This is a genomic window from Plantibacter sp. MDV22-iso1, from assembly GCF_058408345.1.
This window is the reverse complement of record NZ_JBZVDY010000002.1, coordinates 651377-707773: the sequence shown is the minus strand read 5'-3', so window position 1 is coordinate 707773 and position 56397 is coordinate 651377. Positions and strand designations below refer to the sequence as shown.

52 protein-coding genes and 2 tRNA genes (2 of these 54 only partly in view) are annotated in these 56397 nt (G+C 70.4%); 26 read left to right on the top strand and 28 right to left on the bottom strand.

Annotation, left to right across the window (positions count from 1 at the left end; translation table 11 throughout):
* Together AC4PMY_RS14020 and AC4PMY_RS14015 are read left to right on the top strand one after the other, a co-directional pair.
* Positions 1-370 carry the end of a transglutaminase family protein gene (locus AC4PMY_RS14020; protein WP_064295754.1) on the top strand. Its footprint begins 476 nt before the window's first position, so only the last 370 of its 846 coding nucleotides appear in the window; its start codon lies beyond the left edge, outside the window; it ends in the stop codon at positions 368-370.
* 225 nt (positions 371-595) lie between these two features.
* Positions 596-1408: a CPBP family intramembrane glutamic endopeptidase gene (locus tag AC4PMY_RS14015; RefSeq protein ID WP_064295771.1), complete on the top strand. Its 813-nt coding sequence runs from the start codon at positions 596-598 to the stop codon at positions 1406-1408.
* 200 nt (positions 1409-1608) lie between these two features.
* On the opposite strand, the gene AC4PMY_RS14010 is transcribed toward AC4PMY_RS14015, so the two are convergent.
* Positions 1609-1902: a DUF4287 domain-containing protein gene (locus AC4PMY_RS14010; protein WP_071260650.1), complete on the bottom strand. Its 294-nt coding sequence runs from the start codon at positions 1900-1902 to the stop codon at positions 1609-1611.
* Between the two features lie 127 nt (positions 1903-2029).
* On the opposite strand from AC4PMY_RS14010, the gene AC4PMY_RS14005 reads away from it, so the two are divergent.
* Together AC4PMY_RS14005 and AC4PMY_RS14000 are read left to right on the top strand one after the other, a co-directional pair.
* On the top strand, positions 2030-2410 hold the full coding sequence (locus AC4PMY_RS14005; RefSeq protein ID WP_064295756.1) for a DUF3054 domain-containing protein: 381 nt from the start codon (positions 2030-2032) through the stop codon (positions 2408-2410).
* 28 nt (positions 2411-2438) lie between these two features.
* On the top strand, positions 2439-3368 hold the full coding sequence (locus tag AC4PMY_RS14000; protein WP_491623009.1) for a methyltransferase family protein: 930 nt from the start codon (positions 2439-2441) through the stop codon (positions 3366-3368).
* Positions 3369-3483: 115 nt separating this feature from the next.
* Here the strand turns inward: AC4PMY_RS14000 and AC4PMY_RS13995 are convergent, their stop codons facing one another.
* The 3 genes from AC4PMY_RS13995 to AC4PMY_RS13985 all read right to left on the bottom strand — a co-directional run bounded on the left by AC4PMY_RS13995 (position 3484) and on the right by AC4PMY_RS13985 (position 6515).
* Positions 3484-4887, bottom strand: a complete 1404-nt coding sequence (locus tag AC4PMY_RS13995; RefSeq protein WP_491623008.1) for an MFS transporter — start codon at positions 4885-4887, stop codon at positions 3484-3486.
* 5 nt (positions 4888-4892) lie between these two features.
* Positions 4893-5345 carry a MarR family winged helix-turn-helix transcriptional regulator gene (locus AC4PMY_RS13990; RefSeq protein WP_229939713.1) on the bottom strand — a complete coding sequence of 151 codons (453 nt, stop codon included), beginning with the start codon at positions 5343-5345 and terminating at the stop codon, positions 4893-4895.
* 111 nt (positions 5346-5456) lie between these two features.
* A complete protein-coding gene (locus AC4PMY_RS13985) occupies positions 5457-6515 on the bottom strand; it encodes a magnesium and cobalt transport protein CorA (protein ID WP_064295772.1) in 1059 nt (352 codons plus the stop codon).
* Between the two features lie 309 nt (positions 6516-6824).
* On the opposite strand from AC4PMY_RS13985, the gene AC4PMY_RS13980 reads away from it, so the two are divergent.
* From AC4PMY_RS13980 to AC4PMY_RS13965, 4 genes are all read left to right on the top strand, one after another.
* A complete protein-coding gene (locus AC4PMY_RS13980) occupies positions 6825-7709 on the top strand; it encodes an alpha/beta hydrolase (protein WP_491623007.1) in 885 nt (294 codons plus the stop codon).
* Positions 7710-7799: 90 nt separating this feature from the next.
* A complete protein-coding gene (locus tag AC4PMY_RS13975) occupies positions 7800-9218 on the top strand; it encodes an NAD(P)/FAD-dependent oxidoreductase (protein ID WP_491623006.1) in 1419 nt (472 codons plus the stop codon).
* A gap of 57 nt (positions 9219-9275) precedes the next feature.
* Entirely contained in the window at positions 9276-10325 is a 1050-nt protein-coding gene (lplAB, locus tag AC4PMY_RS13970; RefSeq protein ID WP_071260639.1) for a lipoate-protein ligase LplAB, read from the top strand.
* Positions 10326-10418: 93 nt separating this feature from the next.
* A complete protein-coding gene (locus AC4PMY_RS13965; RefSeq protein ID WP_079706438.1) occupies positions 10419-10964 on the top strand; it encodes a HEAT repeat domain-containing protein in 546 nt (181 codons plus the stop codon).
* Positions 10965-11036: 72 nt separating this feature from the next.
* Here AC4PMY_RS13965 and AC4PMY_RS13960 read toward each other — a convergent pair whose 3' ends face one another.
* The 3 genes from AC4PMY_RS13960 to AC4PMY_RS13950 are packed head-to-tail and all read right to left on the bottom strand — an operon-like array spanning position 11037 to position 12852.
* Positions 11037-11537, bottom strand: a complete 501-nt coding sequence (locus AC4PMY_RS13960) for a hypothetical protein (protein WP_491623005.1) — start codon at positions 11535-11537, stop codon at positions 11037-11039.
* Between the two features lie 41 nt (positions 11538-11578).
* On the bottom strand, positions 11579-12499 hold the full coding sequence (ppk2, locus tag AC4PMY_RS13955) for a polyphosphate kinase 2 (RefSeq protein WP_121292258.1): 921 nt from the start codon (positions 12497-12499) through the stop codon (positions 11579-11581).
* A gap of 59 nt (positions 12500-12558) precedes the next feature.
* Positions 12559-12852 carry a GNAT family N-acetyltransferase gene (locus tag AC4PMY_RS13950; RefSeq protein WP_071260637.1) on the bottom strand — a complete coding sequence of 98 codons (294 nt, stop codon included), beginning with the start codon at positions 12850-12852 and terminating at the stop codon, positions 12559-12561.
* A gap of 70 nt (positions 12853-12922) precedes the next feature.
* On the opposite strand from AC4PMY_RS13950, the gene AC4PMY_RS13945 reads away from it, so the two are divergent.
* The gene (locus AC4PMY_RS13945) at positions 12923-13789 is read left to right on the top strand and encodes a DNA-methyltransferase (RefSeq protein ID WP_064295765.1); all 867 of its coding nucleotides are present in this window, start codon (positions 12923-12925) and stop codon (positions 13787-13789) included.
* Between the two features lie 78 nt (positions 13790-13867).
* On the opposite strand, the gene AC4PMY_RS13940 is transcribed toward AC4PMY_RS13945, so the two are convergent.
* The 4 genes from AC4PMY_RS13940 to AC4PMY_RS13925 all read right to left on the bottom strand — a co-directional run bounded on the left by AC4PMY_RS13940 (position 13868) and on the right by AC4PMY_RS13925 (position 19700).
* Positions 13868-14881, bottom strand: a complete 1014-nt coding sequence (locus tag AC4PMY_RS13940) for a LacI family DNA-binding transcriptional regulator (RefSeq protein WP_491623004.1) — start codon at positions 14879-14881, stop codon at positions 13868-13870.
* A gap of 137 nt (positions 14882-15018) precedes the next feature.
* Positions 15019-16467: a GH1 family beta-glucosidase gene (locus tag AC4PMY_RS13935; protein ID WP_491623003.1), complete on the bottom strand. Its 1449-nt coding sequence runs from the start codon at positions 16465-16467 to the stop codon at positions 15019-15021.
* A gap of 232 nt (positions 16468-16699) precedes the next feature.
* Positions 16700-18496: an MDR family MFS transporter gene (locus AC4PMY_RS13930; RefSeq protein WP_071260631.1), complete on the bottom strand. Its 1797-nt coding sequence runs from the start codon at positions 18494-18496 to the stop codon at positions 16700-16702.
* Positions 18497-18605: 109 nt separating this feature from the next.
* Complete coding sequence (locus tag AC4PMY_RS13925; RefSeq protein WP_491623002.1) at positions 18606-19700, bottom strand: alpha/beta hydrolase; 1095 nt, start codon at positions 19698-19700, stop codon at positions 18606-18608.
* An 81-nt stretch (positions 19701-19781) separates the two neighbouring features.
* Here AC4PMY_RS13925 and AC4PMY_RS13920 point away from each other — a divergent pair, with 81 nt between their 5' ends.
* Positions 19782-20639, top strand: a complete 858-nt coding sequence (locus tag AC4PMY_RS13920; RefSeq protein ID WP_491623001.1) for a M15 family metallopeptidase — start codon at positions 19782-19784, stop codon at positions 20637-20639.
* 137 nt (positions 20640-20776) lie between these two features.
* Here AC4PMY_RS13920 and pgm read toward each other — a convergent pair whose 3' ends face one another.
* From pgm to AC4PMY_RS13900, 4 genes are all read right to left on the bottom strand, one after another.
* Complete coding sequence (gene pgm, locus AC4PMY_RS13915) at positions 20777-22396, bottom strand: phosphoglucomutase (alpha-D-glucose-1,6-bisphosphate-dependent) (protein ID WP_064296891.1); 1620 nt, start codon at positions 22394-22396, stop codon at positions 20777-20779.
* A gap of 28 nt (positions 22397-22424) precedes the next feature.
* Positions 22425-22865, bottom strand: coding sequence for a type II toxin-antitoxin system VapC family toxin (locus AC4PMY_RS13910; protein ID WP_231884428.1), 441 nt, complete (start codon positions 22863-22865; stop codon positions 22425-22427).
* A gap of 2 nt (positions 22866-22867) precedes the next feature.
* Positions 22868-23110 carry a ribbon-helix-helix protein, CopG family gene (locus tag AC4PMY_RS13905; protein WP_491623000.1) on the bottom strand — a complete coding sequence of 81 codons (243 nt, stop codon included), beginning with the start codon at positions 23108-23110 and terminating at the stop codon, positions 22868-22870.
* Positions 23111-23235: 125 nt separating this feature from the next.
* Positions 23236-24804: an alpha/beta hydrolase gene (locus AC4PMY_RS13900; protein ID WP_071260624.1), complete on the bottom strand. Its 1569-nt coding sequence runs from the start codon at positions 24802-24804 to the stop codon at positions 23236-23238.
* Positions 24805-25093: 289 nt separating this feature from the next.
* Here AC4PMY_RS13900 and pheA point away from each other — a divergent pair, with 289 nt between their 5' ends.
* Positions 25094-26056 (top strand): prephenate dehydratase, encoded by a 963-nt coding sequence (gene pheA / locus AC4PMY_RS13895; protein WP_071260622.1) that lies wholly within the window; start codon positions 25094-25096, stop codon positions 26054-26056.
* A 131-nt stretch (positions 26057-26187) separates the two neighbouring features.
* Here the strand turns inward: pheA and AC4PMY_RS13890 are convergent, their stop codons facing one another.
* Positions 26188-26856: a GntR family transcriptional regulator gene (locus tag AC4PMY_RS13890; protein WP_064296886.1), complete on the bottom strand. Its 669-nt coding sequence runs from the start codon at positions 26854-26856 to the stop codon at positions 26188-26190.
* A gap of 93 nt (positions 26857-26949) precedes the next feature.
* Between AC4PMY_RS13890 and AC4PMY_RS13885 the strand changes: the two genes are divergently transcribed.
* The 5 genes from AC4PMY_RS13885 to AC4PMY_RS13865 all read left to right on the top strand — a co-directional run bounded on the left by AC4PMY_RS13885 (position 26950) and on the right by AC4PMY_RS13865 (position 34032).
* The gene (locus AC4PMY_RS13885; RefSeq protein ID WP_369808470.1) at positions 26950-28239 is read left to right on the top strand and encodes an MFS transporter; all 1290 of its coding nucleotides are present in this window, start codon (positions 26950-26952) and stop codon (positions 28237-28239) included.
* A 188-nt stretch (positions 28240-28427) separates the two neighbouring features.
* Entirely contained in the window at positions 28428-29783 is a 1356-nt protein-coding gene (gene gdhA / locus AC4PMY_RS13880) for an NADP-specific glutamate dehydrogenase (protein ID WP_064296885.1), read from the top strand.
* A 162-nt stretch (positions 29784-29945) separates the two neighbouring features.
* The gene (locus tag AC4PMY_RS13875) at positions 29946-31238 is read left to right on the top strand and encodes an NAD(P)/FAD-dependent oxidoreductase (protein ID WP_491622999.1); all 1293 of its coding nucleotides are present in this window, start codon (positions 29946-29948) and stop codon (positions 31236-31238) included.
* Positions 31235-32461 (top strand): FAD-dependent oxidoreductase, encoded by a 1227-nt coding sequence (locus tag AC4PMY_RS13870; protein ID WP_491622998.1) that lies wholly within the window; start codon positions 31235-31237, stop codon positions 32459-32461. Before AC4PMY_RS13875 ends, AC4PMY_RS13870 begins: the two co-directional genes overlap by 4 nt.
* The gene (locus AC4PMY_RS13865) at positions 32458-34032 is read left to right on the top strand and encodes an ABC transporter substrate-binding protein (protein WP_491622997.1); all 1575 of its coding nucleotides are present in this window, start codon (positions 32458-32460) and stop codon (positions 34030-34032) included. The genes AC4PMY_RS13870 and AC4PMY_RS13865 overlap by 4 nt, the downstream gene beginning before the upstream one ends.
* Before the next feature lie 295 nt (positions 34033-34327).
* On the opposite strand, the gene AC4PMY_RS13860 is transcribed toward AC4PMY_RS13865, so the two are convergent.
* From AC4PMY_RS13860 to AC4PMY_RS13815, 10 genes are all read right to left on the bottom strand, one after another.
* The gene (locus tag AC4PMY_RS13860; RefSeq protein WP_491622996.1) at positions 34328-34960 is read right to left on the bottom strand and encodes a HutD/Ves family protein; all 633 of its coding nucleotides are present in this window, start codon (positions 34958-34960) and stop codon (positions 34328-34330) included.
* On the bottom strand, positions 34957-36153 hold the full coding sequence (gene hutI / locus AC4PMY_RS13855) for an imidazolonepropionase (RefSeq protein ID WP_064296880.1): 1197 nt from the start codon (positions 36151-36153) through the stop codon (positions 34957-34959). Before hutI ends, AC4PMY_RS13860 begins: the two co-directional genes overlap by 4 nt.
* Positions 36150-37619: a formimidoylglutamate deiminase gene (locus AC4PMY_RS13850; protein ID WP_064296879.1), complete on the bottom strand. Its 1470-nt coding sequence runs from the start codon at positions 37617-37619 to the stop codon at positions 36150-36152. The genes hutI and AC4PMY_RS13850 overlap by 4 nt, the downstream gene beginning before the upstream one ends.
* Positions 37616-38833 carry an allantoate amidohydrolase gene (locus tag AC4PMY_RS13845; RefSeq protein ID WP_157583595.1) on the bottom strand — a complete coding sequence of 406 codons (1218 nt, stop codon included), beginning with the start codon at positions 38831-38833 and terminating at the stop codon, positions 37616-37618. The genes AC4PMY_RS13850 and AC4PMY_RS13845 overlap by 4 nt, the downstream gene beginning before the upstream one ends.
* Complete coding sequence (gene hutU, locus AC4PMY_RS13840; protein WP_159876082.1) at positions 38830-40491, bottom strand: urocanate hydratase; 1662 nt, start codon at positions 40489-40491, stop codon at positions 38830-38832. The genes AC4PMY_RS13845 and hutU overlap by 4 nt, the downstream gene beginning before the upstream one ends.
* 132 nt (positions 40492-40623) lie before the next feature.
* Entirely contained in the window at positions 40624-41550 is a 927-nt protein-coding gene (locus tag AC4PMY_RS13835; RefSeq protein WP_064296877.1) for an ABC transporter substrate-binding protein, read from the bottom strand.
* Positions 41551-41625: 75 nt separating this feature from the next.
* Positions 41626-42360 (bottom strand): ABC transporter permease, encoded by a 735-nt coding sequence (locus tag AC4PMY_RS13830; protein ID WP_064296876.1) that lies wholly within the window; start codon positions 42358-42360, stop codon positions 41626-41628.
* Entirely contained in the window at positions 42357-43007 is a 651-nt protein-coding gene (locus AC4PMY_RS13825) for an ABC transporter permease (protein WP_064296875.1), read from the bottom strand. Before AC4PMY_RS13825 ends, AC4PMY_RS13830 begins: the two co-directional genes overlap by 4 nt.
* Complete coding sequence (locus AC4PMY_RS13820) at positions 43004-44095, bottom strand: ABC transporter ATP-binding protein (RefSeq protein ID WP_491622995.1); 1092 nt, start codon at positions 44093-44095, stop codon at positions 43004-43006. Before AC4PMY_RS13820 ends, AC4PMY_RS13825 begins: the two co-directional genes overlap by 4 nt.
* On the bottom strand, positions 44092-44811 hold the full coding sequence (locus AC4PMY_RS13815; RefSeq protein ID WP_082916261.1) for an IclR family transcriptional regulator: 720 nt from the start codon (positions 44809-44811) through the stop codon (positions 44092-44094). Before AC4PMY_RS13815 ends, AC4PMY_RS13820 begins: the two co-directional genes overlap by 4 nt.
* 160 nt (positions 44812-44971) lie before the next feature.
* Here AC4PMY_RS13815 and AC4PMY_RS13810 point away from each other — a divergent pair, with 160 nt between their 5' ends.
* The gene (locus AC4PMY_RS13810; protein ID WP_064296872.1) at positions 44972-46420 is read left to right on the top strand and encodes an aromatic amino acid lyase; all 1449 of its coding nucleotides are present in this window, start codon (positions 44972-44974) and stop codon (positions 46418-46420) included.
* 22 nt (positions 46421-46442) lie between these two features.
* On the opposite strand, the gene AC4PMY_RS13805 is transcribed toward AC4PMY_RS13810, so the two are convergent.
* Positions 46443-47411 (bottom strand): diacylglycerol/lipid kinase family protein, encoded by a 969-nt coding sequence (locus tag AC4PMY_RS13805; RefSeq protein ID WP_064296871.1) that lies wholly within the window; start codon positions 47409-47411, stop codon positions 46443-46445.
* Positions 47412-47468: 57 nt separating this feature from the next.
* On the opposite strand from AC4PMY_RS13805, the gene serS reads away from it, so the two are divergent.
* From serS to AC4PMY_RS13770, 7 genes are all read left to right on the top strand, one after another.
* Complete coding sequence (serS, locus tag AC4PMY_RS13800; RefSeq protein ID WP_121292296.1) at positions 47469-48734, top strand: serine--tRNA ligase; 1266 nt, start codon at positions 47469-47471, stop codon at positions 48732-48734.
* Positions 48731-49555: an HAD family hydrolase gene (locus AC4PMY_RS13795; RefSeq protein ID WP_064296869.1), complete on the top strand. Its 825-nt coding sequence runs from the start codon at positions 48731-48733 to the stop codon at positions 49553-49555. The genes serS and AC4PMY_RS13795 overlap by 4 nt, the downstream gene beginning before the upstream one ends.
* Positions 49556-49702: 147 nt before the next feature.
* Positions 49703-50950, top strand: coding sequence for an LCP family protein (locus AC4PMY_RS13790; protein WP_064296868.1), 1248 nt, complete (start codon positions 49703-49705; stop codon positions 50948-50950).
* Positions 50951-51046: 96 nt separating this feature from the next.
* Positions 51047-51131: transfer RNA gene (locus tag AC4PMY_RS13785), tRNA-Ser, on the top strand.
* A 140-nt stretch (positions 51132-51271) separates the two neighbouring features.
* Positions 51272-52576, top strand: coding sequence for a hypothetical protein (locus AC4PMY_RS13780; protein WP_491622994.1), 1305 nt, complete (start codon positions 51272-51274; stop codon positions 52574-52576).
* A gap of 60 nt (positions 52577-52636) precedes the next feature.
* Positions 52637-53977: an LCP family protein gene (locus AC4PMY_RS13775; protein WP_083397245.1), complete on the top strand. Its 1341-nt coding sequence runs from the start codon at positions 52637-52639 to the stop codon at positions 53975-53977.
* A gap of 113 nt (positions 53978-54090) precedes the next feature.
* Positions 54091-54179, top strand: a tRNA-Ser gene (locus AC4PMY_RS13770).
* 203 nt (positions 54180-54382) lie between these two features.
* Here the strand turns inward: AC4PMY_RS13770 and AC4PMY_RS13765 are convergent.
* Entirely contained in the window at positions 54383-54631 is a 249-nt protein-coding gene (locus AC4PMY_RS13765) for a DUF2795 domain-containing protein (RefSeq protein ID WP_139205375.1), read from the bottom strand.
* A 102-nt stretch (positions 54632-54733) separates the two neighbouring features.
* On the opposite strand from AC4PMY_RS13765, the gene AC4PMY_RS13760 reads away from it, so the two are divergent.
* A complete protein-coding gene (locus AC4PMY_RS13760; protein ID WP_139205374.1) occupies positions 54734-55636 on the top strand; it encodes a hypothetical protein in 903 nt (300 codons plus the stop codon).
* Between the two features lie 106 nt (positions 55637-55742).
* Positions 55743-56397: the 5' portion of a putative RNA methyltransferase gene (locus AC4PMY_RS13755; RefSeq protein ID WP_139205373.1), read on the top strand. Its footprint extends 314 nt past the window's final position; only the first 655 of its 969 coding nucleotides appear in the window; the start codon lies at positions 55743-55745; its stop codon lies beyond the right edge, outside the window.

Sequence of the window (56397 nt, the reverse complement as noted above, 5' to 3'; positions counted from 1 at the left end):
CACGAGTGTGTACTCGACCGCTGCCGAGGCGTGGGCGAACCGCAAGGGCGTCTGTCAGGACATCACGCACATCGTCCTCGGGGCGCTGCGCTCGGTCGGGATCCCGGCCCGCTACGTGTCGGGGTACCTGCATCCGAAGCCGCACGCGGCGATCGGCGAGACGGTGACGGGGGAGTCGCACGCGTGGGTCGAGTGGTTCTGCGGTGACTGGCGTGGATTCGACCCGACGAACATGGTCGACGTGGGCGAGCGTCACGTCCTCATCGGGCGGGGTCGTGACTACGGCGACGTCTCCCCACTCCGTGGTGTCTACGCGGGCCCTTACCGCTCGAAGCTCTTCGTGAAGGTCGAGATCACCCGAGAGGCCTGACCCGCCGGCCGACGTGGGGCACACCCTCCTCGGTGGATGCGTCAGCGCGGTGCGCTGACGTGAGCGCGGGTCATGCGCGTGAGCGCGGGTCTCCGGAGCGTCGCGCTCACGCGCCAGCCCCGTGGTCGTGCCCGTTCGGGCGCTCTCGTGTCAGCGCATCGCGCCGACGCCCGCAACCCCGCGGTCACGTCAGCGCCCCGCGCCGGCACCCGTAGGATCGACGGCATGCAGACCGAGATGATCGTCCCGGCCCGCCGCCCGATGAAGCTGATCCCTGCGGTGCTGCTCGCCGCGTCCGCGTTCTGCCTCTTCGGCCTCATGCAGCCGCTCGCCGGCTACCCGCTCCTCGTCGCCGCGCTCGCGACCGCGATCCTCATCGACCGAGAACTCGCGAAAGACCTGTTCCTCATCGCGATCGGCATCGGGATCGTCTCGACCACATCCGTGGAGGCGGACGTCTCCTGGCCGAGCTTCTTCCGCATCGGCACCGTCCTCCTGCTGGCGGTCGGTGTCCCGTTCCTCATCGACCGATTCGTCTACCGGCGGAAGGCGATCACCTTCCCCTGGCGCAGCCGCGAGAAGAAGACGAAGGGCGAGATCGCCTACCTCGTCGCCGTCCCGCTGCTCGGCTGGGCGATCCTCCCGTTCTACTTCATCCGCTCGGGCGCCTACGAGAACTGGCCGGTGATCAGCGACGCCGGGGAACTCGGTCGCTTCTTCGTCGGCGTCAACGCGGTCGGCACGTGGGACGAACTGTTCTTCATCTGCACCTGCTTCGCCCTGCTGCGACGGCACTTCCCGGTCTGGCAGGCCAACCTCCTGCAGGCCGTCATCTTCGTCTCGTTCCTGTGGGAACTGGGTTACCGCTCGTGGGGTCCGCTCCTGACGTTCCCGTTCGCACTCCTCCAGGGGTATCTGTTCTCGAAGACGCGGTCGCTCGGCTACATCCTCGCCGTCCACCTGCTGTTCGACGCGATCGTCTTCCTCGCGATCGTGCACGCCCACCATCGCGACTGGATCCCGATCTTCTGGTACTGAGCGAAGACTTCGTCCGCCAGCGCACCGCTCTGACGCGAAGGTCGCTGTTCCGGGCCCAGCGCGGTGCGCTGACGCGAGCGGCGGTGTTCAGGTTCCAGCGCGGGTCTGGCGGGTGACCGCGGGTCTCCAGAGGGGCGCGCTCACGCCACAGCCCCGCGGTCGCGTCAGCGCACCGCGCTGGCAGCAACCCGGACGGGGAATCAGGGGGCGGCGGGCTTCGTCGCCGCTCCGTCGAGCCAGAGCTCGGTCGACTCGTCGCGGTGCACCCCGTCGGTGCCGACGTGCTTCTCGCTGATCGTCGGACCGTTCTTGATGACGTGCACGAGCGCCATCCCATGACCCCGGCCGAGCTCGTAGTCCGCCTTCAGCCACTCGAGGATCTCACCGGCCTTCGTCGACGCGTCGAAGCCGCGGGCGTGCGCCTCGTCGACGAGCGCGCGCGGGGTCTTGCCGGTCTTCGCCTCGGCGGCATCGAGATAGGCCTGGAACGACATGACGGCTCCTTCGTCGATCGGGTGTCAGCGCCATCGTAGCCAGCGCCGGCACCGAGCGACAGGCCTCGCAGCGCGCCATGCGGCCTCCCTCCAGGGTGGGCGGCGACGACGCCAATAGGGTGAGGGGATGGACCGCCCCAGCAGGACCCCCGCCGGATTCGCCGCGACCGTCGGCATCGACCTCCTCGCCGTCATCGTGTTCGTCCTCATCGGCCGCGCCAGCCACGGCGAAGGCATCCTCGGACTCCTCGTGACGCTGTGGCCGTTCGCCGTCGGACTCCTCGTCGGACACGTCCTCGCACTTGTCCTCGGTCAGCGCGAGACCCGCTCCGTCCGCTGGGCCGGCGTGGTCGTCTGGGTGTCGACCGTCGTCGTCGGGATGGTGCTGCGCGCGGTCTCCGGCCAAGGCGTCCAACTCAGCTTCGTCATCGTGACCGTCCTCGTCCTCGCCGCACTCCTCCTGGGGTGGCGCTTCGTCGCGTGGCTCATCGCGCGCCGACGCCGATGACGCCCCCGACACCGACACCGACGAGCACATGAGCGTCGAGCGCTGGGGGCGTTGGTACTTCGCGGTGCAGGCCCTCGCCGGCGCAGCCTGGTGGGTGTCGGTGTTCCTCGTCCCGCCCGTCCGTGCGGCGACGCTCGGCAGCCTCGACCCCGTCGTCACAGCCGTGCTCGACGTCCCGCTCTTCGTCGTCGCCTCGGCGCTCGCCGCGGTCGGGATCCGATGGGCGGCGATCCTCGCAACCGGATGGACGCTGCTGGTCACCGTGTCACTGGGGATCTTCGCGGCCGTGACCCAGGAGGCGGGGATCGGCGCCCTGCTGATGGTCGGTGCCGCGGTCGGCTCGCTCGTGGCTCTCGCGCTCGTCCTCACCGGCGGGATCCCGAGAGCGTGGATCGCCTTCGGGCCGTTCGCGTTCCGCCCGGCGGATGCGTCGGCGTCGACCGGTTCGCAACTCGTGAGGACCGCCGTCGAGATCGTCGCGTTCTGGGGTGTCTTCCTCGCGGTGATCCCCGCCGTCCTGCGCTTCTTCGAGCTGCGGTGGCGGGTCGCGGTCGCCCTGCCGCCGGGTGCCGAGCAGTTCGCCGTGGCCGTCGGCATCGTCGTCGTGGTGCTCGGGAGCGTCGTCGGGCTCTGGTCGGCGGCCGCGATGGCGACGACCGGTGGTGGGACGCCGCTACCCGCCGCGATGCCGAACCGACTCGTCATCGCCGGCCCGTATCGCTTCGTCCGCAATCCGATGGCCGTCGGCAGCATCGTCCAGGGCGTCGGCGTCGGACTCCTGCTGTCGTCCTGGATCGTGGTCGTCTACGCGGTCTTCGGCGCCGTCGTCTGGAACGTCCTGGTCCGGCCGGTCGAAGAGGCCGACCTCGAGGCGCGCTTCGGCGAGCCCTACCGCCGCTACCGCGATGAGCTGCGGTGCTGGGTCCCGAGTGTCCGTCCGGTGGCGGCTCGTTCGTGACTCCTGCTGCGCGTGACGACCGGCCGCGTCACCCGCCGCCCCGCCCGGCCGGGAGCCCCGGCGGTCGCAGGATGCAGGAGTTGTGGACGCCGAGCGGGTCGGAGCGGAGGACCGTCTAGCGGCGGGAGCCGGAGAGGGTCGTCGACTCGTCGACCGGCGACGACTCGGGACGCGGCTCGGGCGCCTTCGCGCGCGACTTCGGCTTCGGCAGCGGGATCGGCGAGGTGAGCGCGATCTGCTCCGAGAAGTCCTCCGGCGTGACCGGGGAGACGACGCCGTCGTGGGTGAACTGCAGGCGCCAGCGGGAGTCCGGTGCGACGCGCAGGCGGAGGTGATGACGGAACACCCCGTAGGCGAGGCCGGTGGCGCAGGCGGCGAACCCGGCGAGTGCGCCCAGGCCGAGCGCCCAGCGCGGCCCGAAGGTGTTCGCCACCCACCCGACGATGGGCGCGCCGATCGGGGTGCCACCCATGAGGATCGCCATGTACAGCGCCATCACCCGGCCACGGACGGCGGCCTCGGTGCTCGTCTGCACGAGTCCGTTCGCGGTGGTCAGGAGCGTCACCGTCGAGAAGCCGACGAGGATCAGCACGGCGGCGAACGACCAGTAGCTCGGCATGAACGCGGCCGTGAGCGCAGCGACTCCGAAGAGCCCGGCCGCGCCGACGATCATCCGCATCTGGGCCTGCGCCCGCCGCGCCGCGAGGAGCGCGCCGGTCAGGGAACCGATCGCGAGCACCGAGGAGAGGATGCCGTACTCGCCGGCGCCCTTGCCGAACTCGACGGCCATGGTCGAGGCGAAGATCGGGAAGTTCATGCCGAACGCGCCCATGATGAACACGATCACGAAGATCACCATGAGGTCCGGCCGTCCGCGGACGTAGCGGAAGCCCTCGACGAACTGTCCTCGAGCCCGCGGTGGGCGCGGCGCCCGACGGAGCTTGCCGGTCCGCAGGGCCAACAGGGCGCCGATGACGCCGAGGAAGGTGAAGGCGTTCACGACGAACACCCACCCGGAGCCGATCGCGACGATGAGGAGACCGGCGATGGCCGGGCCGACCATCCGCGCCGCGTTGAAGGACGCCGAGTTGAGCGCGACGGCGTTCGACATGTTGTGCTCGTCGACGAGCTCGGAGACGAAGGTCTGGCGGGCCGGGCCGTCGACGGCGTTGATGATGCCGAGGGCCAGCGCGAAGAGGTACATGTGCCACAGCTCTGCGTGACCGAAGATGAGCAGGGCGCCGAGGGCTGCGGCCAGGAGCATGAGGCACGACTGGGTGAGGATGAGGATCTTCCGCTTGTCGAAGCGGTCGGCGATGAGACCGGTGATCGGCACGAGGACGAGCTGCGGCCCGAACTGCAGGGCCATGGTGGCCCCGACGGCCACGGCGTCGTTGTCGGTGAGGTCGGTCAGCACGACCCAGTTCTGGGTGGTGGCCTGCATCCAGGCGCCGACGTTCGACACGAGTGCGCCGATGAACCAGATGCGGTAGTTGACGCTGGACAGGGAACGGAACATTGCACTCACTGGGTGGCGAGTCTCCTCATGATCTCGGCTGCGCGGGCGAGGGTGTCGCGTTCGTCCGGGGTGAGCGCGCGCAGCTGCTGGGTGATCCACGCGTCGCGTTTCCGGACGGTCTCGGTGACGGTGGTGTGGCCCGCTTCGGTGAGGGCGATGGTGACCTTCCGGCGGTCGGCCGCGTCGGTTTCTCGGGTGACGTACCCGGCCTCTTCGAGGCAGTTGACGGTGCGATTCATGGATGGCGCGGACACGCGGTCGCGTTCGGCCAGTGCCCGCAGGGTTGCGGAGCCCTCTTTGTAGAGCCCTCCGAGGACGGAGAACTGTGGATCGCTGAGGTCGTCGACCGACTTCTCCCCGCGCAGTCGTCTCGCGAGCCGGAAGGTGCCCATCCGGAGTTCGGACGCCTGCTCGGCGATCGTCAGTGCCCTGGTCTTCGTCGCTGCTCCGCTTGCCACGATCCATTAGCTTAGCTCATTAGCCACCCTAAGTATACCCGCGAACTGTCACAAACCGACAGTGCACGGGGAGCAGGACTGGCAGTTGGTGACAGTTCGCGAGCAGGGGGGTCAGAGCCAGCGGCGGGCTCGGAAGATGGCGTACAGGGTCCCGGAGAGGACGAGCATCGCTCCGATGGCGACCGGGTAGCCGAACTGCCAGTGCAGCTCCGGCATGTCGTCGAAGTTCATGCCGTAGACGGTGCCGATGAGTGTCGGGGCGAAGAGGATCGCCGCCCAGGAGGAGATCCGCTTGATCTCCTCGTTCTGCGCTAGCGCCGTCTCGCTCATCCGACGCGACTCCTCGTTCTGCGCGAGGCTCGCCTCCGAGAGGCGTCGCATCTCCTCGTTCTGCTGCTGCGTCATGAGCGTCGCGTGCACCGTGAGCGCGTTGCGGAGCAGGTGGCGGAAGGAGTCGACGCGCTCCGCGATCCGGAGGGTGTGGTCGAGCACGTCGCGGAAGCCGTTGCGCAGCTCCTCGTCGAGACCGTACTTGTCGGCACCCTGCAGCAGGCCGTGGAGCATGGCCCGCAGGGGCGTGGTCGCGCGCTGGAACGCGATGACCTGACGCAACAGTTCGTAGATGCGACGCGAGACGTCCGCGGCGTCGCCGAAGAGCTCGTCCTCGATCTCGTCGATGTCGTTCTCGAGCCCCGCGACGACGGGACCGTAGCCGTCGACGACCTGGTCGAGCACCGCGTGCAGGACGGCGTCGGGACCGAGTGCGAGGATGTCGGGCCGGGCTTCGAGTCGCCGCCGGACCTGGCCGAGGTCGGGCTTCTCCGCGTGGCGGACCGTGACGACGAACCCGGGGCCGACGAACAGGTGCACCTCGCCGAACTCGACCCGCTCCTCCTCGTCCAGGTAGCGGGCCGGACGCAGGACGACGAACAGCGTGTCGCCGTACCGCTCGAGCTTCGCCCGCTGATGGCCCTTCAGGGCGTCCTCGACGGCGAGCGGATGCAGATCGAACTCCTGAGCGACGGAGCGGATCTCCGACGGTTCCGGGCGGTACAGACCGATCCAGGCCATGCCGCGCTGTTCGTTGAGGAGCTCGTACGTGGCGTCGAGCGATCGCGGGCTCGCCGAGCGCCGTCCGGTCACGTAGATGCCGTTGTCGATGAGTGCCATGAGGTCTCCGTCCATCGATCGACGGGAACGTGCGGCGGCCGCGCGGGTGCAGGTGATCTCGGTGGATCGCACCCGGGGAGGTGTGAGTGAGGGCGCCTCGGCACCGGCGGTGGCAGCGCCTACCGGGTGAGGGAGGCGGGGCGGCTCGTCGATGCGGTGGCGCGGGTACTGTCACCAGCCATGGCCGCTCACCTCGCTTCCGTCGAAACCTGCCGGCCCGCCGTTCGGGCCTCGTTCACCGTACGCCTGCCCTCCGGGAACCGCAAACGGACTCGCGACGCCGACGGTCCGAGGGCATACGCTGGCGGGATGAGCGAGCAGACCCCGCCACCCGTCGACGACGCGAACCGCCCCGTCGAGCCACGACCGTATGCGACCGAGACGATCGTCGACGACGACGGCGTCACGGTCTACGTCTACCTGTGGGAGGTGCCGAACCCGCGGGCCGTCGTGCACATCGCCCACGGCGCGGGGGAGCACGCCCTCCGGTACGGGCGCCTCGCCGCACGGCTCAACGACGCGGGATACACGGTCGCGGCCGACGACCACCGCGGCCACGGTCGCACGGGCCTCGAGCACCTCGGCCTCGGCAAGCTCGGCCCGCGGACCACCCGGGGCGCGATCGACTCCGTCGCCGCCGTCGGCCGGTACCTGCGGACCCGCTTCCCCGAGTCGCGGCTCGCGTTGCTCGGTCACAGCTGGGGCTCGCTCATGGCGCAGAAGGTCGTCGCCGAACACGATCTGTACGAACTCCTCATCCTCTCCGGCACCTCGCTCGCGATGCCCGGCGTCATCAACGCCGGCGACCTCAACAAGCGCTGGCGGAAGACCGGGAAGACCGGTCTCGAGTGGCTCAACCGCGACCCTGCAGCCTGGGCCGCGTTCGCCGCCGACGAGCGCAACTTCGACATCGGCGTCACCCCGGTGTGGAACCCGATCCAGGCGTTCGCCTTCCTCGGTCGCCCGCCGAAGCGCCTGCCGCGCAAGCTGCCCGTGCTGATCCTCGGCGGCTCCGACGATGCCCTCGGCGGCGTCCGCGGCCTGACCCTGCTCCGCGACGCGTACGTCAAGCGCTCGAAGCTGACGGACGTGACGCTCGTCATCTACCCCGAGGCGCGGCACGAGATCTTCAACGAGCTGAACCGCGAGGACGTCGAGCGCGACGTCGTGGAGTGGCTCGACCAGCGCACCTGAGCGGGCGGTCGCCGGGTATCCGAACCGGTGACAAGCTCAGGGGCCGCGGGGTACAGTCGCGACACCCACACTCGACGCAGAGGAGACCCGGTGACCTCGGACGGACCCACCTACAGCCACCGCAGACGGAACTCGGCCGAGCGCATCGCGCGGTCGCTCGCGGGAGCGAGTACGGTCCCGTACTGGCTCGACAGCCCCGACCGGCCGACGCCGGAGCCCCGACTCGTCGGCCAGGTCACGGCGGATCTGCTGGTCGTCGGCGGCGGCTACTCCGGACTCTGGACCGCGCTCATCGCCAAGGAGACCGACCCCTCGCGTGACGTCGTGCTCATCGAGGGCAAGGAGGTCGGCTGGGCGGCGAGTGGCCGGAACGGCGGCTTCTTCGAGGAGAGCCTCACCCACGGCGTCGACAACGGCGAGCGTCACTTCGCCGACGAACTGCCGGAGCTCGATCGCCTGGCGGACGAGAACTTCGACGAGTTCGTCGCCACGCTCGACCGCCTCGGGATCGACGCCGAGTTCGAGCACACCGGTGTGCTCACGGTCGCGACCGAGCCGCATCAGGTCGACGCGCTGCGCGAGGTGTCGGGCGACGGTGTCTTCCTCGATCGCGAGGCCGTCCAGGCGCTCGTGCACTCACCCGTCTACCTGGCTGGTCAGCGCGAGTGGAAGAGCACCGCGCTCGTCCACCCGGCGAAGCTCGCCTGGGGCTTGAAGCGCGCCTGCATCGAGCTCGGTGTGCGGGTCTTCGAGCACACCCCGGCGACCCGGCTGCGGCGCTCGGGTGACGGCGTCGCGGTGACCACGAAGCAGGGCGGGGTGCAGGCCCGGCAGGTCGCGCTCGCCACCAACGGCTTCCCGTCGCTCCTCAAACGCACGGAGCTCCTGACGATCCCCGTGTACGACTACGTGCTCATGACCGAGCCGCTCTCCCCGGACCAGCTCGAGAGCATCGGGTGGACCGACCGTTTCGGTATCGCCGACTCGAGTCGCGAGTTCCACTACTCCCGCCGGTCCGCCGACGACCGCATCCTCTACGGCGGCTTCGACGCGGTCTACCACCGGGGTGGCAGGATCCGGCCGGAGCACGATCAGCGCCGCGAGACGTTCGAGACCCTGGCCGACCACTTCTTCACGACCTACCCGCAACTCGACGTCCGGTTCACCCATGCGTGGGGCGGCATGATCGACATGTGTTCGCGGCTCTCGGCGTTCCAGGGCACGGCACTCGGCGGACGCGTCGCCTACAGCGCCGGGTTCACCGGGCTCGGGGTCGGCGCGACGCGCTTCGGTGCGAAGGTCATGCTCGATCTGCTGAGTGGCGAATCGACCGAGCTGACCCGCCTGAAGATGGTCCGGTCCAAGCCGATCCCCATCCCGCCGGAGCCCATCGCGAACCCCGCGATCCAGACCGTCCGCCGCGCGGTCGCCCGTTCCGACGCGAACGAGGGCCGCGACGGCCTGCTCCTGAAGGTCATGGACCGCTTCGGCATCGGCTTCGACTCCTGACCCGGTTCGACGCCCCTTCCGGGGAATCCGGACGCCGTCCAGGAATAGGCTGGGTGCATGCATGGTGAGTACAAGGTCCCGGGTGGCAAGCTCGTCGTCGTCGATCTCGAGGTGGTCGACGACCGCATCGCGGACTTCCGCCTCGCCGGCGACTTCTTCCTCGAACCCGACGACGCACTCGCGCTGATCGACCGCGCCGTCACGGGGCTCCCCGCCACCACCGACGCCGCCGGCCTCGCCGCAGCCATCCGCGGCGCCCTGCCCGAGGACGCCGTGCTCCTCGGCTTCACGCCCGAAGCCGTCGCGACGGCGATCCGCCGCTCGCTCGCGAAGGCGACGGGCTGGGGCGACTACGACTGGCAGCTCATCCACGAGGGCTCGGTGTCACCCCAGCTCCACCTCGCGCTCGACGAGGTCCTGACGAACGAGGTCGGCGAGGGCCGCCGCGGTCCGACGCTCCGCATCTGGGAGTGGGACCAGTCGGCGGTCGTCATCGGCAGCTTCCAGTCGCTCAAGAACGAGGTCGACCTCGACAACGCGAAGGCGAACGGCTTCGAGGTCGTCCGCCGCGTCTCCGGCGGTGGCGCGATGATGATGCAGCGCGGTGGCATCATCACCTACTCGCTCTACGTCCCGGCCGAGCTCGTGAACGGCATGACCTTCGCCGACTCCTACGCCTACCTCGACGACTGGGTGCTCGTCGCCCTCCGCTCGCTCGGCATCGAGGCGACGTACCAGCCGCTCAACGACATCACGAGCCCGTCGGGCAAGATCGGCGGTGCCGCGCAGAAGCGGCTCGGGAACGGTGCCGTCCTGCACCACGTCACGATGAGCTACGACATGGACGGGGAGCTCATGACCCGGGTGCTCCGCATCGGGCGTGAGAAGCTCAGCGACAAGGGCACGACTTCTGCGGCGAAGCGCGTCGACCCGCTCCGCAGCCAGACCGGGCTCTCGCGGGCCGAGATCATCGACCGCATGAAGGACACCTTCGTCGAGATCACCGGCGCGACCCCCGGCCACGTCACCGATGCCGAGCGCTCCGCCGCCGAGCAGCTCGTCACCGACAAGTTCGCCACCGACGCCTGGCTCACCCGCGTCCCATAACCCTCCCCGCAGCCCGCGAACTGTCACCAGTGGCGGGTGTGGGCCTGCATCACCCACCGTTGGTGACAGCTCGCGGGCTAGGGTGGGGGGACGATGACAGCGCAGAACGAGACACCCGACCCGTCGACCCCCGCCACGCAGGCGTCCCTCGAGCAACGGCTCGCCGACGCGGTGGCCGCCGAGAGCGAGACCCGGGTCGTCGAACGCTGCGTCTCCCTGCTCGCCGGTCGCTACGAGGGCGAGGACTTCCTCCGCGTCGTCGGCGGACACCACGCCGAGGGCATCCTCGGTGGAGCGCCCGCGCTGTACTGGCCCGAGCTCTGGGGCACCCGCGCCCTGCTGCACGTGTGGGACGACTCGGCCACCGCGCCCGTCGTCGGAGCACTCGGCAACCAGGCCTGGCGCGTCCGCGAGATGGCCGCGCGCGTCTGCGCCGAGCGTCGGATCGGCGACGTCGCCGCGATCGCACCACTGCTGAGCGACGACCACGCCCGCGTGCGCGCAGCCGGAGCCCGGGCGCTCGCCGTCGTCGGTGGAGAGGACGCCAAGCCGCTCCTCGAAGCGCTCCTCCGCGACCCCGACCGCGAGGTCCGTCGCGCCGCGCAGCAGTCCGCGAAAGCGCTCGCCGCCCGCCGCTGAGCTCGCGAGGGGGCCCGAACGGTCGATCCCGGACGCTCGGTACCAGCCATTCGGGACCCGTCGCGGGCCGGACTAGTGGGTGCCGGCCTCGAGCAGGATGATGACGATCCCGAACAGGGCCGTCGCGACACCGCCGAGGAGACACCACCACCAGCGTGACCCGCGCACCACGAACGCCGCGCAGCCGAGCACGAAGAGCATCAGTGTGGACACCTGCAACGCCAGGATCACGGCATGCTCATGGCTGAGCACACCGGCGATGCCGAACACGAGCGGGATCGTCGGGAGCACGGCGGACAGGAGCATGCCGGACGACTCCTGGAACCCGTGCCTGATTGACGCGCCGAGCGTCACCAGCGCCTCGTGCCGGTCGTCGCCGTGGTGCGCGAGGGCGGCCGAGTAGACGTGCGCGAGCCAGAACACGATGAGGGTCAGCGCACTCGTGATGAGCACCTGGTCGACGTCGTCCTCCTCGTACACGCTCGACGCGCCGACGAGGCCGGCGTAGACGACGGTGCCGTAGATCGCGCTCGACGAGGTGAGGCGTCGCAACGGTGACGGTTTCGGCTGCATGATCCAGAGGATAGCGGGCGCTGCAGCCCTGCGTCCCCGGTTCAGTCGCCGACGTTGCGCTCGCCGCGCTCGTAGACCGAGGCGGCGGGCCCGACGATGTTGGTGTCGGGCGTGCCGACGACCTCGTGGTCCTTGTTGTCGTAGTCGAAGCGGTGCAGCACATGCCGCATCGCCTCGACCCTGGCGCGCTTCTTGTCGTTGCTCTTGACGATCGTCCACGGGGCGTCGGCGGTGTCCGTCGCCTCGAGCATCGCCTCCTTCGCGCGGGTGTAATCGCCCCACTTGTCGAGTGACGCGAGGTCCATCGGGGAGAGCTTCCATTGCCGCACCGGGTCGACCTGCCGGATCGCGAAGCGCGTCCGCTGCTCGTCGGCGGAGACGGAGAACCAGAACTTCACGAGGTCGACGCCGTCGCCGACGAGCATCTGCTCGAACAGCGGTGCCTGGCGCATGAACTCGTCGTACTGCGCCGGGGTGCAGAACCCCATCACGCGTTCGACGCCCGCGCGGTTGTACCAGGACCGGTCGAACAGCACGATCTCGCCGGCGGCCGGCAGGTGCTGGACGTAGCGCTGGAAGTACCACTGCGTGGACTCGCGGGCGGTCGGCTTCTCGAGCGCGACGACGCGGGCGCCACGCGGGTTGAGGTGCTCGGTGAAGCGCTTGATCGTGCCGCCCTTGCCGGCGGCGTCGCGTCCCTCGAACACGACGACCAGCCGACGGTCGTTCGCTTTGATCCAGTTCTGCAGCTTGAGCAGCTCGATCTGGAGCAGCCGCTTGTCGCTCTCGTACTGCTCTCGCGACATGCGCTCGGCGTACGGGTAGCCCTCGCGCCAGGTGTCGATGTGGCTGCCGGCGGCGTCCAGCAGGATGGGGTCGTCGTCGTCGACATCGACCACCTGGTAACCGTCGACCTGGTCGAGTGCGGGCGGCGGGGCGTAGTGCGAGACGAGCTGCTGCATGGTCGGGACGCTAGTCCCCGTGCGTAACCGCCAGGTGGCCGGTGGGTGACGCGCCGGTGCTAGCCGGCGGAACGGGTGAGGAGGTCCTGACGCTCGGGGTGCGCGTCGAACCACTCGCCCACGTACCAGCACATCGGGACGATCCGACGGTCGCTGTGCTGCTCGACGTCGTCGACCGCGTAGGCGACGAGTTCGCCCGCGTACCCCTTGCCGCGGAACGGCGGCGTGGTGAAGGTGCGGGGGAACGAGATCGAGTCGCCCGAGATGCGGTAGTCGACGACGCTCACCAGCTGGCCGTCGACGTGCATGGTGTAGCGCTGGGCATCGGTCTCGTTGGCGAACTCCGTGGTCATACGCGGTACAACGCGCGGGGTCGGTCGTTCCTTCCCGGGTGTGCAGGCCGCGGGCTGCCAGAATAGGCACATGTCCCTCGCCGCAGCAGCCGATGAAGTGCCGCTGCGATGGACCCCGGACGGCCCCGACCTCGTCCTCGAGGGCGACAACCTCGACGTCGTGGCCCAATTGCCCGACGAGGCGTTCACGCTCATCTATCTCGACCCGCCGTTCAACACCGGCCGCGTGCAGCGTCGCCACTCCTCGACCTCGGTGCGCACCGCTGAGACGGGGGTGAACCGTTTCGCCGGCTTCAAAGGGCAGGCGTACGAGCGCATCCGCGGCGACCTCAGACGCTTCGACGACGCCTTCGACGACTACTGGGGCTTCCTCGAGCCGCGACTCGTCGAGGCCTGGCGCGTCCTGGCCGCCGACGGCACCCTCTACCTCCACCTCGACTACCGCGAGGCGCACTACGCGAAGGTGCTCCTCGACGCCCTCTTCGGCCGGGAGTGCTTCCTCAACGAGATCATCTGGGCCTACGACTACGGCGCGAAGGCGCAGAGCCGCTGGCCGACGAAGCACGACACGATCCTCGTCTACGTGAAGGACCCGAAGGGGTACCACTTCGACAACGCGACCGTCGACCGCGAGCCCTACATGGCGCCCGGGCTCGTCACCGCGGAGAAGGCGGCGCGCGGCAAGCTCCCCACCGACGTCTGGTGGCACACGATCGTGTCGCCGACCGGCCGCGAGAAGACCGGGTACCCGACGCAGAAGCCGGAAGGGATCCTGCGTCGCATCGTGCAGGCGTCCTCCCGCGAGGGCGACTGGGTGCTCGACTTCTTCGCCGGCAGCGGCACGACGGGGGCGGTCGCGAAGGCGCTCGGTCGTCGTTACGTCCTCGTCGACGAGAACCCGCAGGCGATCGAGATCATCCGCTCCCGCCTCTCCTAGCCCGCGAACGGTCAGTTCGGCACAGTCGCTGCGCCCGGGACTGTCGTCTGGTGACCGTTCGCGGGCTGGTGGGGAGGGTCAGACGGAGGCGCGCGGGACGAGGCGGGTCGGCATCATCGTGACGCGCTCGACCGGTTCGCCGGCGAGGCGACGGACCAGCACCTTCGCCATCTCGGCACCGAGGTCGACGGGCGACTGCGCGATCGTCGTGAGCGGCGGTGCGGCGGTCTCGCCGTAGCGGTCGTCGTCGTAGCCCACGACGGCGATGTCGCCGGGGATCGTCAGGCCGGCTTCGCGGATGACGGAGTAGGCGCCGGCGGCCATCTGGTCGTTCGCGGCGAAGAGTCCGTCGATTGGCACGCCGCGCGCGAGGAGACGCCGCATCGCGGCAGCGCCGTCGGCCGGGGAGAAGTCGCCCACCTCGACGAGATCGTGTGGAAGACCCGCGAGCTCGAGCTCCGCACGCCACCCGGCGAGTCGGTCGACCCCACCCGGCATGTCCTGACGACCCGCGATCGTCGCGATCCGCGTCCGGCCGGCCTCGATGAGGTGACGGGCCGCGGTCCTCGCGCCCTCGACGTTGTCGACGTCGACGTAGGTGCTGTCGACGATGTCGGCACCCATCGGGCGACCACCGAACACGATCGGGAGCTCCTGGCCGAGCCGCGTGTACGAGTGGTCGCCACTGTGGTGTGACACGACGAGCGCGCCGTCGACGTTGCCTCCGAGCAGGTATCGGCGGGTCTTCTCGGAGTTCGCCTCACTCGCGATGAGGAGGTTGAGTGTGTAGTCGGTCTCCGCCAGCTCGAGGGCCACTCCCTGCACGACCGCCGCGAAGAAGGGGTCCGAGAACACCCGGGCGGTCGACTCCGGGACGACGAGCGCGATGACCTGGGTCCGGCGGGAGGCCAGGGACCGGGCGGCGCGGTTCGGGACGTAGTCGAGCGCGGCGATCGCCTCGTTCACGACCGCGACGACCTCGGCCGTGACCTTCGGCGAGCCGTTGACGACGCGCGACACGGTCGCGCGGGAGACGCCTGCGCGTGCCGCCACCATCTCGAGTGTCGGGGCCCCTTGACCGGACTGCATCATCGTCCCCTTCCGAGCGGGTGAGCGTGCCGAGTGCAGTGTATCGCCGGGCGTCTGGACGTCCGTGGCCGGTGTCGCTCCTCTGGAGGTGACCGGCGTGTCGCGGCCCCTCGATCGCGACACGCCGGAGTGTTCCTGCGTCAGGGAAGCTCCGCCACGGCGGGCACCACACGCGAGGCGGCGATGCGGCGTGCGTACGCCAGTCCGCTGTCCTTGATCGTGCGCTCCTGCGTGTCGTAGTCGACCCGCACGATGCCGAACCGCTTGTCGTAGCCGTAGGCCCACTCGAAGTTGTCGAGCAGTGACCAGACGAAGTAGCCGCGCACGTCGGCGCCGTCGGCGATCGCGAGTTCCACCTGGTCGATGTGGTCCTGGATGAAGGCGTCGCGGTCGACGTCGTGGATGCGGCCGTCCTCCGCGACGACGTCGTCGTAGGCCGCACCGTTCTCGGTCACGTACAGCGGCGGCAGCGTCGGGTACTCGCGGCCGAGCCGGACGAGCAGGGTGCGGAGGCCGGCGGGGTGCACCTCCCAGTCCATCGCGGTGCGGGGGAGTCCGCGGCTCGGGAAGGAGATGTCGGGCGAGGCGAGCCACGGCGAACCTGCCTCGCGCTCGGTCGCGCCGGAGTGGCCGCCGTCGGCGCCGGAGTCGTCGGGGTGACCCGACACGAGGTCGTCGTGGTAGTGGTTGACGCCGAGGAAGTCGATCGGGGCGGAGATGGTCTCGAGGTCACCGTCGTGGATGAGTGTGTCGAGGCCGAGGCCCTCGAGGTCTTGGGCGACGTCGGCCGGGTACTCGCCGAGGACGATCGGTTCGAGGAAGATGCGGTTCATGATGCCGTCGACGCGGCGGGCGGCGTCGACGTCGGCCGGGTCGGTGGGGTCCGCCGGGATCGCGTTGGTGAGGTTGAGGGTGATGCCGATCTGCTCGGCACCGAGCTCGCGGAGGCGGGTGGTCGCCAGCCCGTGGGCGAGGTGCTGGTGGTGGATGGCGGCGAGCGCGGCGGCCTCGTCAAGGCGACCCGGTGCGTGCACGCCGACCGCATAGCCGAGGAGTGAGGAGCAGAACGGTTCGTTGAAGGTCGTCCAGTGCCGGACGCGGTCGCCGAGCGCGTCGTAGGTCGCCTCGGCGTAGTCGACGAAGCGCAGGGCGGTGTCGCGGTTCGTCCAGCCGCCCTGCTCCTCGAGCGCCTGCGGAAGGTCCCAGTGGTACAGGGTGAGCCAGGGGAGGATGCCGGCGTCGAGGAGCTGGTCGACCAGGCGACTGTAGAAGTCGAGGCCGGCTGGGTTGACGTCGCGGTCGCCCGGCTTGATGCGCGCCCAGCTCGTGGAGAAGCGGTAGGCGTCGAGGCCCAGCTCGGACATGATCGCGATGTCGCCGGCGGTGCGGTGGTAGTGGTCGACGGCGACCTCGAGGTCGTCACCGTTGGCGATCGCTCCGGGCACCCGGGCGAAGGCGTCCCAGATGGAGTCCTCCTTGCCGTCCTCGTGTGCCGCCCCCTCGACCTGGGCGGCCGCGGTGGCGGAACCCCAGAGGAACGGCGGCAGGATCAGGGCCGGGCGGGTGGTGGGCTGGGGGGCGTGCGTCATCGAAGCTCCTCGTGGCTGGGTGCACGCCCATGCTATCGCTTGCTGAGAGCGCTCTCATGCTGGTGTCGGCTGTGGGTGGGGTGTGGCGCCAGCGCGGTGCGCTGACGCGAGCGCGGGTCTACGGAGTGAGCGCGCCCCTCCAGAGGGGCGCGCTCACGTGCTGGGGCCGCGGTGACGCCGATTCGACAGCGCTCACGTCAGCGCGGTGCGCTGGCAAACCGACGAACGACGGTCAGCGACGGGTGGAGGGATCGACGACGCGGTTGCTCGCGGTGTCGGGTGACAGCTGCGACCCCGCCAGCTCGGCGGCACGCTGGGCGGCGAGCGACAACTCGTCCTCGGCGTCCTCCGCAGCCTGGGCGTCGGTTCGCTCCTGCAGCGCCGACTTCGCCCGCAGCGGCGGCGCCTTGAGGAACCAGCTCAGCACGAATGCGACGGCGACCACAGCGAAGCTCACCCAGAACACGGTCACGGTCGCATCCGCGAACCCCGTGAGGAACGGCGCGGCCAGGTCGTGGTTCGCACCGACGAGGAACGAGGTGTCGCCGTCGAGCGCGGAACCGGCCGAGCCGCTGTTCTCCTGCGCCCGCTGCAGCACCTTGAGGATGCCCTCGTTCGCCGGGTCCGACAGCACGGCCGGGTCCTGCGCCGCAGCCCGGACCCGTTCGCTGAGCGTCGGGTCGGCGAACGCCGCCGCGATGGTCGTCGGGATCCGCGTGTAGAGCACGGAGAAGATGACGGCCGTGCCCAACGTTCCACCGATCTGGCGGAAGAAGGTCGACGAGCTCGTCGCCACCCCGATGTCGCGTGCCTCGACGGCGTTCTGGCTCGCGATCGTCAGCGTCTGCATCAGCTGGCCGAGTCCGAGGCCGACGAGCAGCATGCCGCCCATCATCCACCAGACGGGCTTGTCGGCCGTCGCGAAGCTGAAGTAGAAGAAACCGCTCAGGAGCAGGAAGGTACCGACGATCGGGAACGCCTTGTACTTGCCGGTCCGGGCGATGATCTGGCCGCTCGCGATCGACGAGATCATGAGGCCGAGGATCATCGGCAGCATCAGCAGACCGGACTCGGTCGGCGTCGCGCCCTCGACGAGCTGCAGGAACAGCGGCACGGTCATCATCGCGCCGAACATGCCGAACCCGACGAGCACGCCGAGGATGGTGGCGACCCGGAAGGTGGAGTTCTTGAAGAGCTTCAACGGGATGAGTGCGTCGTCGCCCATCGCCCGTTCGACGAGGATGAACCCGACGATGCCGGCGACCCCGATGGCGTAGCAGGCGATGGACCCTGCCGAGGCCCAGCCCCAGATGCGGCCCTGCTCGGCGACGAGCAGCAGGGGCACGACGGCGAGGACGACCGTTGCGGCACCCCACCAGTCGATGCGGACGCTGTGGCGGGTGTGCGGGATGTGCAGGAAGCGGAGGACGATCGCGAGCGCGATGACGCCGATCGGCAGGTTGATGAGGAACACCCAGCGCCAACCGGTGATGAACAGCAGCTCGGGGGCACCGGCGAACAGGCCGCCGATGAGCGGGCCGATGACGCTCGAGACGCCGAAGACCGCGAGGAAGTACCCCTGGTACTTGGCGCGCTCGCGCGGGGCGAGCATGTCACCCATGATCGTCAGCGGCAGGGCCATGAGGCCGCCGGCGCCGAGGCCCTGGATGGCACGGAAGATCGCCAGCTCGTACATCGAACCGGACATGCCGGCGAGCAGCGAGCCGATGAGGAAGATCGAGATCGCGATGATGAACAGCGGGCGACGGCCGAAGATGTCGGACAGCTTGCCGTAGATCGGCGTCGAGACGGTCGAGGTGATCAGGTACGCGGTGGTGACCCACGCCTGGAGGGCCATGCCGTCGAGGTCGTCGGCGATCGTGCGCATCGAGGTGCCGACGATGGTCTGGTCGAGTGCGGAGAGGAACATCCCGGCCATGAGGCCGAAGATGATGAAGAGGATCTGCCGGTGGCTGAGGACGGGGGCGGATCCCGACGGCTCGGTCGAGGCGGGGGAACTGGATGACATGCGATCTCGTTCGACTCTGGGTGCGCCGGTCTGCAGGCGCACCGACGTTGGGGATTTTGCGTAGTGTGCAAACTTACACCCGGCGCAAGTTCCGCGGCAACCGCTTCGGTCAGGGCGTGGCGGTCTGCGCTGCGTCGAGGTCCGCGTCGAGCGCCGCGAGGTAGTCCAGGGTGGCCGTGAGTGCCACATGGGCGTCGTCGAGGTCGAGGTGGAACTGGTACTCGTGGGGGAGCGCCGGCTCGTGGTCCGCGGCCCAGAAGAGCTTCGTGACGTCGACGCCGGCGTCCTCGAGGGCACTGCTCATCGGGACCGACTGCAGCCAGGTGAGGGCGTCGCCGTTCCCACCGGTGATGAAGGTCGGCGGGAAGTCGGCGGTGACGAAGTCGATCGTCGACATGAGCGCGCCGGTCGACGTCTCCGACCAGTCCTTCGTACCGGCGTAGGCCCAGAGGGCGGTCTGGAGGCCCCAGGCGCCGATGCCGTCGAGCTCGGCCATCGCCGGCAGGTCGTAGACCCCGCAGTTGAGGATCGTCCCAACGAGCTGGTCCGCAGCGATGCCAGGGGTCATGCCCGACAGCGTCGCGTAGTCGGGGTTGGTCGTGAGGACGGCGAGCTGGCTGGCGAGCTGCGATCCCGCTGAGTCGCCCGCGAGCACCAGGCGGTCCGGGTTCCCGTTCCACTCGGCGGCGTGCTCCGAGATGTACGCGAGGGCGTCGTTGAGCTGGTTCACGGCCGTCGGATAGACGGCCTCGGGAGCGATCGTGTAGTTGACCGCGATCGTCGTGTACCCCTCAGCCGCGAGGATGCGGAGGTAGGGCTCGACGTTCCCCTTCTCGCCGGAGATCCAGGCGCCGCCGTGGATCCAGACGATCGTGGTGAGCGGTTCGGTGCCGTCCGCTGGGGTGAAGACGTCGAGGGTGGTGTCCACCTGTGGTCGGCCGCCGCTCGGTGCCGCGTACGCGATGTCGCGGAACTCCGTGAGCTTCGTGTCGGGGACGTACGGTTCCATCTCGGCGACCGTCGCAGCACCGCCGCGTTCGAACACCGAGCGGATGAGGAGCGCGGACGGCCACGGGGTGATGGCCGCGACGACCGCGACGACGAGGCCGAGACCGATCATGACGGCGGCCGCGGTCAGGAGTCGACGGAACCGCGGGCGCTTCCGGTGCGTCGGCGCGTGGTGTGCTGGCGTCCCTGCGGTCATGGTCGGGCCCCTCGTCCGGTGTGCAAGCCTGTCGACAGTGTGGCAGAGGCGCATGCGCCGTGTCGCGGTTAGGCTCGACGTGTGACCGCAGCCCACCAGCCCTCCCACCGACGCCCGGTTTCGCGGCGCGTCCGACGCAACCGCGTGATCGCGTTGAGCGTCCTGGCCGCCGCGCTCGCGATCCTGCTGGTGGTGCTCGTCGTGAACATCGCCGGCGGCGCCACGCCCACCCCGGCCGCCGCCACGAAGACACCGAGTGCGACCCCGTCCGTCACCCCGACGCCGACCCCCACGCCCACGCCGACGCCGACGGAGACGGTTCCGGTCGCGCCGCCTGCCCCGCCGGCGTTCGACAAGGCCGCCTACTCGATCGACGACCCGCTGAGCCCGTGGGTGGTCGTCAACAAGACCCGGCCGCTGAACCCGGTCGACTACACGCCACCGGACCTGGTGTCCGTCCCCGTCGCCCACACCTGGGACCCGCTGTTGCGAGCCGAGGCCGCCGCCGCGATCGTGCAGCTGTTCGACACCGCCTCAGCCGAGGCCGGCCTGTCGCTCGCTTCGAACAGCGCGTATCGCAGCTACTCGAGCCAGGTGTCGGTGTACGACAGCGAACCCGACGACTCGACGACCGCGCGCCCCGGCTACAGCGAGCACCAGACCGGCTGGACGATGGACATCGGTGCCGAGAGCGGCAACTGCTCGCTCAACACCTGCTTCGGCGACACGGCGGAGGGGCAGTGGCTCGCCGCGAACGCCTACCGCTTCGGGTTCATCCTGCGGTACCCGGCCGACAAGGTCGACGTCACCGGCTTCTCGTTCGAGCCGTGGCACTACCGCTACATCGGCGTGCCGCTCGCGACCGAGATGCACAACACGGGCGTGACGACGCTCGAAGAGTTCTTCGGGCTCCCGGCGGCTCCCGGATACCTGAACTAACCCTCCGACAGGCTCAGGGACCGGGTAGCGGCTCAGGGACCGGGCGTCCGCTCAGGGACCGGGGTAGCGTCAGGGAAGACCGGTCACTGAGCCTGTCGAAGTGCGCCCTTCGACAGGCTCAGGAACCAGGAGATGAGCTAGGCGCCGAGGGCGGCGTCGACGATCTGCTTCGCCTCCGCCTGGACGAGCTTGAGGTGCTCCGCGCCCTTGAACGACTCGGCGTAGATCTTGTAGACGTCCTCGGTGCCGGACGGACGCGCGGCGAACCACGCGTGCTCGGTCACGACCTTGACGCCGCCGATGGCCGCGTCGTTGCCCGGCGCGTGGCTGAGCTTCGCGACGATCGGGTCGCCGGCGAGCTCGGTCGCCGTGATGGCGTCGCCGTCGAGCTTGCCGAGCCGTGCCTTCTGTTCCTTCGAGGCTGCGGCGTCGACACGCTCGTACACGGGGTCGCCGAAGCGCTCGGTCAGTTCGCGGTAGAGCACCGACGGGGTCTTGCCCGTCACGGCGAGGATCTCCGCGGCGAGCAGGCAGAGGAGGATGCCGTCCTTGTCGGTGGTCCACACCGAGCCGTCGAAGCGGAGGAAGCTCGCGCCGGCGCTCTCCTCGCCACCGAAGCCGACCGAACCGTCGACGAGACCGGGGACGAACCATTTGAAGCCGACCGGGACCTCCCAGAGGCGGCGTCCGAGGGACTCGGCCACGCGGTCGACGACCGACGACGACACGAGGGTCTTGCCCACGGCGGCGTCGTCGCGCCAGCCCGGCCGGTTCGCGTAGAGGTAGTCGATCGCGACGGCGAGGTAGTGGTTGGGGTTCATGAGCCCGGCGTCGGGCGTGACGATGCCGTGGCGGTCGGCGTCGGCGTCGTTGCCGGTGAGGAGGTCGAACTCGTCGCGTCGTGCGACGAGCGCCGCCATGGCGGAGGGCGACGACGGGTCCATGCGGATCTTGCCGTCCCAGTCGAGCGTCATGAACGCCCAGGCCGGGTCGACGTGCGGGTTCACGACGGTGAGGTCGATCTCGTAACGGTCGGCGATCGCCTGCCAGTAGTGGACGCTCGCACCGCCGAGGGGGTCGGCGCCGATGCGGATCCCGCTGCGCTTGATGGCGTCGAGGTTGATGATGTGCTTCAGATCGTCGACGTAGTTGCCGCGGAAGTCGTACGTCTCGACGGCGGACGGTTCCGCCATCTTGACGTCGTGCAGCCCACCGGCGATGAGCTCGTTGGCGCGGTTCGCGATCCAGGAGGTCGCGTCGGAGTCGGCAGGTCCGCCGTGCGGGGGGTTGTACTTGAAGCCGCCGTCGGCCGGCGGGTTGTGGCTGGGCGTGACGACGATGCCGTCCGCCTGGTCGCCGTTGCCTTCGGCGTTGTACTTGAGGATCGCGTGGCTGAGCGCGGGGGTCGGCACGAAGTCGTCGAACTCGTCCACCAGGACGCGCACACCGTTGGCGACCAGGACCTCGAGCGCCGTCGTCTGCGCCGGCCCACTGAGCGCGTGGGTGTCGGATCCGATGAAGAGCGGCCCGGTGATCCCCTGGCTCGTGCGGTACTCGACGATCGCCTGCGTGGTCGCGGCGATGTGGTCCTGGTTGAACGCGGTGTTCAGCGAGGAGCCGCGGTGGCCGGAGGTGCCGAACACCACCCGCTGCTCGGGGATCGAGACGTCCGGCTTCAGCGTGTAGTAGGCGTCGATGAGCGACGGGACGTCGATCAGATCTGCTTCGGTGGCGGGGGTACCTGCGCGATCGTTCATCGTACCAGTCTGGCAGGAACGACCGATGTCAGGAAGGCGCTTGACCCGTGGCGAGTGGCGATTCCCACCGGAGGTCCGGGAAGCGCGCGAAGTCGCGATCGAGCGTCACGAAGGTGGCCCGGTGTTCGATCGCGAGTGCGGCGTGGGCCGCGCCCGAGACGAGGTTGCCTCGGGCCTCGACCGCTGCACAGAGCGAGGTGAAGACCGTCCAGAACGACGGGCCAGGGCGGACCACCTGGACCCCGGGCTCGTCGCGGAGTCGCTGCATCTGGTCCAGCGCGACGGAGATCGGAGTGGGATCGACGAAGATCCGACGCTGGGTCACGATCCGGATGTACCCCGCGAGCACGGCTTCGCTGACGCCCAGGGGCTCTCTCGATCGGACGGCATCTTCCAACCAGGTTGCGAGCGTGCGGTGGTGTTGTGAGTCGGGTCGGAACGCGCCGATGAGGACGTTGGTGTCGACCACCTTCACTCGAAACCGTCCATGACGTCCTCGAGTTGCGCGTTGTTCGTGAGGTCGATTCCTGGGCGGGGTCCTCCCCGGCCGTACGGCACGACCTTGTACGGCTCCCGCTCGGGCGGTGCGGCCGCCGCGGCCAGCTTCGCTCGCAGGGCCTCTTCGATGTAGGCGGTCACGGTCTTCCCCTCCTGCGAGGCGTGCTCGCGGACGGCCTCGTAGAACTCGTCGGCGAGTCGGATGGTCGTTCGCATGACCCGAGCCTACGAAGGCGTATGTCGGTATGTCAACGACGCTACCTTCTCCCATCGGTGCAGGGGTGAGCCGACACGGATCTGTGGAGTGGGCGCTGCTCCAGGTACCTGTGGAGGGCCGTCGACTAGTGCGTGGCGAGGAGCGCCGCGGCCGAGGCGGAAGCGGAGGTGGTCGTGGAGGAGCTCGTCGTGGAGGCGCCCGCCCCGACGCCCGCGGCATCCGGCACGGAGCCGCGCTGGTGGGACGACCCGGGCGTCGTCAGATCGGCGACCGCGGACGCCTGACCCGTGACGATGCGCTGGATCGCGTAGAGGCTCTCGGTCGCCGGCCCGAGGTACTTCCCCCGGTCGTCGGCGTTGCTCGACCCGACCGCGTTGTGCCCGTCGACGGCGCCGAGGTGGTCGCCGTCGCCGAGCGTCAGGCCGTCGGAGCCGAAGGTGGTCGCGCCCCAGGAGCTCATCGCAGGATCGGCTCGACCGGACAGGAACTGGCCGAGACCGGCGAGGGTGTCGGCGCTCGCCTGGGAGGCGTACACGCGGCCGGCCGGGACGTGCAGATCCTCGATCCCGATCTCCGTCGGGATGCCGGCCGAGCCGAGCATGACGAAGTCGTCGACGTGGTAGTCGCCGGACGCCAACGCCAGCGAGGCCGTCGCCGTGCCGTAGGAGTGCGCCACGACGCTCAACTGGGAGACGATGCCGCGCGCGGAACGGACGGCGTCGTATCCGGCGAGCACTCCGGCGAGCAGGGGTGCCCCTTCGACCGCCCGGTCGTTCGACGGCACCTCGAGCGCGCTCGGGCTGTGTCCGCCGATCCAGAGGATGACCGCGCTGTCGGCTGCGGCGCTCTGGATGCGCTTCGCCCCGCGCAGGTAGTCGTCGAGTTCGAGGGCGCTGCTGTTCATCCCGGGGACGAACACCGTGACGTAGGCGGCGGTGTCCACGTCTCCCACGGCGACCGCGACCCGCGGGGGTCCGGAGCCGCCCGCCTGCAAGGTGATGAGGTACTCCGGCTGGAGGCGGGCGGCGATCGCGTCCGGCGAGTACCGGTCGACGAGCAGCTTGATCGCGTCCAGGCGCGACAGGGTCGTGGCGAGGGCCGCCGAGTCCGCCTGCCCGTCGACCTGGTCGCTGCTCACCGTCAGCGAGCGGTAGCTCGCCTCGGTGTCGGCGAGGAGGCCGGCGAGGCGGGAGACGTTGGCCGTCGCCCGGTCCGTGTAGGCGACGCCCTCGAGGTTGCCGATGACCGCCGGGTAACCGGTGATGAGCAGTGCGCGGTAGCCGGGAGCGAGCTCGGTCCACAGCTGCGCGACCTGCGATGAGGACATCGTCGTGAGGGCCGTCGCCGCCGCAGCGAGGTCGCCGGCGTAGGCGGTGGTGAAGGCGGCGGCCGTCATCGTCGGGACGGAGGAGGCCGCCGGTGCGAAGTCGGCGGCGGAGATCGCGGTCGCGCCGGCGGTCGAGGTCTGCGTCACCGTGACGACGCCGGCCAGGATCGCGGCGATCGCGACGGTCATGACGAGCGACTTGACGAGAGTCGCGCGGGCCGCCGAGATCGGCCGGTGCACCCAGGCCGGCAGCGACAACGACGGGAGGTTCCAGGAGGAGCCGAGGCTGAACACGGCCTCGCCGCCGCTCGCCAGGTTCAGCCGTGGAGTGGACCGCGGGGCGGCGTCGGTGAAGACACTCGTCACGTCACTCCTGTTCCTGTCTCAGCCCGTCGGGTGGAGCCTCACGCGACATGGGTCACGCATCGAGATCGGGGAGACGAACGGCCGTGAACTCGCTTCCCGAGACGAGCGGCAGCGCTCAATACACCCTTGTATCCATTGTGGCGGGTATTGGCGTGATTTGAATAGCTCAAAACGGGGGGTATCGGGGCCGAAACGGCCCGATCTTCCTGGAAATCACCCGAATGTGACCTGGATGGGAGTCAACGGCCGTTCCAGAGCGTGTCGCAAAGCACACGGTACGCTCGGAGGCATGCCAGCCGCACCCGCCGACGACGCCCTCCGGAGCTACAGTTTCCTCGGTCCGAGCGGGACCTTCACCGAGGTGGCGCTCGGCCAGGTCGAGGAGGCCAAGGGTCAGATCTGGAAGCCCGTGTCGAACGTCGGCGAGGCGCTCGGCGACGTCCTCGAGGGCCGCAGCACGGCCGCGGTCATCGCCATCGAGAACTCGGTCGACGGGGGCGTGTCGGTGGCGCAGGATGCACTCGCCACGATGCCTGGTCTCCGCATCGTCGGCGAAGTGCTCGTGCCGGTGAACTTCGTACTCGTCGCCCGCCCCGGAACCCGCCTCGAGGACGTCGCGGTCGTGAACGCGCACCCCGTCGCCTACGGGCAGTGCCACCTCTGGCTCGACGCCAAGCTGCCCTCGCACGGACACATCCCGGCGTCGAGCAACGTCGCCGCCGCAGCCTCCCTGCTCGACGGCACCTCGACCGCCGACGCCGCGGTCGCCCCGCCCGGCATCGTGAACCACTACGACCTCGACGTCCTCGCGGAGAACATCGGCGACAACCCGAACGCCGTGACCCGCTTCGTCGTCGTCAGCCGTTCACGGGAGATCCCGGCCAGGACGGGCGCCGACAAGACGAGCCTCATCGTCGAGTTGCCGAACGACGAGTCCGGCTCGCTGCTCGGCATGCTCGAGCAGTTCTCCACGCGAGGTGTGAACCTGAGTCTCATCGAGTCCCGGCCCATCGGCGACGCGCTCGGCCGCTACCGCTTCGTGATCGACGCCCTCGGCCACATCGAGGACGAGCGGATGGCCGACGCCCTGCTCGGGCTCCGGCGGTTCAGCCCGAACGTGATCTTCCTGGGCTCGTACCCGAGCGCCGACCGCACCGCCGTCGACTACCACTCGCGCTACAACGACGAGGTGTTCATCGAGGCCCGTGACTGGTTGCGCGGGCTGCTGTCGGCGGAGCCACTCGAGGACTGAGCCGTCACGCTCGCGCGGAGCTCCTGCAGTCGGTCCGCATTCGAGGACGGGGTCGACGTCGGGGACGGCGTGTCGGCGCTATCCGCAGCGGGGTGCAGGAGTTGTGAGCGCCGACGAGGTGTCGCCGGGGTTCAGCTGACGATGTCGACACCGTGACCGCGGAGGCGCCGCTGGTCGGCGGTGAGCGATGCGATGAGCCGCTCGTTCGTCCCGCGGATGTGGCGCGCGACGAGGTCCGCCGCGCGCTCGGGGTCGCGCGCCGCGACCGCATCGAGGATGGCGCGGTGCTCCGTGGCGGCCTGCTCTCGGGCCTCAGGCGTCCGCACCTCGAGCCAACGGGTGCGGGCGAGCCGGACCATCGCGCCGCGCACCCCTTCGGCGAGCAGGTGGTTCGCGGACAGCGCCGCGAGCTCCTCGTGGAAGTCGCCGCCGACGCGGAGGACCGTGTGCTCGTCGTCGGGGCGGGGCTCGTCGAGGAGGGTGCGGATCGCGGCGAGCTGCGCTTCGGTCGCGCGTTCGGCGGCGAGCCGGACGCCGGCGGTCTCGAGCGCCTCACGGACCTCGGCGATGAGCCCGATCTCCTCGAGGTCGATGGGTGCGACGATCCAGCCGCGGCCGTCCCGACGCGCCAGACCCTCGGCCTCGAGCCGGGTGAGTGCGGCGCGCACGGGCGTCCGTGACGCCGCGAACCGTTGCTCGAGCCCGCGCTCGGTGAGCGGCTGCCCGGGCGCGAGGTCGAGGGTCAGGATCGCCCCGCGGAGGCGCTCGTAGAGCTGCGTGGTCTGCGTCGGAGTACTCATGCGTGTTCCCGATCTGGCCGGTGACAATTGGTATACCAAAATGGTGTACCGTCATGCTAGCAGCGGGAGACACCCACCGCAGGAAGCGGCACGATGACCGGATCGACACCAGCCCCCGAGGCCCCGGCGACCGCTCGCGGGGCGCGTCCACCGATGCCGAACGCCGGTCGGGCCTGGACCGTCCTCGGGCTCGGTGTCGCCGCGCAGACCGCCGGCACGCTCTTCGTCAGCACCCCGGCGTTCCTCATCCCGCTCCTGCACGCCGAGCGGGGCATGTCGCTCGCCGAGGCCGGCGTCCTGGCCGCCGCCCCCACACTCGGCATGGTGCTGACGCTCATCGCCTGGGGCTGGCTGGCCGACCGTGTCGGCGAGCGCATCGTCATCGCCGGCGGCCTCGCCCTCACCGCTCTGGCCGCTGCCGGGGCGATCGCCGCGGACGGCCTCATCCCGTCGCTCGGCTACGGTCCGCTCGGGATCCTGCTCCTGCTCGGTGGCGCCGCCTCCGCGAGCACGAACTCGGCGAGCGGCCGGATCGTCGTCGGCTGGTTCCCGAAGGACCGCCGCGGTCTCGCGATGGGGATCCGCCAGATGTCGCAGCCCCTCGGCGTCACGGCGGCCGCGGTGACGGTGCCGTCCGTGGCGGCGGCGTCGGGCATCTCCGCCGCCCTCATGATCTCGCTCGTCGCGACGGGTGTCCTCGCCGTGGCCTGCACGATCGGACTCCGGAATCCGCCACGGACCGTGGTGTCGAAGCCGGTCCCGACGGAGACGACGCCGAACCCCGTGACCGCGCGACCACGCAACCCCTACCGAGGCGACGGCTTCCTCTGGCGCATCCACGCCGTGTCGATCCTGCTCGTGGTGCCGCAGTTCACGCTCACGACCTTCGCACTCGTCTGGCTCGTCGCCGACCAGGGCTGGAATGCGCTCGCGGCGGGCGCGCTCGTCGGTGTCGCGCAGTTCGTCGGCGCCGTCGGCCGGATCGGCGTCGGGGTGTTGAGCGACCGCCTCGGCAGCCGGGTGCGACCGCTGCGCTGGGTGGCGGTGTCGGCGGTCGTCGTCATGCTGCTCCTCGCCGGTGTGGGGCTGCTGCAGTGGCCGGTGGCGGTCGCCGTCGCGCTCGTCGTCGCCAGTGCGGTGACGGTCGCCGACAACGGGCTCGCCTTCACCTCGGTCGCGGAGATGGCAGGCCCCACCTGGGCGGGGCGGGCGCTGGGAGCGCAGAACACCGGCCAGTTCATCGCCGCGTCGGTCGTCGGGCCGGCGGTCGGTGCGCTCATCGGCCTGGTGGGCTATCCGCTCGCCTTCCTCGCGGTCGCGGTGCTCCCGGCCCTCGCGATCCCGATCATCCCGAGCGAGGCCGCGGAGCACGACCACCTCTAGGCCGTCGTCCCACCGGTCCGGTCGGCTCGTCTAGTCGACGTTTGACGGATATCTATCGCGGCTGCCAGGCTTGCCGAGGCCCCACGACGGCCCGTGTACCTCCCCGCCGGCGAGTCGCGCTCCACTGCCTCCGACCACCGTCGAGCGACAGCCGGAGACGCCTGGTCGGCCGATCAGAAAGCACCACAGTGACCGGCACCACCACGTCCACCGACCCCGTCCACGCCGTCGCGGAGGCCGCCCTGCGGCGCAATGCGGGCGAACCCGAGTTCCACCAGGCGCTCCTCGAAGTCCTCGAGTCCATCCGCCCGGCCCTCGACGAACACCCGGAGTACCTCGAGGCGGGCATCCTCGAACGCCTCGTCGAACCCGAGCGGCAGGTCGTGTTCCGCGTGCCGTGGACCGACGACCGCAACCGGGTGCAGGTGAACCGCGGCTTCCGCGTCCAGTTCAACTCGGCGCTCGGCCCGTACAAGGGCGGGTTGCGCTTCCACCCGAGTGTGAACCTGTCGATCGTGAAGTTCCTCGGGTTCGAGCAGATCTTCAAGAACGCTCTCACCGCGCAGGGCATCGGCGGCGCCAAGGGCGGCAGCGACTTCGACCCGCACGGGCGATCGGACGCCGAGATCATGCGCTTCTGCCAGAGCTTCATGAACGAGCTCTACCGCCACCTCGGCGAGCACACCGACGTCCCGGCCGGCGACATCGGCGTCGGCGCGCGCGAGATCGGCTTCCTCTTCGGCCAGTACCGGAAGATCACCAACCGTCACGAGTCGGGCATGTTCACCGGCAAGGGCGTCGGCTGGGGTGGCGCCGAGGTGCGCACCGAGGCGACCGGGTACGGGACGGTGTTCTTCGTGGACGAGATGCTCGCCGTCGACGGCCGCGGGGTCGAGGGCAAGCGCGTCATCGTGTCGGGCTCCGGGAACGTCGCGACGTACGCGATCGAGAAGGTCCACCAGCTCGGTGGTACCGCCGTCACCGCGTCGGACTCCTCCGGGTACGTGGTCGACGACGCCGGCATCGACCTCGAGCTCCTCAAGCAGATCAAGGAGGTCGAGCGCGGCCGGATCTCCGAGTACGCCGCCCGCCGTCAGGGCGCCCACTTCGTCGCCGGCGGCAGTGTCTGGGACGTCCCAGGGGAGATCGCGCTGCCGAGCGCGACGCAGAACGAGCTGCACGAACGCGACGCGATCGCCCTCGTGAAGCACGGCGTCATCGCGGTCGCGGAGGGCGCGAACATGCCGTCGACGCCCGAGGCCGTGCGGGTGTTCCAGCAGGCCGGCGTCCTCTTCGGCCCGGGGAAGGCGGCGAACGCCGGTGGTGTGGCGACCTCGGCGCTCGAGATGAGTCAGAACGCGGCCCGGCAGCGGTGGTCCTTCGATGACAGCGAGGTGAAACTGCGCGGCATCATGCACGGCGTGCACCGCGCCGCTTATGAGGCCGCCGAGCGCTACGGCCGGCCGGGCGACTACGTCGTCGGGGCGAACACCGCCGCGTTCGTGAAGGTCGCGGACGCGATGCTCGCCCAGGGCGTCATCTAGTCGGCTCTTCCCGTTCGCAATTCAGGACGCCGCCGGGGCGTCGCCCCCATCTCGTCCATCGGGGTGCGGACACGCCGGCGGCGTTCCTGAGTTGCGAACGCGCACGTGTCCGATTGCGGCGGGATGGTCGGCTCCTGGACGGCGAGTGACTAGCCTCGAAGGGTGACCGACCCCCGCCCCGCAACCACCGTCATCGTCGGCGCCGGCCTCTTCGGCCTGGCGACCGCCGTCCACCTCGCCCGCGCCGGTCGACGGGTGACGGTCCTCGAGTCGGGCACCGCCGCCGGTGCGACGACCGCAGCCGGAGCGGGCTTCGTCGGCCTCTGGGCGGCGGGCTACGCCTGGTACTGGGACGAGTCGGAACTCGCCCTCGAGCAGGCCGGCCTCGACTTCTACCGCGGGCTCGACGCTGCCGGATACGACATCGGGCTGCGGAACACGGGCAACGTGTGGCTCGCCCTCACCGAGCAGGCCGTGCTCGACCACCTGCTGCCGTTCGCCGAGCACCCGCTCCGCCCCGAGGACGCCCGCCTGCTCACCGCCGTCGAGACCGCTGAACTCGTTCCGGGTCTCGACCCCGAAGCGATCGTCGGGGCGTTCATCCATCCCGACGGCATCCAGATCAGCGCGCCCGACGCCGGAATCGCGCTCGCTGCGCTCGCCCGGGCCGAGGGTGTCGAGATCATCGAGCAGACACCCGTCGTCGATCTCCTCGCCGAAGGTGGCCGAGCCGTCGGCGTGCTGACCGCCACCGGCGAGCGCGTCCTCGGCGACGAGGTCGTCCTCGCCGCAGGGTCCTGGACGAACGAGCTCCTCGCCGCGACGGACCGCGTGCTGCCGTTCGCGCGGGTGATCGCGAGCCGCCTGACCACCGCCCTGTTCGGCCTCGGCGAGGTGCCGACCCTCATGATCCCGGAGCTGGACGGACTGTGGATCAGGGAACACCTCGGTGGTCTCACGTACGGCAACGGCGTCGGCTACGAGGCGCTCGCGGTGCGCGACAGCCCCGCGGATCGTCGTCCGGACCGCCCCGACCTCGTCGAGGCGATGCGCGAGCACCTGTCGCCGATCGTCTCCGAGCTCATCCCGGCCGCCGCGCCCGTCGTCGACGACGCCGAAGCCGTGCAGGGGATCGTGTCGTACACCGCGGACCGCCGCTTCATCGCTGGGTCCGTCCCGGAGCTCGACGGATTGTTCGTCGTGGCCGGCGACAACGAGTCCGGGGTCACGCACGGCCCTGGACTCGGCCGGATGGTCGCCGAACTGATCGTCACTGGTGAGAGCCCCTTCGTCGACGCGTCGCGGTACGCCCCCGGTCGGTTCCCGTCCCGTCCGTTCGCCGACGAGGCCGCCGTGGCCGCCGCGATGCCGGCTCGTCGGGCGGTCGAGGCGCGCGCCACCGCAGCGACGCGCGTGACGACGGAGTCGGGCCTGCCTGCGGAGTCGGGCCGATGACCGCGTCGGGTCCGGCAGCGGACGCGACGCCGACCGCGCTGCCGGCGCGCGCCGAGGTCGTGGTCATCGGCGCCGGGATCGTCGGTGCGGCGGCTGCACGCTCGCTGGCCGAGCAGGGCCGCGACGTCCTGCTTCTCGAGCGGTACCCGCGCGGTCACGAGCACGGCTCCTCCCACGGCGCGACCCGCATCTTCCGTCAGGGTTACGACGCCGACGACTACGTCGCGCTGACGTCGGAGGCGCTCGCGGCCTGGCGGGCGCTCGAATCCGCGAGCGGGCGGACACTGCTCGACCTCACCGGTGCGCTCGACCACGGCCGACCCGAGATGCTCGCGGCGATCGAGGCGGCGATGACCCGGGGTGGGATCGCGTCGGAGCGCCTCACCCCGGAGCAGGCGAGCGACCGCTGGCCCGGACTGCGGTTCGACCGCGAGGTCCTCCACCACGCGACCGGCGGGCGACTGTACTCCGCCGAGGCGATCGAGGCCCTGCTCGACCTCGCCGAGGTGGCAGGAGCGACCCTGCGCTTCGGCCTGCGGGTGACGGGCGTCGATCCGACTGAGTCGACCGATCCGACCGCCGGTGTCGGCGGCGCCGTCGTCCGCACCGAGCTGGGCGACGTCGTCGCCGACCACGTGGTCGTCGCGGCCGGCTCCTGGACGCCCGACCTCGTCGGCGCACTCGCTCGTAGCGTCGGTCGTCCGCTGCCCGAGATCGTCGTGACGCAGGTCCAGCCCGCGCACTTCCCGAGCGGGCTGGGCGCCGGCGGCTGGCCGAGTTTCGTCCACTACCCCGCCGAGGGGTCGAGCGTGTACGGGCTGCTGACGCCTGGCGAGGGGGTCAAGGTCGGGCTGCACGGCGGTGCCGTCCACGTCCACCCCGACGCACGCGACGGCCTCGCCGAACCCGAGGAACTCGCGCGGCTCACCGCCTACGTCGCCGAATGGGTGCCAGGGGTCGACGCGTCCGCACCCCATACCATCAGCTGCCTCTACGATCTGAGCCCCAGCGAGGATTTCGTGATCGACCGGATCGACAGCATCATCGTCACGACGGGATTCTCCGGTCACGGGTTCAAGTTCGGCCCGGTGCTGGGACGCCTCATCGCCGATCTCGTCGACGGAGCCGAACCGCACCCGAGGTTCGCGCTCGCCGCGCACGCGGTCCCCGTCGCGCCATCAGCATCAGCTCTCCCGCAGTCACCCGAAGGAACCGCTCCATGAACCGATCCGCCAGATTCACCACGGTCGCCGTCGGCCTCGGTGTCGTCGCCGCCCTCACCGGTTGCACAGCCCAGGGCGGCACCGCCACGACCACGGCGCTCGTCATCGGCACGACCGATCAGATCGTCTCGCTCGACCCGGCCGGTGCCTGGGATCGCGGATCCTTCACGCCGCAGAACCAGATCTACCAGCACCTCCTCAGCTACGACGAAGGCGACGTCGTCCCCGCGCCCGACGCGGCGGAATCGTGCGACTTCACCGACGAGACCACCTACGTCTGCACGGTCAAGGAGGGGCTGACCTTCTCCAACGGTCACGCGCTCACGGCCGAGGACGTCGTCTACTCCTTCACCCGCGTCCGTGAGATCGCCGCCGACAACGGCCCGTCGCCGCTGCTCGCGAACCTCGACAGCGTCGAGGAGGGTGACGACAACCAGGTCGTCTTCCACCTCACGGTGCCGAACGACCAGACCTGGCCCTACGTGCTCACGAGCATGGCCGGGCCGATCGTCGACGAAGAGGTCTTCCCTGCTGACGAGCTGCTGAGCGACGACGACGTGATCGGCTCCGGCCCCTACGCCGTCGACAGCTACCAGGCGGGCGGGCTGCTCTCGCTCGAGGCGAACTCGCGCTACTCCGGGACCCGCGCGAAGACGCAGCACGTCGTGCTCAAGCCGTACACGACGGCGTCGAACCTGCGGCTCGACCTGGAGAAGGGCGACGTCGACATCGCCTACCGCTCGCTGACCGCGACGGACGTCGCCGACCTCCGGAGCGACTCCGACCTGCAGGTCGTCGAGGGGCCGGGCGGTTCGGTGCGGTTCCTCGCGTTCAACCTGAACACCCAGCCGGGTGCGAACGACGCGCAGAAGCTCGCCATCCGGCAGGCGGTCGCGTCGCTCATCGATCGTGAGGAGATCGCCGACCAGGTCTACAAGGGCACCTACGCGCCGGCCTACTCGGTGGTGCTCGACGGACAGACGGGTGCGACGCCCGCGTTCCAGACCGCGTACGGCGACGCGCCGGACCCGGCGAAGGCCGCGGCGATCCTTGCGGCCGCGGGCGTCAGCACCCCGGTCGCCCTGCCGATCCAGTACACGAGCGACCACTACGGCCCCGACTCCGACCAGGAGTACGCGCTCATCAAGTCGCAGCTGGAGGAGTCCGGACTGTTCACCGTCGACCTGCAGTCGACCGAGTGGACCAGCTACGTGAAGGAGCTGAACCCGGAGTCGGGCTACCCGGCGTACCAGCTGGGGTTCTTCCCGGACTACCCGGACCCCGACAACTTCCTGCGCTCGGCGTACTCGACGACCGGGGCGTCCGTCGCCAACGGGTACTCGGACCCGGCCGTCGACGCGCTCATCGACACCGAGGCGACGGCGACCGACCCGGCGGCGCGCATCGCGGCGATCGAGCAGATCCAGGCACTGACCGCGACCGCGGCTCCGATCATCCCGCTCCTCCAGGGCACCGAGACGGTCCTCGCCCAGAAGAACGTGACGGGCCTCGAGGACACGCTCGACGCCACCTACACCTTCCGCTTCGCGGTCCTCGACCGCAAGAAGTAGCCCGGTCCGGTTGCGCCAGCGCGGTGCGCTGACGTGGGCGCGGATCTGTGACGTGAGCGCGCCCCTCCGGAGACCCGCGCTCACGCGCGTGGGGAGCGCCCACGCCGGGTGTGCGCCACTCACGCGGGCGCACCGCGCCGGCACCCGGTGGGGAGGTCTCAGGTCAGCGCGGTGCGCTGGCGCGAGAGCTGACGAGTCGGCGTGAGTGCGGGTCAGCGACGTCGGCGCACCCCTCCGGAGACCCGCGCTCGCGGCTGTGGGGCGCGCTCGCGTCAGCGCACCGCGCTGGCACCCATCACCGACGGGGGAGGATCCGGGCGAGCGCGATCGTGGCATCGCCGGTCAGGGACAGGGTGCCGGCCTCGAGTCGGAGGGTGTCGTGCCGCCGGAGCGCTCGAGGGTCCAGACCTGGCCCCTCCGCCGACAGCAGCCCATCGAGGAACACGACGAACGTGGTGGCACCAGGGGGCGTGGTGACGAGCCTCGACCCGTCGACGACGCCGACCTCGAGCGATCCACGGAACCGGTCCCGCGACACCATCAGGTTGAGATCGAGCATCGGCCCGACCACGCCCCGCGACGACACCGCTGAGGCCCCGTCGAAGGCGGCGACCCGCCACCGGTCCAACTCGACCGGCTGACCATCGATCACGAGTCCGAGTCCACCCGCCGACAACGCCATCAGCTGACGGTCGACGCCCGGGAACGACGAGAAGGCGACGTCCGACTCGACCGTCGCGATGCTCAGCGTCCACCCCGGAGCGGCCGGTGCGTCACCGACACCGTCGCCGAGCCCACCATCGGTCCGGAGCCCGACGGCCTCGACGGCGATCTCCGTCGCGGTCCCCAGCCCGTTCCGCCAGCGGTAGCTCCGATGCCGGTCGGCCGGCAGCAACACGAGTGCGTGGCCCTCCGTCGCGCCGCTCACCGCTGCGTCGTCCCTGCCGTGACACGCTCGCCGCGGTGCCGGACGCCGACCGTCAACGGCACACCGGGTCGGTAGGCGAGGTGCGACACCGAGGGCGCGTCGAGCACCTGCAGGTCCGCGAGACCACCCACGCGAAGCGATCCGACGGCCTCGGCACCGTGCTCGAGACCGACCGCCACCGCGGCCCCCCGCGTCGCCGCCCACACCGCCTCGGCGATCGTCAGCCGCATCTGCAGCACGGCGGTCGCCACGCAGTACGCCATCGACGTCGTGTACGAGGTGCCCGGGTTGCAGTTGGTCGCGAGCGCGATCGAAGCACCGGCGTCGATGAGCGCGCGCGCCGGCGGGAACGGCTCGCGCGTCGACAGGTCGCAGGCCGGGAGCAGGGTCGCGACCGTCGACGAACCGGCCAGGAGGTCGACGTCGACGTCCGACAGGTGGTTGCAGTGGTCGACGCTCGCAGCCTCCAGCTCGACCGCGAGGCGCACCCCGCCGCTCTCGCCGAGCTGGTTCCCGTGCACCCGGACGCCCAGGCCCGCAGCGCGACCGGCGAGCAGCACCTCACGCGACTCCTCGACGTCGAAGGCCCCGACCTCGCAGAACGCGTCGATGTACGACGCGAACGGGGCCACCGCCGCGAGCATCGGTCCGGTCACGAGGTCGAGGTAGTCGCGGCGGTCGACGCCGGCCGGCACGAGATGGGCCCCGAGGAAGGTGACGACGTCGGCGACCTCGGCCGCCGCCCGAGCGGATCGCGCCTCGCCCTCCACGTCGAGCGCGTAGCCCGTCTTCGCCTCGAGGAAGGTCGTCCCCTGCGCGAGCGCCTCCGCTCGCAACCGCTGCGCACCCGCGACGAGCTGCTCCTCCGATGCGGCCCGAGTGGCGGCCACGGTCGTCGCGATCCCGCCCGCCGCGTACCGGCCGCCGGCCATGCGCGCCTCGAACTCCGCCGAGCGGTCGCCCGCGAACACGAGATGCGTGTGCGTGTCGACCCAACCCGGGAGCACGGCGCGTCCGCCCACGTCGGTCCGCGTGTCGGCGTCGGGTGCGTCGGCCGCTGCGCCGAGCCAAGCGATCCGGCCGTCTTCGATGACGACCGCCGCAGCGGTGATCCGGTTGCCGTCGACGTCGCCCGGCCCGGAGCCCGCGTTGGTCGTGAGCTCGGCGATGCCGGTGATGAGTTCGCTGGTCATGGCTGCCTCTCCTGCGAGGGGTGATCGGGTGTCGGGTGCGAGGCGGCCGCCCGGGGCGTCTCCGTCGATGCTGCCAGCTCTGTCAGCGCCACCGCGAGGAGCTGTTCCGGCGTCGACTCCCGTGATGTCGCAAGCAGCCGACCTCGCTCCGCCACGAGCCGCCCGCCGACGACGACACGCTCGACGTCGGACGCGGTCGCGACGAGGGCGAGTTGCGCCGGGTCCATGCCGGTGGTGCGGAGGCTCGACGTCGACACCTCGACGAGGTCGAGCGGATCACCCGGATCCAGCGCGTGCCGCCCGAGTCCGAGCGAACGGTAGCCGTGGTCGGTGCCCGCCTGGAGGAGCTCGGCGGGCGAGAACCGGCCGCGTCTGCCGGAGGCGAGCCGTTCCCCGGCTTCGAGACCACGCAGTTCGAGCAGCGGGTCGACCACCGCGTTCTGGTCGGAGCCGACGGCGATCCGGGCCCCCGCGTCCGCGAGGCGGCGGGCCGGTCCGATGCCGTCGCCGAGGTCGGCTTCGGTCGTCGGGCACATGACGACGGTCGCGCCGGACCGTCCGATCGCCGTGACGTCCGCGTCGGTCAGGTGTGTCGCGTGGACGAGGCTGATGCGCGGGGCGAGCGCTCCGAGCGCGGCGAGCACGCCCGTCGGCGTCCTGCCCGTCTTCGCGAGCGTGTCGACGTTCTCCTGCGGTTGCTCCGACAGGTGGACGTGCAGCGGGACGTCGTCGGGCAGGCCGGCGAGGATCGTGCGCATGGCGTCGACGGGCACGGCACGCACCGAGTGCAGCGCGGCACCGAGCGTGACGAGTGCGGCGGTACCGACGGAGCCGGACAGTGCGTCGCGCAGTCGATGCCAGCGGGCGAGCCAGTCGGCCGCGTCGCCGTCGCCGAACGCGAGCTGTTCGGTGAGCAGCGGTGCGGCAGGACCCCCGGCGGGCCCGAGGCCGCTTGCGAGGTAGGCCGTGTCGAGGAGGGTGAGCCGGATGCCGACGTCGGCGGCGGCTTCGGCGACCGCCAGTTCCATCGCGTGGGCGGTCGGGTACGGGGTGCCGTCGGCCTGGTGGTGCACGTAGTGGAACTCGCCGACGGCCGTCCAGCCGCAGACGAGCATCTCGCCGAACACGGCACGTGCGACCCGGCCGTAGTGGTCCGGGTCGAGGCTCGCGGCCGCCGCGTACATCGCCTCGCGCCACTGCCAGAAGTCACCGCCGTCGGCGTGGGTGCGTCCGCGCAGCAGACGGTGGAACGCGTGGGAGTGGGCGTTCCCCATGCCCGGGACGACCGTTCCGAGGCGGCGGTCGCCCGCCTCCGGCTCGACGCCGCGCTCGACGGTCGCGATCCGTCCGGAGTCGTCGGACGTGAAGCGCACGCGGCCGGTCGGGCGACCGTCGATGATCGCCGTCGCGGCCCAGATGGGAGCCCGCGCGTCCGCCGCGCCGGGGTCAACGCTCGCGACCGTCACAGGACGCCCCGGAGCAGGGCTTCGAGCGCTTCGACGCCGGCGACGCAGTCGGCCGTCTCGGCGAACTCCTCCGGCGAGTGCGAGACACCGGTCGGGTTCCGGACGAAGACCATCGCGGTCGGCACCGCGCCGCTCAGGACCCCGGCGTCGTGGCCTGCGCCCGCCGGCAGCAGTGGGACCCCGCCGAGCGTGCCGGCGAGTCGCGCGGCGAGCTCGGGGTCGAACTCGACGACGCCCGACCAGGACTCCTCGATCAGCTCCACCACGCAGCCGGAGTCGACGACGGCCTCCTGCACCCGGCCCTCGATGTCCGCGACGAGGGCGCGCGTGCCGGCGTCGGTGGCCGCGCGGGCGTCCACCCAGGCGTCGACCTGGGAGGCGATGACGTTGGTGCCACCCGGCACGATGCGCAGGCGGCCGACGGTGGCGCGGGCGTCGTCCGTCGCGAGGGCGGCCTGCTCGACCGCGAGGACAGCACGTGCTGCGGCGACCACGGGATCACGGCGCTCGCGCATACCGGTAGCGCCGGCGTGGTTCCCCTGACCGCTCACCCGGAGGCGCCAGCGGCCGTGGGCGAGGATCGACGAGGCGACGGCGGTGGGCGAGCCGAGGTCGATGAGGCCGCGACCCTGTTCCACGTGCAACTCGATGAAGAGTCCGATGCGGCCGAGCGCTTCGTCGTCGCGGCCGAGGTGCTCGGGAGCGAGCCCGGCGGCCGCTGCGGCCTCCGCCACGGTGACCCCGTCCGCGTCCGTCAGCGCTCGGGCGGCGTCCGCGGTGATCGCCCCGCACAGGAGCCGGGATCCGAGGCAGGCGACGCCGAACCGGGACCCCTCCTCCTCGGCGAACACCACGACGGCGACGGGACGCGACGGCTGGAACCCGGTGGCCTGCAGACGCGCGACGGCGTCCAGCGCTGAGACGACGCCGAGCGGCCCGTCGAACGCGCCGCCGCCCGGGACGGAGTCGAGGTGGCTGCCGGTGACGACCGCGTCGGGCCCAGGCGCGCCCCACCACGCCCACAGGTTGCCGTTCCGGTCCGTCTCGACGTCGAGACCGAGTCGGGCGGCGCGAGCGGTGAACCACTCGCGAAGCTCGAACTCTGCCGGCGTCCAGACATGCCGGGAGTACCCGCCGCGTGCCGGATCGACCCCGACGCCGGTGATCTCGTCGAGCCCGGCGAGTCGACCGTGGGCGATCAGGCCGTCGGTCACTCGCCCTCCCACATCGGCACCCGCAGGCCGCGTTCGCGGGCGACCTCGGCCGCCCGCTCGTAGCCGGCGTCGACGTGACGCATGACGCCGGTGCCCGGGTCGTTGACGAGCACGCGCGCGATCTTCTCGGCGGCGAGCGGCGTCCCGTCGGCGACGATCACCTGACCGGCATGGATGGACCGGCCGATGCCGACCCCGCCGCCGTGGTGGATCGACACCCAGGTCGCGCCGGACGCCGTGTTGAGCAGGGCGTTGAGCAGCGGCCAGTCGGCGATCGCGTCGGAGCCGTCGGCCATGGCCTCCGTCTCGCGGTACGGCGAGGCGACGGAACCGGAGTCGAGGTGGTCGCGGCCGATGACCACGGGTGCGCTCAGCTCACCCGAGGCGACCATCTCGTTGAACTTCAGGCCGGCCAGGTGGCGCTCCTGGTAGCCGAGCCAGCAGATGCGGGCTGGCAGCCCCTCGAAGGCGATCTTCTCGCCGGCCGAGGTGATCCAACGGCGCAGCTTCTCGTCCTCGGGGAACAGTTCGAGGATGGCGCGGTCGGTCGCGGCGATGTCCGCCGGGTCGCCGGAGAGGGCCGCCCAGCGGAACGGGCCCTTGCCCTCGGCGAAGAGCGGTCGGATGTAGGCGGGCACGAAGCCGGGGAAGTCGAAGGCGCGCTCGCAACCGCCGAGTTTCGCCTCGGCGCGGATGGAGTTGCCGTAGTCGAAGACCTCGGCGCCGGCATCCTGGAAGTCGACCATCGCCTGCACCTGCTTCGCCATGGCGAGTCGCGAGCGGCGCGTGAAGTCGACCGGGTCGGCCGCCGCCTCGGTCTGCCAGTCGGCGAGCGCCGTGTCCTCGGGCAGGTAGGCGAGCGGGTCGTGAGCGCTCGTCTGGTCGGTGACGATGTCGATGGCGACACCGCGCCGCAGCAGTTCGGGGAAGACGGTCGCGGCGTTGCCGACGAGACCGACCGACAGGGGGCGCCGTTCGGCCTTGGCGGCGAGCACGCGTTCGACGGCGTCGTCGAGGTCGTCCGTCATCTCGTCGAGGTAGCGGTGTTCGACGCGTCGCTCCAGGCGGCTCGGGTCGACGTCGACGATGAGCACGACGCCTTCGTTGAGCGTCACGGCGAGCGGCTGTGCCCCGCCCATGCCGCCCGCGCCGCCGGTGAGGGTCAGCGTCCCGGCGAGGGTGCCGCCGAACCGCTTGTCGGCGATGGCGGCGAAGGTCTCGTAGGTGCCCTGGAGGATGCCCTGCGTGCCGATGTAGATCCACGAGCCGGCGGTCATCTGCCCGTACATGGTGAGACCTTCGGCCTCGAGCTTGCGGAACTCGGGCCACGTCGCCCAGTCGCCGACGAGGTTGGAGTTCGCGATGAGCACGCGGGGCGCCCACTCGTGCGTGCGGAAGACGCCGACGGGCTTGCCGGACTGCACGAGCAGGGTCTCGTCGGCCTCCAGCCCTTCGAGCGTGCGGACGATCGCGTCGTACGCCTCCCAGTTCCGCGCGGCCTTCCCGGTGCCGCCGTAGACGACGAGGTCCTCGGGGTGCTCGGCGACCTCGGGGTCGAGGTTGTTCATGAGCATCCGGAGCGGGCCCTCGGTCTGCCAGCTCTTGGCAGTGAGGGTGGTGCCGCGGGCGGCACGGATGGTCCGGGTGGTGGTCGGCATGCGCTGGTCCTTTACGTCTGCGGTGCGGTGGTGGTGGTGCGGTTCCGACGGGCTCAGGGGCGGGTCACCGGCCCTGAACCGGTTCTCGGCCCTGAGCTGCTTCTCGGCCCCTGAGCCCGTCGAGGGGTGCTGCTAGCCCAGGTCGGCGTCCTTCAGCCACTCCTCGGCGATGCTCTTCAGGCTCGTGCCGTCGGACGCCTTGCCGTTCATCTCGATGAGGTCTTCGGTGGTGAGGGCCGCGGAGACCTTGTCGAGCGTCTTCGAGATCGTGTCGTCGAGCTTGCTCGTGCTGATGACCGGGACGATGTTCTCGGCCGCGAAGAGCGACTTGTCGTCTTCGAGGGCGACGAGCTTGTTCGCGGTGAGCCCGGGGTCGGTGCTGAAGATGTCGCCGACCTGCACCTGGCCGCTCGTGAGCGCGGTCATCGTGAGCGGCCCGCCGGCGTCGAGACTGACGAACTCCTTGAAGGTGAGACCGTAGACCTGCTCGAGGCCGACGACGCCGTTGACGCGCGTCTTCCACTCCGGCGGGCCGCCGAGGCTGAGCTCGGACATGTACGGCACGAGGTCGGAGATCGTCTTGAGGTCGTACTTGTCGGCCGTCTCCTGGGTGACGGCGAGCACGTCCTTGTCCTCCGCGGGCGAGATGTCGAGCATGCTGACACCCTTCGGGAGCTTGTCGCCGAGTTCAGCGACGACGTCCTCGCTCGTGCTGGCCTTCGACTCGGAGTCGAGGTACTTGAGCAGTGCGCCCGAGTATTCGGGGAGGAGGTCGATGGAGCCGTCCTGCAGCGCGGCCATGTAGACCTCGCGGCTGCCGATGTTGAACTGCTCCTTCACTGTGACACCCTCGGCCTGCAACGCCTGGGAGTAGATGGTGGCGATGAGCTGGCTCTCGGTGAAGTCGGCTGAGCCGATGATGACGGCGTCGCCGGAGGAGCCGGACGCGCCGTCGCTGCTGAGGGCGTCCTGGCCGCCGCAGCCGGTGAGGACGAGAGCGGCGGCTGCGGTGGTCGCGGCGATGGCCGCGAGTCGACGGGGGAAGGTGGGGAAGGGCATGAGGACCTCGATTCGGTGAGATGGACGGATCGGTGGTGCGGTCGTGCGGAGGTGGTCGTGCGGTGCGGGTGCGGCTCAGGCCGGCCGGGGGATCGCCCCGGTGACGGTGGTCGGGGCCGCCGTCCGCCGCCTGCGGCTGGTGCGCCGCAGACCGGGGGAGACGATGAGGGTGCCGAGGAGGGTGAAGGCGATCTCCAGAGCGAAGGCGAGGGCGGCGACGAGGATCGCGCCGCCGGCCATCTGGAAGAAGTCGGCTTGGGCGCGGCCGTCGATGATGTACCGGCCGAGCCCCTGGAGGCCGAGGTAGGCGGCGACCGTCGCGGTCGAGACGACCTGGAGGGTGGACGAGCGGATGCCGGACAGCAGCAGGGGGAGGGCGCAGGGGAGCTGGACGTGCCAGAGGATCTGCAGTCTCGTGTAGCCCATGCCGCGGGCGGCGCCCACCGCGTCGGGATCGGCGCTCTGGATGCCCGTGTACGTCCCGGTCAGGATGGGCGGGACGGCGAGGAGCACGAGGACGACGATCGTGGGGATGACGTAGACGAGCTGCCCGGGGACCACCGGCGAGATGAGGAGGAACAGCAGGATGAGGAGGCCCAGGGTCGGCAGGGCGCGGAGGGCGTTGGCCGATCCGGCGACGAGACGCTCGCCCTTGCCGGTGTAGCCGACGAGGATGCCGAGCGGCACGGCGATCGCAGCGGCGATCACGAGCGCGATGCCCGTGTACAGCAGGTGGTAGCCCATCTGCGAGGGGATGCCGTCGGGGCCGGTCCAGTTGGCGGGGTCGGTCAGCCAGTCGATGACGCTCATGCCACCACCGTCCGATCACGCCAGGGCGTCGCGAGCGAGCCGAGCCGGACGATGACGAGGTCGAGGATCACGGCGAGGAGGACGCAGAGCAGGATGCCGGTGACGAGCGGCACGAACAGGCGGAGCTGGAAGCCCTGGGTGAACAGCGTCCCGAGTTGCGGGATGCCGAGCAGGGCGGCCATCGTCACGATGCTGACGTTGGAGACGACCGCGACGCGTAGGCCGGCGGCGATCACCGGGACGGCGACGGGTAGTTCCACGAGCACGAGTCGCTGCCAGGACCGGTAGCCCATGGCCTCGGCCGCCTGCACCGCGTCCACGGGCACCGAGGAGAGTCCGTCGGAGACGACGCGGACGAGGAGCGACACCGTGTAGACGGTCAGGGCGATGACGATGTTGATCGGGTCGAGGATCTTCGTGCCGAGGATCGTCGGCAGGATGATGAACAGCGCGAGCGACGGGATCGTGTACAGCAGCCCGGCGGTACCGACGATGAACGGTCGGCCGCGACGCGAGCGGTGCGCCCACCAGCCGAACGGGAGGGCGACCAGGAGGCCGAGCACCGTCGGGGTGAGTGTCAACCAGAGGTGGTTGAGCGTGAGGTCGCCGATGAGCGGGAGGTTCTCCCAGATCCAGTCGATCGTCATCGGAGGCTCCGCTCGGGGGCGGGACGCTCGAGCAGTTCGCTGGCGGCGATGGTGCCGGTGAGTCGGCCGTCGTCGTTGAGGAGGCCGACGCGTCGACTCGGGTGCGCGAGCGCTGCGTTGAGCGCGATGCGGAGGGACGCCGTGCGCGGGACGAACAGGCCGTGACCGCTGATGGTGTCGGTCGAGACGGAGCCGTGACCGGCTGCCGTGTCGAACCAGCCGAGGGGACGGCGTTCGTCGTCCGTCACCACCACCCAGCCGCTCGCATGCACGCCGGTCACGGCGGTGTCGCCGAGCCGGGCGACGGGCTCACGGTGGAGGGCGTCGTCGTGGTCGAGTCCGAGGAAGCCGAGTGCACGGTAGCCGCGGGCCTCGCCCACGAAGTCGGCGACGAACGCGTCGTGGGGGCGGGTCAGGAGGTCGACCGGCGGCGCGATCTGCGCGAGGAGGCCGCCCTCGCGCAGGACCGCGACCTGGTCGCCGAGCTTGAGTGCCTCGTCGATGTCGTGGGTGACCATGACGATCGTCTTCGAGATGTCGGCCTGCAGACGCAGGAACTCGTCCTGGAGCTGCGTCCGGACGATCGGGTCGACCGCGCTGAAGGGTTCGTCCATCAGGAGGAACGGCGGGTTCGTCGCGAGGGCGCGGGCGACGCCGACGCGCTGCTGCTGACCGCCCGACAGCTGCCACGGGTACTTCTTCGCGAACTTCTCGTCGAGACCGACGCGCTCCAGTAGTTCGAGGGCCGCCGTGCGCGTCTCCCGACGCGAGCCGCCGAGGAGGCGCGGGAGGGCTGCGACGTTGTCGACGACGGTGCGGTGCGGGAAGAGACCGGCGTTCTGGATGACGTAGCCGATCCGACGACGGAGGGTGACGCGGTCGAGCGACTGGGTCTCGACGTCGTCGAGCAGGATCGACCCGGAGGTCGGATCGATGAGGCGGTTGATCATCCGGAGCGAGGTGGTCTTGCCGCAGCCGGACGGGCCGACGAGCACCGTGAGGGATCCGGTCGGCACCTCGAAGGAGAGGTCGTGGACGGCGACCGTGCCGTCCGGGTAGGCCTTCTTGACGTTCGTGAAGCGGATCATGCGCGTCCCTCCAGAAGGTCAGCGGCGTCGTCGGGGACGGTCGCGGCGGTGTTGTCGATGGGGCCGGTGTACGAGGCGAGCCCGCTGGAGAGCCGGTCCGTGGCGGCGACGAGGAGCTCGCCGTAGGAGGCGATGAGGTCGTCGGTCATCCGGTAGCTCGGGATGACGAGGCTCAGCGCCGCGACGACCCGAGCTCCCGAGCGGACGGGTGCGGCGATCGCGGTGACGTCCGACTCGACGCCCCGCTCGACCGTGACGTAGCCGGCGGTGGGGGTCCGACCGGTGAGTGCGGCACCCGCGGCCGACCCGTCGAGGGGGATCGTGCGACCGACCCAGCTCGCGTGACGGACGGAGTGGGTGCCCTCGGTGATCGCGAGGTAGAGCGCGGTGGACGCGTGACCCTCGACGCTCAGGTAAGCGGACTCGCCGGTGCGTTCGACGAGGTCGAGCATCTCCGTGTGGCAGAAGCCGACGAGCGACTCGTTGCTGAGTGCCTGCGTGCCGAGCTGGACGACGCGGCTGCCGGGTCGGTAGCTGCCGTCGGCGTCCTTCCGGACGAACCCCGTGGACTCCAGGGTGCGGAGGAGCCGGAGAGCGGTGCTCGGCGAGAGGTCGACGAGTCGCGCGCTCTCGGCGAGGGTCGTGCGGCCGCGGTCGCACACCACGGCGAGGAGCGAGAGTGCACGCTCCACGGTTCGAGTCGATGATTCAGCCATCAGATCCCTCTCTGTCGAGCCACCACGTTATGGCTCCGCCGTTTCAGCGAACCGCCTCGAATGTTTCCGTCAGGTAAAACTCGAATTTCATCTGGTGGGACGTTCGCCGTGTGAGCAAGGATGGTGCACACGACGGCGGAGCGCAAGAGAGGGTGTCGGGATGATCGAGATCGCGGGAGCACTGGGCATCGACGAGCTGCGGCGGATCGCGGACCTCGAGGAGGAGGCCTCGGTGCCTCGCGCGGTGCTCGACCGGCTGGCCACCGCTCATGACGACGCGCGGGACCTCGCCGAGCACGCGGCCGTCTACGGCAGGAGCACGGGCGTGGGGGCGAACAAGGACACCGCGGTGGCCGACGACGGCGATGCCCACGCACGCCGCCTGCTCCGCAGCCACGCGGTCGACGCGGGGGAGGTCGTCCCCGACCGGGTCGTGCGGGCGATGCTCGCGGTCCGGCTCAACCAGCTCGCCGTCGGCGGATCGGGTGTCGAGCCCGCGGTCGTCGCGGCGCTCGCCGAGATGCTGCGCCGCGACGCACTGCCGACCGTCCGGACCCTCGGGTCGATCGGGACCGGCGACCTCACCGCGCTCGCCGGTACGGCGCTGACCCTCCTCGGCGAACGGCCGGCGTCGACGCCACTGGAGCCGCTGGGCGCCTGGGGCTCGGAGAGCGCCCTGTCGTTCATCAGCAGCAGCGCCCTGACCATCGCGCGCGCGGCGCTCGCGGTCACGGAGCTGCGGAAGCTCCACCAGGTCTGGTCGGCGGTCTGTGCGCTCAGCTTCCACGCGCTGGACGGCAACGCGCAGGCGTATGCCGAGGCGGCCGCGGGTGCGTCCGCCGCACCCGGTGTCGAAGCCGCTGCTGCGGCGGTGCGCGCGCTCATCGGACCCGTGCCGGAACCGGCCCGGATCCAGGACCCGTTCGCACTCCGCATCGCGGCGATCACGCAGGGCGTGGTGGTGACGGCGGCGGACCGGCTCGCGGACCAGGTGGAAGCGCTCATCGGTGCCGCGCAGGAGAACCCGCTGTACGTCCTCGGTGCCGATGACGGATCACGCGCGGTCCTCCACCATGGCGCCTTCTTCCAGGCGCAGCTCGCCGCCGAGCTCGACGCGACCGCGCTCGCGCTCGCGCAGACGTCGACGGTCACGTTCTCCCGCCTGCGACTGTTGAACGAGCCCGCGTTCACGGGGCTGGCGCCGTTCCTCGGCGACGGGGAACCGGGTGCCTCAGGACTGATGATGGTCGAGTACGTCGCGGCGGGCGCGGTCGCCGACATCCGACACGCGGCGCAACCGGCGGCGCTCGGCACGGTCGTCCTGTCGCGCGGAGCCGAGGAGGACGCGCCGTTCGCCGCGCAGGCCGTCGCCCAGCTGGAGGACGCGCTCGTCGCCACGAGGACGCTCATCGCCTGCGAACTCCTCGGAGCGGTGCGGGTCGTGCGGCGTCGCGGTGTGGCCGATCGACTGACCGGGGCGCTCGCCGAGGTGTTCGCCCGGGCATTGACGTCGCTCGGCTCGGACGACGCCGACCGCGACCTCCGTCCCGACCTCGAGCGGGCGACGGCGCTCCTCGCCGAGATCGCGGACCTCGTCGAAGGAGGGTAGCCGGGCTCAGCGGTGTCGCCGACTACGGGAGCTTGACGAGCAGCCCGCCGCGGTGCGCGTCGAACGCGACCATCGTCGCCATACCGAACGCGTCGCCGTCGAGCTCGAGGTCCTGCGCCTCGTCGACCCGCACGGTCAACGCCTCAGCACGCAGGTTCGTCACGGTGTTCCCACCACGGCCCTCGGTGAACCGGATCATCCGCCGCCCGACGGCCGTCCGCCGCAGGACCCGGTTCTCCCACGTCACCTTCCGCCACACGAGCAGCCAGCCGAAGGCACCCTTCGGCTGCAGCACCGCGACGTCGAGGAAGCCGTCGTCGAGCTCGGCGTCCGGCATGAGCTGCACGCCGCCCTGCAACGTGCCGCAGTTCCCGACGAGCACCGAACTCACGGTCGCCGCATGCTGACGGTGCCCGCGCAACTGGTAGTGGATGCGGAACGGCGCGGCCGTGGCGATCGAGCGGAGACCGGACTCGACATAGGCGAGCCAGCCGAGCGACTTCTTGAGGTCGGGGTTCGCGGTGGCGATCATCATCGCGTCGATGCCCATACCGGCCATCACCACGAACGCGTGCTCCTCCTCCGACCCGTCGGCGCGGGTGATCATGGCGACGCCGATGTCGATCGCGCGCGTGTCGCCGGTGAACGCCGTCCCGATCGCGGCAACCTGGTCGCCGAGCGGCAGCTTCAGGTTCCTCGCGAGCAGGTTGCCGGTCCCCGAGGGGATGAGGGTCAGCGGCACACCGCTCCCGCGCAGCCCCTCGGCGACGGCCCGCACGGTCCCGTCGCCGCCGGCCACGAGCACCACCCGGGCGCCGTCGAGGACCGCGCGCCGCGCCTGACCGACACCGGGGTCGTCGACACTCGTCTCATACAGGTGCGGAGCCGCCCATCCCGCCTCCTGCGACCGCGCCTCCAACGCGCTCCGCAGCCTGGTGGCGTCGACCTTCACCGGGTTGTACACGAGCGCGGCGTGCGCGGGAGTCGGCATGGCCCAACGGTACTGTCCCGGGGCCTCGTCATCGACCTCGATCGCTAGACTTGCCGGGTGATCGATCCCGTACTCCTCCGCGAACAGCCAGAAGTCCTCCGAGCGTCGCAGCAGAAGCGAGGGTCCTCCGTCGACCTCGTCGACCAGGCGATCGACGCCGACACCGCACGCCGCGCCGCGATCACCGGGTTCGAGGAACTCCGTGCCGAGCAGAACGCGTTCGGCAAGCAGGTCGCCAAGGCCCCCAAGGAGGAGAAGGCCGCCCTCGTCGCCCAGGCGCAGCAGCTCGCCGCCCGCGTCAAGGAGGCCCAGCAGGTCGCGACGGAGGCCGAGGCCTACTTCGCCGACGTCGCCGGCCGCATCCAGAACCCTGTCCTCGAGGGCGTACCCGCCGGCGGCGAGGCCGACTTCATCACGCTCCGCGAGGTCGGCGAACGCCCCTCCTTCGATTTCGCCCCCCGCGATCACCTCGAGCTCGGCGAACTCCTCGGCGCCATCGACATGCAGCGCGGTACCAAGGTCAGCGGCTCGCGCTTCTACTTCCTCCGCGGCATCGGCGCCCGCCTCGAGATCGCCCTCATGAACCTCGCGCTCGACCGCGCGATCGAGGCCGGCTTCGTCCCGCTCATCACCCCGACGCTCGTGCGCCCTGAAATCATGAAGGGCACCGGCTTCCTCGGCGAACACGCCGACGAGGTCTACCAGATCGCCGGCGAAGACCTCTTCCTCACCGGCACGAGCGAGGTGGCGCTCGCCGGGTACCACTCCGACGAGATCCTCGACCTCGAGCAGGGCGCGCTCCGCTACGCCGGCTGGTCGACCTGCTACCGCAAGGAGGCCGGGTCCTACGGACGCGACACCCGCGGCATCATCCGGGTGCACCAGTTCAACAAGCTCGAGATGTTCGTCTACACGAAGCCGGAGGACGCCGCCGCCGAGCACGAGCGCCTGCTGTCGTACCAGGAGGCGATGCTGCAGTCGCTCGGCCTCAGCTACCGGGTCATCGACACGGCCGCCGGCGACCTCGGGTCGAGTGCGGCACGCAAGTTCGACGTCGAGGCCTGGGTGCCGACGCAGGACGCGTACCGCGAACTCACCAGCACCTCGAACTGCACCACCTACCAGGCACGTCGCCTCGACACCCGGTACCGCACGGAGTCGGGCAAGACCACGCCGGTCGCGACGCTCAACGGAACGCTCGCGACCACCCGCTGGATCGTCGCGATCCTCGAGACGCACCAGCAGGAGGACGGCAGCGTCGTCATCCCCGAGGTGCTGCGTCCGTACCTGGGCGGCATCGAGGTCGCGAGGCCGATCCGATGACGGACGAGACGACGACCACCGCGACCCCGCTGCTCATCGCCCTCGACATCGACGGCACCGTGCTGCACGAGGACGGTTCGCTCAGCCTGTCGGTCGCCGACGAGGTGCGTCGCGTGGTCTCACTCGGCCACATCGTGACGCTCGCCACCGGTCGCAGCTGGGAGAGCACGCGCCCGGTGCTCGAGGAGCTCGAGCTGACGCCGCAGTACGTCGTCTGCGCGAACGGTGCGCTCATCATGAAGCGCGACGAGTCGAAGCCCGACTCCTACGAGCGCTTCTTCACGGAGACCTTCGACCCGACCGAGGTCCTCGGGCTCATCCAGCCGCACCTCTCCGAGGGCAGCTACATGGTCGAGTACCCCGACGGCTTCCGCAAGTACACGGTCGGTATGGAGGACTGGAACCTCGAGAACGCGATCGAGGTGCCGTTCGAGGAACTCGTGACGAGCCCGGTGACGCGCGTCGTCGTCGTGTCCCCGAGCCACGACGAGGAGGAGTTCCTCCGCATCGTCGACGAGATCGGGCTCAGCCAGGTGAGCTACGCGATCGGGTGGACGGCGTGGCTCGACATCGCGCCGAAGGGCGTCAACAAGGCGACCGCGCTGGAGCGTGTCCGGGAGTGGCTGGGGCTCGAGCGCTCGCAGATGGTCGCCGTCGGCGACGGCCGCAACGACGTCGACATGCTCGGCTGGGCGGCAGCGGGAGGACGTGGTGTCGCCATGGGCCAGGCACCCGAGGAGGTCCTCGCGGTCGCGTCGGAGGTCACCGGGACGGTCACCGACGACGGTCTCTCTCAGCTCCTGAGGAGCATTTCGGGTTAGCATCGTCCAAAGCTCCGTGTCGTCACGCCGTTTCCGGTGGGCACGGGGCGTCGGTGCGAGCCTGCTGCAGGTGTCCGCCGGACGACTCGCCGCAGCCCGGTCTCCAGGGTTCCGGCAACCCCTGTTCCTGAGACGAGAGCGAGATCCATGACCCGCAACGCCGACGCGTCCAAACCGCGCGCCGCCGTCCGTCACGGCAGACTCCGCAAGTCGAACCCGTTCGTCACCGTCGCGAAGATCGTCGCCGCGACGGCCGCCGTCGTCGGTGTGAGTGGTATCGCGGTCGCCGGTGTGGCCGCACTCGACCTCGCCAACAGCGTGAAGCCCGTCGCCCACCTCGACAACGAGACGCCGGGTGCACCGCCGCCCAACATCGGCGCGATCGAGGGCGGCGTCAACCTGCTCCTCGTCGGTAGCGACTCGGGCGACGGCAATGCGGCGTACGGCGATCGCGAGGAGAACCTCAACGACGTCACGATCCTCATGCACATCTCGGCAGACCACTCGAGCGCGACCGTGGTCAGCTTCCCGCGCGACATGTACGTGCAGATCGGTGACTGCGCCGACGGCGGCAACGGTCGCGACAAGATGAACACCGCCCTCATGTACGGCGGGGCCGACGGCGGGCTCGCCTGCGCGGTCTCCACGGTCGAGGGCATCACCGGGCTCTCCATCCCGTTCGCCGCGCAGATCGGCTTCGACGGTGTCATCTCGATGTCCAACGCGGTCGGCGGCGTGCCGGTGTGTGTCACCGAACCCCTCAACGACGCCTGGAGCGGCATCAACCTCGACGTCGGCACCCACGACCTCTCGGGCGCGTCCGCCCTCGCCTTCCTCCGCTCGCGTCACGGCGTCGGCGACGGCAGTGACCTCTCGCGCATCTCGAACCAGCAGGTGTTCCTCTCCTCACTTGTCCGCACCCTGAAGAGCAGTGAGACGCTCTCCGACCCGATCAAGCTCTACTCGATCGCCCGTGCGGCGTTGAAGAACGTGACGCTGTCGAGCAGCCTGAACAACATCGACACGATGGTGTCGATCGCCGCAGCGCTCAAGGACATCCCGCTCGACCGTGTCGCGTTCGTGCAGACGCCGACGGCCACGGTCCAAGGTGGCGTGGAGGCGACGTCCGATGCGGATGTGCTGTGGACGGCGCTGCAGAGCGACCAGGCCGTGGCGCTGTCCGCCACCGGCAAGTACGTCGTGACTGACCCGAACGCACCGGTCACGCCAGACCCGGCGACGACCGACGCCGCGGCGGATCCCGCTGCCACGGCGGACCCGGCTGCGCCCGCGGATCCGTCCGCCGCCGGCCCCGTCGCCCTGCCCGACACGATCACCGGCCAGAACGCGGCCCAGAACACCTGCACGGCCGGTCGTCCGGAGGAAGACCAGTAGTCACCGCGTGATCGGATGGGGCCGCCTCGCCGCTGGCCCCATCCGATACACTCGATCCTGGTCGTCAGCTGCGTCATCGCGGGCGATCGACCATCAGGAGGGCTGTCCGAGCGGCCGATGGAGCCAGTCTTGAAAACTGGTGGGCAGAAATGTCTCGTGGGTTCGAATCCCACGCCCTCCGCACGTACTCGAGATGGCCGGGTGGGCCTGCGCTGCACAGTTCATCGGTATGATATTCATCGACTGATATGCAGACATGGAGCGGCTCGAGTTCGTACTCGTCGACTCGTGTCGGCGGACGATTCGAAAGCAGAACCAGCGATGACCGAGCCATCCGACCAGCCTGAGAAACCACAGGAGACGGGCGGGCAGGTGCCGCCGCCTCAGGGCCCCGTTCCACAGCACCCGTCGATCGACGGATCCACGCCGCGCGCCGATGCGCCGCAGAACGGTGCAGGGGCCCAGCAGTATCCGTACGGTGCGTCCCAGTATCCCGTCAGTGCCACGCAGAGCCCGTACGGTGCGTCCCAGAGCCCGGCGGGCGCTCCGCAGAATCCGTACGGTGCGTCTCAGAACCCCTACGTCGGCGCACCGTCCCCCTACGCCCACGGTGTCGCCGGTCCCGCCAAGCGGCGCAAGTTGTCCCGCGGCGGACTCATCGGCATCATCGCGGGGGCGGTCGTCCTCGTCATCATCGTGGTCACGGCTGCCGGTATCGGCATCAGCTCCGCGATCCGCGGGGCGCAGGGTGACCCGAAGAGCATCGTCACCGACTACTTCACCGCCCTGCAGGATGGCGACGCCAAGCAGGCACTGAGCTACCTCGACGAGTCGATCAGCGACAAGACGCTGCTCACCGACGACGTCCTGAAAGCGTCCGCGAAGCTCGGCAAGATCAGCAGGGTCAAGCTGACCTCCGCGAAGGAATCCAGTTCCACCACCACGGTCAGGGCGACGTTCTCGGTCGGTTCCACCCCCGTGACCCAGGAGTTCACCGTCTACAAGGCGTACAAAGGTGGCTACTCCATCCTCTCGGGCGGAACGGTCAGCCTGTACCCGTCGATGCTCGACGGCGTCGCCGTAACGGTCAACGGACAGGAGGCGAAGGGCGACTCCTGGACGGTGTTCCCCGGCGCCTACCAGCTCGCGCTCCCCAAGGCACTCGAGGAATCGTTCTCGATCTCCGGAGCAGACGACCTCGTCGCCGCCGGTGACTCCTACGACCTCCTCTCGGACGTGAAGGTCGAGCTCAACGAGGCAGGCGTCAAGCAGTTCCGCGACGCCGTGACGGAAGCGGTGAACGCCTGCATCGCCTCGACCAGCCTCACCGCAGGGTGCGGTCTCGACATCCCGGCCACACTGTCGGACGGCACGGCGGTCGCGGACGGCACCATCACGCGCACGCTGAGTGCGGACGCGCAGGCCAACCTCGCCAACCTCGAACCCCGCGAGACGTTCGTCAACCCGCTCCAGGTCTACGGAGACTACATCGGGAGCGTCAAGGCGTCCTCGACGAGCTGCACGCAGAACGGAGCGACCGGCGGTTGCGACATCCTGTTCGGTCCCTCGCTCGGCTCGCCGCAGGTGGACTTCACCTCGGGAACCCCGGTGGTGCGCTGGGACTGATGCGTCGCGGAAACCCGGTCGGGCACCCCCGTTCACAGCCGGACCTGCTTTACTGTTCCGATGCCCCCGATCACGTCTGACGCCGTCGAGCCCGCGCGGAACCGCACGGGCCGTGGCGCAGCCGGTCGTGAGGGACGTTCCCGCAAGCTCAGCACCATCGCCCGTCACGGGCGGTTGCAGCGGCCTAGCGCCGTGCGGACCGGCTTGAAGATCGTCGCTTCGACCCTGGCCGTCGCGCTGGTCAGCGGTGGCATCGTCGCGGGGATCGCCCTCTGGGACGTCGCCGCCTCGGTGAAGCCCGGTGTCGCGCTCGTCGATTCGCAGGGTGAGGCGGTCACCGATCTGCCCGCGATCGGCGCGTATCCGGGCGGCGTCAACCTCCTCATCGTCGGCAGCGACTCCCGCGCCGGCCAGGACCCCGTCTTCGGCGACGCTGAGGAGGAGACCGGCAACCTCAACGACGTCACGATGCTCGTGCACATCTCGGAGGACCACAGCAACGCGACGGTCGTCAGCTTCCCGCGCGACATGTTCGTCCCCATCCCGTCCTGTCCCGACCCGTCCGGCGGCTCGTTCGACTCGATGAGCCGGCAGAAGATCAACACCTCCCTGAGCTACGGCGGGCTCGCGTGCACGGCGCTGACGGTGTCGCAGCTCACCGGTCTCGAGATCCCGTTCGCCGCAGAGGTGCAGTTCAGCGGCGTCATGGCGATGTCGACCGCACTCGGCGGGGTGACGGTGTGCGTCGCAGACCCGATCGAGGACGAGTACACGGGCACCTTCCTGTCGGCGGGCGAGCACACCCTCGAGGGCTACGAGGCGCTGCAGTTCCTCCGCACCAGGCATGGTGTCGGGGACGGCAGCGACCTCAGTCGCATCAGCAACCAGCAGGTGTTCCTGTCGGCGATGATGCAGCAGGTCAAGAGTGCCGAGACGCTGACCAACCCTGGGACCCTCTATTCCCTGGCCAAGGCGGCGGCGCAGAACATGCAGCTGTCCGACAGCCTGACGAGCCTCGACACGATGATCGCGATCGCCATGACGCTGCGCGACGTCGACCTGTCGAACATCGCGTTCGTGCAGTACCCGAACGCGGCCGTCGATGGCGGGGTCGAACCGATCGACGACGCGGCCGCCGCGCTCTTCGAGGCCCTCGGTAACGACCAGCCCATCCAGCTCTCGGGCGCGACCGGCGCCGGTGCGGTGACGAACCCGACCGACCCGACCGCGGTCGATCCCGCCGAAGGTGCGGATGCAGGTGGCGATCCTGCCGCGACGGCTCCGCCCGCCGATGCGACCGACACGTCCGCCGGCGGTGCGGTGGTCCTCCCGTCGACGGTGACGGGCCAGACCGCCGACCAGCGCACTTGCTCCCGAGGCCGCACCCTCGACGACCAGTAGGCGTCCCGACCTCGTTCCCTGAGCGTGTCGAAGGGCGTCGCGGACCCGGGGATTCGTCACCACGCCCATCTCCGGTTATGCTGGTCGTCGTGCGTCCGCTTGCGAGCGCACATGGAGACGTCGCATAGTTCGGCCTAGTGCACCACCCTGCTAAGGTGGAGTCCCCTCACGGGGACCGCGGGTTCAAATCCCGCCGTCTCCGCACTGGATCTCAGCTCGAAACCCGCGGTTCGCCGGGGGTTTCTGCGTTGCACGATGTCTGTCGGAATCGCCAGCGCGGTGCGCTGACGTCACCGCGCCCCGTAGGCGTGAGCGCGTCCCTCCGGAGACCCGCGCCCGCGTCTGTGACCCGCGCTCACGTCAGCGCACCGCGCTGGGGAATCCACCAGGTGTCGGACGGGGCGGTCAGGCGGAGCGACGGAGCTCGCCGTGGTGGCGGAGTTCGCGGAGGATGCCGAACGAGCCGGCGTAGTGCTCTTCGGTGAGCGTGTTGAGCGCGGCGAGGGTCCCGCGGTCGAGTCCGGAACGGACGGCGATCGACTGCAGTTCGCGGCGTGAGATCGGGAAGTCCACGGTCCTGAGGAGTGACTTCAAATCGGCGCAGGCCGCTGTTTCAGGCGGCTCCACGGTGTCGGGGTAAGGTCTGGCATCCATGTCCACATTGTCGGTAGCGTCCCCCGAAAAGGCGACAGTCGGACTCCGTTCTGGCGCAAGAGGGCGCTAGCCTGACGTGAAATGATGCGAGGGAGCGGCACCGTGCCCGACGACCGCGACACCGGGACGCCGGCCCCGACGGACCTGGCGTCTGCCGCCGTCGAGCTACTGCGCGTCCCGCTCAGCGGCTTCGTGGCGGAGCGCAGACGCCTGGCCGTCGCAGCGCGCGACGACGGGGACGACGACCTGGCGACGGCGATCCTCGCGCTCCGCAAACCGACGGTCGCCGCCTGGGCGCTCAACGTGTTGACGGCGCACCGCCCGGACCTGCTCAGCGAACTGGAACAACTCGGCTCCGCGCTCGGCGACGCTCAACGCTCCGGGGACGCCACAGCGCTCCGCACGCTCGGCACCGAACGTCGCTCGTTGATCGCGATGCTCGTCACCGCCACCGTCGAAGCCGCCGCAGCGGAGGGGGCGTCGCTTTCGGGCGCGGTGATCGAGACCGTCCGCCAGAGTCTGCAAGCGGCGAGTGCTGACGCCGACCTCGCCGCGCAGGTGTCGTCCGGTCGACTGACCGACGCCCCGACGTCGAGCGGAGCGGGGTGGGGCGGTGTGGTCGGCGGGGCCGGCACCCCCGGCAGGCGCTCCACCGCCGACGGCTCCGTCGGGACGCCGGGCGACGGAGACGGCGACCATTCCGGCGAAGACGACGACCGACGCCGACGCCTTCGGGCCCGGCTGGAGGCGGCCGAGCGCGACGAGGAGGCAGCGTCCAGCGCGAGTGAGGAGGCGACCGCCTTCCTGGACGAGTCGGCGGTCCGGCGGTCGGGACTCCTGCGTGACCGCGAGGACCTCGCGAGGCGGCTCGAGGAGCTCGACGCGGACATCGCCGACGCCGAGCGCGAGTGGGCCCGACGCCAACGAGAGGCTGACCGGGCGCAGCGTGTGAGCGACGCAGCACACGAGGACGTCGAGCGTCTGCGGAGCGCGCTCGAGGACTGAGTCACCGAGCTGATCGAGTCACCGCGGTGCCGAAGCCCCGCCGCGACCGATCGCCGCTCGAATGTTCCGGCGCACGCACCATGCGGCACGCGCCTAGACTCACCGTGTGGGTGAAGTGCGACAACCGGAAGCATCGCGGCAGCGACGGACACAGCAGCTGGAAGCGGAGCGTTTCGAAGGCATGCCGATCCTCGCTGACGTCCCGCAGCACGATCGGCTGAGCCTCGTCGCCCCCGATCTCGCGTGCACGATCTGCACCGCGACCCTCGAGCTCGGCGACCGCGTGTTGCGCTGCCCCGCCGGTCACAGCTTCGACATCGCCCGGCAGGGGTACGCCTCGCTCGTCGTCGGCGGTCGGACGCCGAAGACCGGCGACACGCAGGAAATGGTCGCGGCCCGCGCAGCGTTCCTCGAGGCCGAGCACTACGAGCCGATCGCGGACCACGTCGCCACGACCCTGCCGCTCGCGCGCTTCCTCCCGGACGGCTCGGTCGACGACGACAGCGCCCCACTCGTCGTGGACATCGCCGGCGGGACCGGCTACTACCTCGGCCGGATCCTCGACGCCCGACCGGCCTGGCGCGGGTTCGGGTTCGACCTGTCGCCGCTCGCAGCACGTCGCGCAGCGCGTGCGCACGGACGAGCGGCAGCCGCCACGGCCGACGCCTGGGCACCCTTCCCGCTCCGGACCGCCTCGGTCGACCACCTGCTGAGCATCTTCGGCCCGCGGAACGGTCCCGAGATGCGTCGGGTGTTGCGCC

Excerpts from the sequence above, each read along its gene's own strand:
- AC4PMY_RS14015 (WP_064295771.1), top strand. The coding sequence starts at position 596 with ATGCAGACCGAGATGATCGTCCCGGCCCGCCGCCCGATGAAGCTGATC.
- AC4PMY_RS14010 (WP_071260650.1), bottom strand. The coding sequence starts at position 1,902 with ATGTCGTTCCAGGCCTATCTCGATGCCGCCGAGGCGAAGACCGGCAAG.
- AC4PMY_RS14005 (WP_064295756.1), top strand. The coding sequence starts at position 2,030 with ATGGACCGCCCCAGCAGGACCCCCGCCGGATTCGCCGCGACCGTCGGC.
- AC4PMY_RS14000 (WP_491623009.1), top strand. The coding sequence starts at position 2,439 with ATGAGCGTCGAGCGCTGGGGGCGTTGGTACTTCGCGGTGCAGGCCCTC.
- AC4PMY_RS13995 (WP_491623008.1), bottom strand. The coding sequence starts at position 4,887 with ATGTTCCGTTCCCTGTCCAGCGTCAACTACCGCATCTGGTTCATCGGC.
- AC4PMY_RS13985 (WP_064295772.1), bottom strand. The coding sequence starts at position 6,515 with ATGGCACTCATCGACAACGGCATCTACGTGACCGGACGGCGCTCGGCG.
- AC4PMY_RS13980 (WP_491623007.1), top strand. The coding sequence starts at position 6,825 with ATGAGCGAGCAGACCCCGCCACCCGTCGACGACGCGAACCGCCCCGTC.
- lplAB (WP_071260639.1), top strand. The coding sequence starts at position 9,276 with ATGCATGGTGAGTACAAGGTCCCGGGTGGCAAGCTCGTCGTCGTCGAT.
- AC4PMY_RS13965 (WP_079706438.1), top strand. The coding sequence starts at position 10,419 with ATGACAGCGCAGAACGAGACACCCGACCCGTCGACCCCCGCCACGCAG.
- AC4PMY_RS13960 (WP_491623005.1), bottom strand. The coding sequence starts at position 11,537 with ATGCAGCCGAAACCGTCACCGTTGCGACGCCTCACCTCGTCGAGCGCG.
- ppk2 (WP_121292258.1), bottom strand. The coding sequence starts at position 12,499 with ATGCAGCAGCTCGTCTCGCACTACGCCCCGCCGCCCGCACTCGACCAG.
- AC4PMY_RS13950 (WP_071260637.1), bottom strand. The coding sequence starts at position 12,852 with ATGACCACGGAGTTCGCCAACGAGACCGATGCCCAGCGCTACACCATG.
- AC4PMY_RS13945 (WP_064295765.1), top strand. The coding sequence starts at position 12,923 with ATGTCCCTCGCCGCAGCAGCCGATGAAGTGCCGCTGCGATGGACCCCG.
- AC4PMY_RS13940 (WP_491623004.1), bottom strand. The coding sequence starts at position 14,881 with ATGATGCAGTCCGGTCAAGGGGCCCCGACACTCGAGATGGTGGCGGCA.
- AC4PMY_RS13935 (WP_491623003.1), bottom strand. The coding sequence starts at position 16,467 with ATGACGCACGCCCCCCAGCCCACCACCCGCCCGGCCCTGATCCTGCCG.
- AC4PMY_RS13930 (WP_071260631.1), bottom strand. The coding sequence starts at position 18,496 with ATGTCATCCAGTTCCCCCGCCTCGACCGAGCCGTCGGGATCCGCCCCC.
- AC4PMY_RS13925 (WP_491623002.1), bottom strand. The coding sequence starts at position 19,700 with ATGACCGCAGGGACGCCAGCACACCACGCGCCGACGCACCGGAAGCGC.
- pgm (WP_064296891.1), bottom strand. The coding sequence starts at position 22,396 with ATGAACGATCGCGCAGGTACCCCCGCCACCGAAGCAGATCTGATCGAC.
- AC4PMY_RS13905 (WP_491623000.1), bottom strand. The coding sequence starts at position 23,110 with ATGCGAACGACCATCCGACTCGCCGACGAGTTCTACGAGGCCGTCCGC.
- pheA (WP_071260622.1), top strand. The coding sequence starts at position 25,094 with ATGCCAGCCGCACCCGCCGACGACGCCCTCCGGAGCTACAGTTTCCTC.
- AC4PMY_RS13890 (WP_064296886.1), bottom strand. The coding sequence starts at position 26,856 with ATGAGTACTCCGACGCAGACCACGCAGCTCTACGAGCGCCTCCGCGGG.
- AC4PMY_RS13885 (WP_369808470.1), top strand. The coding sequence starts at position 26,950 with ATGACCGGATCGACACCAGCCCCCGAGGCCCCGGCGACCGCTCGCGGG.
- AC4PMY_RS13870 (WP_491622998.1), top strand. The coding sequence starts at position 31,235 with ATGACCGCGTCGGGTCCGGCAGCGGACGCGACGCCGACCGCGCTGCCG.
- AC4PMY_RS13865 (WP_491622997.1), top strand. The coding sequence starts at position 32,458 with ATGAACCGATCCGCCAGATTCACCACGGTCGCCGTCGGCCTCGGTGTC.
- hutI (WP_064296880.1), bottom strand. The coding sequence starts at position 36,153 with ATGACCAGCGAACTCATCACCGGCATCGCCGAGCTCACGACCAACGCG.
- hutU (WP_159876082.1), bottom strand. The coding sequence starts at position 40,491 with ATGCCGACCACCACCCGGACCATCCGTGCCGCCCGCGGCACCACCCTC.
- AC4PMY_RS13835 (WP_064296877.1), bottom strand. The coding sequence starts at position 41,550 with ATGCCCTTCCCCACCTTCCCCCGTCGACTCGCGGCCATCGCCGCGACC.
- AC4PMY_RS13830 (WP_064296876.1), bottom strand. The coding sequence starts at position 42,360 with ATGAGCGTCATCGACTGGCTGACCGACCCCGCCAACTGGACCGGCCCC.
- AC4PMY_RS13825 (WP_064296875.1), bottom strand. The coding sequence starts at position 43,007 with ATGACGATCGACTGGATCTGGGAGAACCTCCCGCTCATCGGCGACCTC.
- AC4PMY_RS13820 (WP_491622995.1), bottom strand. The coding sequence starts at position 44,095 with ATGATCCGCTTCACGAACGTCAAGAAGGCCTACCCGGACGGCACGGTC.
- AC4PMY_RS13815 (WP_082916261.1), bottom strand. The coding sequence starts at position 44,811 with ATGGCTGAATCATCGACTCGAACCGTGGAGCGTGCACTCTCGCTCCTC.
- AC4PMY_RS13810 (WP_064296872.1), top strand. The coding sequence starts at position 44,972 with ATGATCGAGATCGCGGGAGCACTGGGCATCGACGAGCTGCGGCGGATC.
- AC4PMY_RS13805 (WP_064296871.1), bottom strand. The coding sequence starts at position 47,411 with ATGCCGACTCCCGCGCACGCCGCGCTCGTGTACAACCCGGTGAAGGTC.
- AC4PMY_RS13795 (WP_064296869.1), top strand. The coding sequence starts at position 48,731 with ATGACGGACGAGACGACGACCACCGCGACCCCGCTGCTCATCGCCCTC.
- AC4PMY_RS13790 (WP_064296868.1), top strand. The coding sequence starts at position 49,703 with ATGACCCGCAACGCCGACGCGTCCAAACCGCGCGCCGCCGTCCGTCAC.
- AC4PMY_RS13780 (WP_491622994.1), top strand. The coding sequence starts at position 51,272 with ATGACCGAGCCATCCGACCAGCCTGAGAAACCACAGGAGACGGGCGGG.
- AC4PMY_RS13775 (WP_083397245.1), top strand. The coding sequence starts at position 52,637 with ATGCCCCCGATCACGTCTGACGCCGTCGAGCCCGCGCGGAACCGCACG.
- AC4PMY_RS13765 (WP_139205375.1), bottom strand. The coding sequence starts at position 54,631 with ATGGATGCCAGACCTTACCCCGACACCGTGGAGCCGCCTGAAACAGCG.